44 protein-coding genes, 2 tRNA genes and 1 other annotated feature are annotated in these 43,313 nt (G+C 56.5%); of the genes, 10 read left to right on the forward strand and 36 right to left on the reverse strand.

Going from position 1 to position 43,313, the window contains the following annotated elements; translation table 11 throughout:
• The 27 genes from SMC1_RS05965 to SMC1_RS06095 form a co-directional block, all read right to left on the reverse strand.
• On the reverse strand, positions 1 to 424 hold a 424-nt coding region (locus SMC1_RS05965; RefSeq protein WP_413814607.1), incomplete at its 3' end, for an ABC transporter permease.
• A gap of 9 nt (positions 425 to 433) precedes the next feature.
• Positions 434 to 1,420 carry an ABC transporter permease gene (locus SMC1_RS05970; protein WP_119085869.1) on the reverse strand — a complete coding sequence of 329 codons (987 nt, stop codon included), beginning with the start codon at positions 1,418 to 1,420 and terminating at the stop codon, positions 434 to 436.
• Between the two features lie 79 nt (positions 1,421 to 1,499).
• Positions 1,500 to 1,910 carry a hypothetical protein gene (locus SMC1_RS05975; RefSeq protein ID WP_119085870.1) on the reverse strand — a complete coding sequence of 137 codons (411 nt, stop codon included), beginning with the start codon at positions 1,908 to 1,910 and terminating at the stop codon, positions 1,500 to 1,502.
• A 333-nt stretch (positions 1,911 to 2,243) separates the two neighbouring features.
• Positions 2,244 to 2,948 (reverse strand): YggS family pyridoxal phosphate-dependent enzyme, encoded by a 705-nt coding sequence (locus SMC1_RS05980; RefSeq protein ID WP_279386566.1) that lies wholly within the window; start codon positions 2,946 to 2,948, stop codon positions 2,244 to 2,246.
• Positions 2,949 to 2,956: 8 nt separating this feature from the next.
• A complete protein-coding gene (gene ftsZ, locus SMC1_RS05985) occupies positions 2,957 to 4,066 on the reverse strand; it encodes a cell division protein FtsZ (RefSeq protein WP_119085872.1) in 1,110 nt (369 codons plus the stop codon).
• A gap of 28 nt (positions 4,067 to 4,094) precedes the next feature.
• Complete coding sequence (gene ftsA / locus SMC1_RS05990; protein WP_165849266.1) at positions 4,095 to 5,327, reverse strand: cell division protein FtsA; 1,233 nt, start codon at positions 5,325 to 5,327, stop codon at positions 4,095 to 4,097.
• Positions 5,327 to 5,668, reverse strand: coding sequence for a small basic family protein (locus SMC1_RS05995; protein WP_119085874.1), 342 nt, complete (start codon positions 5,666 to 5,668; stop codon positions 5,327 to 5,329). Before SMC1_RS05995 ends, ftsA begins: the two co-directional genes overlap by 1 nt.
• A 19-nt stretch (positions 5,669 to 5,687) precedes the next feature.
• A complete protein-coding gene (locus tag SMC1_RS06000) occupies positions 5,688 to 6,359 on the reverse strand; it encodes a DUF881 domain-containing protein (protein ID WP_119085875.1) in 672 nt (223 codons plus the stop codon).
• Positions 6,356 to 7,090 carry a DUF881 domain-containing protein gene (locus SMC1_RS06005; RefSeq protein ID WP_119085876.1) on the reverse strand — a complete coding sequence of 245 codons (735 nt, stop codon included), beginning with the start codon at positions 7,088 to 7,090 and terminating at the stop codon, positions 6,356 to 6,358. Before SMC1_RS06005 ends, SMC1_RS06000 begins: the two co-directional genes overlap by 4 nt.
• The gene (locus SMC1_RS06010; RefSeq protein ID WP_119085877.1) at positions 7,087 to 7,761 is read right to left on the reverse strand and encodes a cell division protein FtsQ/DivIB; all 675 of its coding nucleotides are present in this window, start codon (positions 7,759 to 7,761) and stop codon (positions 7,087 to 7,089) included. Before SMC1_RS06010 ends, SMC1_RS06005 begins: the two co-directional genes overlap by 4 nt.
• Before the next feature lie 39 nt (positions 7,762 to 7,800).
• Positions 7,801 to 8,712 carry a UDP-N-acetylmuramate dehydrogenase gene (gene murB / locus SMC1_RS06015; RefSeq protein ID WP_119085878.1) on the reverse strand — a complete coding sequence of 304 codons (912 nt, stop codon included), beginning with the start codon at positions 8,710 to 8,712 and terminating at the stop codon, positions 7,801 to 7,803.
• Positions 8,712 to 10,181, reverse strand: coding sequence for a UDP-N-acetylmuramate--L-alanine ligase (locus SMC1_RS06020; RefSeq protein WP_119085879.1), 1,470 nt, complete (start codon positions 10,179 to 10,181; stop codon positions 8,712 to 8,714). The genes murB and SMC1_RS06020 overlap by 1 nt, the downstream gene beginning before the upstream one ends.
• Positions 10,174 to 11,241: a UDP-N-acetylglucosamine--N-acetylmuramyl-(pentapeptide) pyrophosphoryl-undecaprenol N-acetylglucosamine transferase gene (locus tag SMC1_RS06025; protein ID WP_119085880.1), complete on the reverse strand. Its 1,068-nt coding sequence runs from the start codon at positions 11,239 to 11,241 to the stop codon at positions 10,174 to 10,176. The genes SMC1_RS06020 and SMC1_RS06025 overlap by 8 nt, the downstream gene beginning before the upstream one ends.
• Entirely contained in the window at positions 11,241 to 12,329 is a 1,089-nt protein-coding gene (locus SMC1_RS06030) for an FtsW/RodA/SpoVE family cell cycle protein (RefSeq protein ID WP_119085881.1), read from the reverse strand. Before SMC1_RS06030 ends, SMC1_RS06025 begins: the two co-directional genes overlap by 1 nt.
• Entirely contained in the window at positions 12,326 to 13,705 is a 1,380-nt protein-coding gene (murD, locus tag SMC1_RS06035; RefSeq protein ID WP_119085882.1) for a UDP-N-acetylmuramoyl-L-alanine--D-glutamate ligase, read from the reverse strand. Before murD ends, SMC1_RS06030 begins: the two co-directional genes overlap by 4 nt.
• A gap of 3 nt (positions 13,706 to 13,708) precedes the next feature.
• Positions 13,709 to 14,689, reverse strand: a complete 981-nt coding sequence (gene mraY / locus SMC1_RS06040; RefSeq protein WP_119085883.1) for a phospho-N-acetylmuramoyl-pentapeptide-transferase — start codon at positions 14,687 to 14,689, stop codon at positions 13,709 to 13,711.
• Positions 14,686 to 16,242 carry a UDP-N-acetylmuramoyl-L-alanyl-D-glutamate--2,6-diaminopimelate ligase gene (locus SMC1_RS06045; RefSeq protein ID WP_119085884.1) on the reverse strand — a complete coding sequence of 519 codons (1,557 nt, stop codon included), beginning with the start codon at positions 16,240 to 16,242 and terminating at the stop codon, positions 14,686 to 14,688. The genes mraY and SMC1_RS06045 overlap by 4 nt, the downstream gene beginning before the upstream one ends.
• Positions 16,239 to 17,945 (reverse strand): peptidoglycan D,D-transpeptidase FtsI family protein, encoded by a 1,707-nt coding sequence (locus SMC1_RS06050; RefSeq protein ID WP_119085885.1) that lies wholly within the window; start codon positions 17,943 to 17,945, stop codon positions 16,239 to 16,241. Before SMC1_RS06050 ends, SMC1_RS06045 begins: the two co-directional genes overlap by 4 nt.
• Positions 17,946 to 17,978: 33 nt before the next feature.
• Positions 17,979 to 18,323, reverse strand: coding sequence for a hypothetical protein (locus SMC1_RS06055; RefSeq protein ID WP_119085886.1), 345 nt, complete (start codon positions 18,321 to 18,323; stop codon positions 17,979 to 17,981).
• A gap of 2 nt (positions 18,324 to 18,325) precedes the next feature.
• Positions 18,326 to 19,228 (reverse strand): 16S rRNA (cytosine(1402)-N(4))-methyltransferase RsmH, encoded by a 903-nt coding sequence (rsmH, locus tag SMC1_RS06060; protein ID WP_119085887.1) that lies wholly within the window; start codon positions 19,226 to 19,228, stop codon positions 18,326 to 18,328.
• Positions 19,225 to 19,668 (reverse strand): division/cell wall cluster transcriptional repressor MraZ, encoded by a 444-nt coding sequence (mraZ, locus tag SMC1_RS06065; protein ID WP_119085888.1) that lies wholly within the window; start codon positions 19,666 to 19,668, stop codon positions 19,225 to 19,227. Before mraZ ends, rsmH begins: the two co-directional genes overlap by 4 nt.
• A 65-nt stretch (positions 19,669 to 19,733) precedes the next feature.
• Positions 19,734 to 20,768 (reverse strand): tRNA 2-thiouridine(34) synthase MnmA, encoded by a 1,035-nt coding sequence (gene mnmA / locus SMC1_RS06070; protein WP_119085889.1) that lies wholly within the window; start codon positions 20,766 to 20,768, stop codon positions 19,734 to 19,736.
• A gap of 96 nt (positions 20,769 to 20,864) precedes the next feature.
• Positions 20,865 to 21,602, reverse strand: a complete 738-nt coding sequence (gene ricT, locus SMC1_RS06075; RefSeq protein ID WP_119085890.1) for a regulatory iron-sulfur-containing complex subunit RicT — start codon at positions 21,600 to 21,602, stop codon at positions 20,865 to 20,867.
• Positions 21,595 to 22,521, reverse strand: a complete 927-nt coding sequence (locus SMC1_RS06080; RefSeq protein ID WP_126855182.1) for a hypothetical protein — start codon at positions 22,519 to 22,521, stop codon at positions 21,595 to 21,597. The genes ricT and SMC1_RS06080 overlap by 8 nt, the downstream gene beginning before the upstream one ends.
• A gap of 190 nt (positions 22,522 to 22,711) precedes the next feature.
• Positions 22,712 to 23,803 (reverse strand): molecular chaperone DnaJ, encoded by a 1,092-nt coding sequence (dnaJ, locus tag SMC1_RS06085; protein WP_119085892.1) that lies wholly within the window; start codon positions 23,801 to 23,803, stop codon positions 22,712 to 22,714.
• Between the two features lie 45 nt (positions 23,804 to 23,848).
• The gene (gene dnaK / locus SMC1_RS06090; RefSeq protein WP_119085893.1) at positions 23,849 to 25,702 is read right to left on the reverse strand and encodes a molecular chaperone DnaK; all 1,854 of its coding nucleotides are present in this window, start codon (positions 25,700 to 25,702) and stop codon (positions 23,849 to 23,851) included.
• Positions 25,703 to 25,749: 47 nt separating this feature from the next.
• A complete protein-coding gene (locus SMC1_RS06095; protein WP_207799327.1) occupies positions 25,750 to 26,370 on the reverse strand; it encodes a nucleotide exchange factor GrpE in 621 nt (206 codons plus the stop codon).
• Positions 26,371 to 26,600: 230 nt separating this feature from the next.
• Here SMC1_RS06095 and deoC point away from each other — a divergent pair, with 230 nt between their 5' ends.
• The 9 genes from deoC (at position 26,601) to SMC1_RS06140 (ending at position 38,165) form a co-directional block, all read left to right on the forward strand.
• Positions 26,601 to 27,275 (forward strand): deoxyribose-phosphate aldolase, encoded by a 675-nt coding sequence (deoC, locus tag SMC1_RS06100; protein WP_119085895.1) that lies wholly within the window; start codon positions 26,601 to 26,603, stop codon positions 27,273 to 27,275.
• Positions 27,276 to 27,281: 6 nt separating this feature from the next.
• On the forward strand, positions 27,282 to 28,064 hold the full coding sequence (gene recO, locus SMC1_RS06105; protein WP_119085896.1) for a DNA repair protein RecO: 783 nt from the start codon (positions 27,282 to 27,284) through the stop codon (positions 28,062 to 28,064).
• Positions 28,054 to 28,902: a glycine--tRNA ligase subunit alpha gene (locus tag SMC1_RS06110; RefSeq protein ID WP_119085897.1), complete on the forward strand. Its 849-nt coding sequence runs from the start codon at positions 28,054 to 28,056 to the stop codon at positions 28,900 to 28,902. Before recO ends, SMC1_RS06110 begins: the two co-directional genes overlap by 11 nt.
• Positions 28,895 to 30,970, forward strand: coding sequence for a glycine--tRNA ligase subunit beta (gene glyS / locus SMC1_RS06115; RefSeq protein WP_119085898.1), 2,076 nt, complete (start codon positions 28,895 to 28,897; stop codon positions 30,968 to 30,970). The genes SMC1_RS06110 and glyS overlap by 8 nt, the downstream gene beginning before the upstream one ends.
• Before the next feature lie 17 nt (positions 30,971 to 30,987).
• Positions 30,988 to 33,639, forward strand: coding sequence for a pyruvate, phosphate dikinase (gene ppdK / locus SMC1_RS06120; protein WP_119085899.1), 2,652 nt, complete (start codon positions 30,988 to 30,990; stop codon positions 33,637 to 33,639).
• 16 nt (positions 33,640 to 33,655) lie between these two features.
• Entirely contained in the window at positions 33,656 to 34,762 is a 1,107-nt protein-coding gene (locus SMC1_RS06125; protein ID WP_119085900.1) for a deoxyguanosinetriphosphate triphosphohydrolase, read from the forward strand.
• A gap of 94 nt (positions 34,763 to 34,856) precedes the next feature.
• Positions 34,857 to 36,566, forward strand: coding sequence for a DNA primase (gene dnaG, locus SMC1_RS06130; RefSeq protein WP_165849267.1), 1,710 nt, complete (start codon positions 34,857 to 34,859; stop codon positions 36,564 to 36,566).
• Positions 36,566 to 38,035: a sigma-70 family RNA polymerase sigma factor gene (locus SMC1_RS06135; protein ID WP_207799328.1), complete on the forward strand. Its 1,470-nt coding sequence runs from the start codon at positions 36,566 to 36,568 to the stop codon at positions 38,033 to 38,035. Before dnaG ends, SMC1_RS06135 begins: the two co-directional genes overlap by 1 nt.
• A 54-nt stretch (positions 38,036 to 38,089) precedes the next feature.
• Positions 38,090 to 38,165, forward strand: a tRNA-Asn gene (locus tag SMC1_RS06140).
• 289 nt (positions 38,166 to 38,454) lie between these two features.
• Here SMC1_RS06140 and SMC1_RS06145 read toward each other — a convergent pair.
• Positions 38,455 to 38,706, reverse strand: a complete 252-nt coding sequence (locus SMC1_RS06145) for a GlsB/YeaQ/YmgE family stress response membrane protein (RefSeq protein ID WP_119085902.1) — start codon at positions 38,704 to 38,706, stop codon at positions 38,455 to 38,457.
• Between the two features lie 413 nt (positions 38,707 to 39,119).
• On the opposite strand from SMC1_RS06145, the gene SMC1_RS06150 reads away from it, so the two are divergent.
• Positions 39,120 to 39,971: a 4-(cytidine 5'-diphospho)-2-C-methyl-D-erythritol kinase gene (locus SMC1_RS06150; protein ID WP_207799329.1), complete on the forward strand. Its 852-nt coding sequence runs from the start codon at positions 39,120 to 39,122 to the stop codon at positions 39,969 to 39,971.
• Between the two features lie 3 nt (positions 39,972 to 39,974).
• On the opposite strand, the gene rplL is transcribed toward SMC1_RS06150, so the two are convergent.
• The 8 genes from rplL to rpmG all read right to left on the reverse strand — a co-directional run bounded on the left by rplL (position 39,975) and on the right by rpmG (position 43,278).
• Positions 39,975 to 40,337 carry a 50S ribosomal protein L7/L12 gene (gene rplL / locus SMC1_RS06155; protein ID WP_119085904.1) on the reverse strand — a complete coding sequence of 121 codons (363 nt, stop codon included), beginning with the start codon at positions 40,335 to 40,337 and terminating at the stop codon, positions 39,975 to 39,977.
• 23 nt (positions 40,338 to 40,360) lie between these two features.
• Positions 40,361 to 40,906, reverse strand: a complete 546-nt coding sequence (gene rplJ, locus SMC1_RS06160) for a 50S ribosomal protein L10 (RefSeq protein WP_119085905.1) — start codon at positions 40,904 to 40,906, stop codon at positions 40,361 to 40,363.
• 16 nt (positions 40,907 to 40,922) lie between these two features.
• Positions 40,923 to 41,055: a sequence feature (ribosomal protein L10 leader region), on the reverse strand.
• 7 nt (positions 41,056 to 41,062) lie between these two features.
• Complete coding sequence (rplA, locus tag SMC1_RS06165; protein WP_119085906.1) at positions 41,063 to 41,752, reverse strand: 50S ribosomal protein L1; 690 nt, start codon at positions 41,750 to 41,752, stop codon at positions 41,063 to 41,065.
• 54 nt (positions 41,753 to 41,806) lie between these two features.
• On the reverse strand, positions 41,807 to 42,232 hold the full coding sequence (gene rplK / locus SMC1_RS06170) for a 50S ribosomal protein L11 (RefSeq protein WP_119085907.1): 426 nt from the start codon (positions 42,230 to 42,232) through the stop codon (positions 41,807 to 41,809).
• A gap of 30 nt (positions 42,233 to 42,262) precedes the next feature.
• Positions 42,263 to 42,793: a transcription termination/antitermination protein NusG gene (gene nusG, locus SMC1_RS06175; RefSeq protein WP_119085908.1), complete on the reverse strand. Its 531-nt coding sequence runs from the start codon at positions 42,791 to 42,793 to the stop codon at positions 42,263 to 42,265.
• A 6-nt stretch (positions 42,794 to 42,799) separates the two neighbouring features.
• Entirely contained in the window at positions 42,800 to 43,069 is a 270-nt protein-coding gene (secE, locus tag SMC1_RS11265; RefSeq protein WP_119085909.1) for a preprotein translocase subunit SecE, read from the reverse strand.
• A tRNA-Trp gene (locus tag SMC1_RS06185) sits at positions 43,037 to 43,112 on the reverse strand. Before SMC1_RS06185 ends, secE begins: the two co-directional genes overlap by 33 nt.
• A gap of 16 nt (positions 43,113 to 43,128) precedes the next feature.
• The gene (rpmG, locus tag SMC1_RS06190; RefSeq protein ID WP_119085910.1) at positions 43,129 to 43,278 is read right to left on the reverse strand and encodes a 50S ribosomal protein L33; all 150 of its coding nucleotides are present in this window, start codon (positions 43,276 to 43,278) and stop codon (positions 43,129 to 43,131) included.
• Positions 43,279 to 43,313 lie beyond the last annotated feature (35 nt).

Genomic DNA, 43,313 nt, shown 5'->3' on the forward strand with positions numbered 1-43,313 from the left:
GCATGGCATCTGTGAACCGCATGAGGGTGTTGTCCGCCCAGCCGCCGTAGTAGCCTGCGACGAGGCCGACCACTGCGCCTAAAAGCGTGGACGTCATAGCCGAGAGGAATCCGATGAACAGAGAGATGCGCCCTCCGAAGAACATACGGGCAAGCACGTCACGACCATAGTCGTCTGTACCCATGGGGTGTGCATGAGAAGCAGGATTGAAGAGTCCATTTAGACCCTCGATCTGAGTATTTGGATCGATGCGCCAGATGAGGGGACCAACGAACACGAACAGCAGGATGAAAATTAGCATGAACGCACCGACCATGGCCAACTTGTGACGGGTCAGACGGTGAAACACCATGCCAACGTAGGTGTAGTCCTCAGAGGACTTCTTCTGGCCCTTCTTCTTAGCTTCGATAGCTTTTTCCGCCATGATGTCCTCCTAACTGTACTTGATACGCGGGTCAACCCACGCGTACACGATATCTGCCACCAGGTTGAACGCGATGACTAACACACTGGAGAGCATAAGGCCAATCATGGCCGTAGGATAGTCAGCCTTGGTTTCAGCCTGGATGATAAGGCTGCCCATTCCGGGAATGTTGAAGATCGTCTCCGTAATGGCTGCGCCTCCGACAATGCCAGGTACCGACAATGCTATCAACGTCACAATCGGGATCATTGCGTTGCGCAGAGCATGCTTGTAGATGACGGAACGCTCAGGTACACCCTTGGCACGGGCCGTACGGATATAGTCCTGGCGAATGACCTCGAGCATGGAGGACCGCATGTAACGCGCATAACCACCCAGCGAGAAGAAGGCCAGAACGATGACGGGCATCACAAGATACTGCGCCCGGTCCCCAAACTTCGCCCAGAACGGAGCTTCCTCCAGTCCCGGCGTGATGATCCCGCCCGCAGGCAGCAGCGGCATCCCGCTGGGTCGTTTCAGGACGACGCTGAAGAACATCATCATGAGCAGTCCAAACCAGAACGTCGGCATGGACATGCCCAGAAAGCTGATGACCGTGACGACGTAGTCCGTCACGGAGTACTGCTTCACAGCAGAAATGATACCAATTGGAAGAGCAATGGCAATAGACACCAGGAATTCGATCCCCATGAGCCGCACGGTCACAGGCAACGCTCTGGAGATGACGTCACGAGCCGTTGAGCCAGGGTACAGGAGAGAGGGCCCCCAGTCCCCACGAATGACGCCGCTGAACCACTTGAAGAACCTCAGGTACCAGGGAAGGTCGAACCCCCAGGCATGTTTCAGGCGCTGGATGTCGGCCTTCTTGATTCGCGGGTTCTCGATCAGAGCCGCGAATGGATTTGGCACGAGGGAGAAGATCCCAAACGACACGATCATGACGATCAGGATAAGCGGGATCATGCCCAGAACACGCCGGATTATGTAATCTCTCATGTTGGCGAAGACTCCTTTCGGCAGTCCCCCACGCCTCTCTGTAGAGGCATGGGAGCGGATGAATCGAAACTACAGGTCCTCAGACTCCATAGTCGAAGTATCGATAGATCTGGTCATCGTACCCATTCCCACCAATACCAGTACTGGATGTTTCAGTTGTTGTAGACAGTGGCGGAGAAGAAGTGGTCGTAGCTCTTGAGGCCCTTGCGAACTTCGTCGGGATAGACGAGCTGCTCAAGATACGTGCACGGAGGGTCCTCGCCCCAGATGTCTTGGAGGTGAACATGGACTGAATCAGGGTGACTCTACGTTCACGGAAGGTGGCGCCCTGCGAATACGGGATCTTCAGGACCGCTGGTGTACCATCGGGAAGGGTGCGCGGGGTCTTGTCGACCCTCCACTTCCAGCTGGCAGCGCATGCAGTAGCAACGGGGGCAAGCACCGCAGCCACGAGGACAACTGCCAAAACCAGACATAGAACTCTCTTCATCGCATGCTCCTTCCTAGAATGAGTGCAGAACATAAAGAACTCTTTTCGCATGCTCCGCGGTACGACACACATCCCTACGATATGACCGTTTATCTGCAGGCTGTAGCTCTATATCCAGACCCAGCGTCAGAGAAATCGAAGTAGGACAATCGCCCAACGTCACTGTCCGCCGAGCCGACTAGGTATTTACCCATCGTGATGTTATACCACGGTCGGCTGAGAGTGTCAATTGAACAACCTTCGAGACCTGTGGGCACGGGCTCCAGGAACAACGCAGTGCAGAATGCGGCCGCTGCCAGTCCAAATCCAAGAACTGCGCTCATGAACAATTGGTTACACCTGAGAAGGTGAACGGGGTCCAAAAATGCCCGTACCAACACGTATCATGTTAGAGCCGTGTTCGATCGCCAGTTCAAAGTCGTCGGACGTTCCCATGGACAACAATGTGACACGTGATGAACCCAGGTCGCTGGCGAGTTCGTGAAACAGCACGCTGACAGATTGATATATTGTCGCCCGTATTTGCATTGTTGCTTGTAGAGGAACTACTACCATTAGTCCGGAGATCTCATATAGCCAAGGAGCATCGGCGGCGGCAAGCTCACGAATCTGAGGCATAGTCAGCCCACCCTTCTGCGATTCTTCACCGGCATTCACCTCCAGCAAGAACGTACACGCCCTCTGTGCCCCGCGATCCTGCGTACCGTGCAGACGTTCGAGGAGTTCTGGGCCTGCCGAATCGACCGCGTCGAACACTCGAAGGATGGCGTTGTACTTGTTCGACTGGAGTCGACCGATGTACCGGACAGTCACCCCGCGACTCTCGCACAGAGCGAAGACGTCCTTGCGAATGGCTTCTTGCAGGTAGTTCTCACCGATTTCAGTCGCCCCTGCATCAATGGCTTCCAGAATCCGGGGAAGAGGCTGATTCTTCGTCACGCAGACAATATGCGGTTCGCCGGGCTGACCAGCCGCCCGGCGATACGACAAACAGGCTCGCTCGCGGATTTCCGCGAGCCGCTCAGCTATCGAGCCCACATTCGGCGCTAGAAGCCGCGAGGCGGCCCCTTGCGCAGTATGGCGGGGAGCTCGACTTCCTCGACCTTGAATTCCTTGAGAATCTTCTTCTCCTGCTCCGCTTCGGTCTTCTGAGGCTGCATCCCGGACGCCACCACCGTGATACGAATCTCATCGTTGGCCTCGCCAGACTCACCCAGTACTTCGTCGAAAGGATCGGCCAGACCGAAGATGATCTTGGCATCCTTTGATGCGCTCGACTGGATGGCCGTCGAGATGATATCCATCTCTTCCATGGAAATCTCGTGGCCAATGACGTTGTAGATAAGTCCGGTGGCGCCCTGCATCGAATACTCGAGAAGCTCGTAGTTGGTGGCGGCTCTGATGGCCTTTTCCGCACGTTCGTCACCCTTGCCGGTTCCCATGCCTATCCAGATACTGCCGTCCGCTCCACTGGGAAGCTCTCCAGAAGGAGTCGATGTCAGGACGTTTTTGAGATCGGCAAAATCGAGGTTGATGATGCCGGGTGTCCGGATGAGCTCGGTAATGCCCTGGACCGCCTTCTTCAGGACCTCATCCGCTTTGCGGAATGCATTGCTGATGGTAATCTTCCCTTCCTCCAGCTTGAACAATCGCTGGTTTGGAATGACGACCAATCCATCAACACTGTCACGAAGCTCCTTGATACCATCCGATGCGACCTTGGATCGCTGAGGGCCCTCAAAGTTGAACGGCTTGGTAACAATTGCAATGGTGAGGATGCCCAGTTCACGAGCCACTTTCGCCAGGACGGGAGAACCGCCCGTACCCGTGCCTCCGCCCATGCCGGCAGTTATGAACAGGAGAGAGGAGCCGGTAATTGCTTCTTTGAGCATCTCCCTGCTCTCTTCTGCTGCTTTTCTCCCGACCTCAGGGTCGGCGCCCGCGCCCATCCCTCGAGTAGTCTTTGCCCCAATCTGAATCTTGCTTTCTGCCCGACTGTATCGCAGAACCTGCGTGTCGGTGTTGACGCTCACGAAATCGACGCCGGAAGGAAAATCCCCCACCATCCGATTAACGGCATTGCCACCCCCACCGCCCACGCCGATCACCCTGATGCTTACATTCGAGCTTCCCCAGGGATCCAGTCGATCATCCATTGTGGATTTCCCTCCCCGTCAGTTTGTCTTAGTCGAACAGGTCAAGGCCCTTGAACAGGCCGCTCAGGCCTTTGAATGCGCGCTTCTTCTTCTGAACTCCGGCACCATCGCTGTGGATGCCGAGTTCGAGCAACCCGACTGAAGTCGAGAAGCTGGGATTCTTGAACGAGCTGAAAACAACGTCGTCGACTGTCGGCTGTCCCACTCGGGCTCGAAGTCCGCTGATCTCAGAGAACTTGTCCGTGATGTGAGACGCCATGGCCGTCCCTCCAGTCAAGACGAGGCCGGCCGGAAGCATGTTGTTGTAGCTGGAGTGCACCAGTTCCAGCTTCACGGCTTCAGCTATTTCTTCAATGCGAGACGTCACGACATCGCTGATATATGACTTCGTTGTCGCAAGAACACCATCACCCGATGCTGTCGAATAACTCACCTGGCTGTCCTGGAAGTCCTTTCCCCTGCTCGCATCCACCGAACCGTACGCCACCTTGAGCTCTTCAGCAACATTCAGGCTTGTCTTCAACATCATAGCAAGATCCATCGTCACATGGCGGCCACCTATGGGCAGAACGGCAACATAGCTGAGACTGCCTCCTGTGAAGACAGCTAGGTCTGTCGTGTCTCCTCCGATGTCGACACATGCGACACCAATTTCCTTCTCTTCTGATGAGAGGACGGCATTAGCTGAAGCCAGACCTTCGAGCACAAGCCTGTCCACCTTGAGACCGGACTCTGTCACACAGCGACGAAGATTGTCCAGAATCGTCGACTGTCCGGTGACGATGAACGCCTCGAACTCAAGACGGATACCCGACATTCTCAACGGGTCCTTGATGCCTTCCTGACCATCCACGAGGTACTGGCGCGGGATCACATGGATAATCTCCTGATTTGGTCCCAGCAGGACAGCCCTGGCAGACTCCCACACGCGATCCACATCGTCCTTCTGTATCTCGCGCCCCGGCCGGGATATTGCCACAAGGCCACGGTTCACCAATCCAGTGATATGAGTACCGCCGACGTTTACGATCACCGACGAGACGGAGTAGCTGCTCATCCGTTCTGCCTCGTCGCGTGCCGTCTGGATAGCCTGCGTCACACCTTCCATGTCGACGACCACTCCACGCTTCAAGCTGCTGCACGGAGCCGTACCGACCCCAAGAATAGAGTCGAGGCTGTCTCCTGTCGCCGAAGCTATCAACATCTTGACACGGGTACTTCCAATATCAAGTACGCTGACGATTCTTTCCTGGCCAGCCATCATGCCTCCTTCTTCAAGAGAACGCGCCGGATGATTGCGATATTCTGGTACATTCTGCTTCCAAACACAACAACTGCCGCAAGGTAAAGATCGATGCCCAGCTGATCACCGAGATACCCCAGCAGCGCTGCAACAAGACTGTTGATTAGGAAACCCGAAAAGAATACTGTCGCGTCGAAGGTGTCCTTCAGATAACCCTTGATGCCGCCGAGAATGGAATCCATACCAGCTAGAAGGGCCAACCCCACGTATTTGGAATAGACGGCGGGGATGTGCACGGGACGAAGAATCCCGATGACGATACCAAGTACGAGTCCGCACACCGTTACGAAGCCAACCATAGATATCCGTCTTCCTCCCCTAGTCACTGATTCTAAGCAGGTTGACTTTTTGAACTATAGCACCAATGCGCCTCAGGTTCAACAAGTCAAGCACGCCTCCAGGAATCTGCAGCCCCTTGGCCATATTCTCTGTATCGCCGATCGCGTCTATGACCAGAGGCATCTGCGTCACCTTTCCACCCACGCGAACGTTGAGACCCGCCCTGTATACGGAACTCGAGTCAGTCAGGTGTATGCCATTCAACGATATGACTTCGGCTCCCGATGCCCAGAGATCATTCAGAAGGAGGAGCAGATCCTCATCGGCCAGCATGGATGGCGAGACCCCTGATGATTGCTCTCGTATCGTAATCCGGATGCCAGGACCCGCGAGTGGGACGGTGCCGGTTCGCTGTCTCAACACGGTGGCTTCGTGCTGCAACTGACTCACTTGCGCGGCCGTGTCATCAGAAGAACGAAGGTACTGCGTGACTTTCTGCGACACGTCGGTCTCCTCGACGAGGAGGTCCTGTTTGCGCTGCTGGAGGTCTTTGATGACACGAATAAGATCCTTTGGGTCCTCATTCTGATAGGTCTGCTTCATCTCGCGGACGACGCGTGCCTGCCCGGGGAGCAAGAACCCAACGAAGAAACTGATGAGAGCAAAAATCAGCGCTGTCGACTGCCATGGCGACCGCCAAGTCCGCTTCATTTCGCACTCACTGCGTACTTGAACGCAGCATTGTCTAGCGACGCCGGGACAGTCACAGACGTTTTCTTCTCAAGTGAGCACGTAATCTCAAACTGATCGCGGTACATCTCCAGCACCCGGAAGAAAACGTCTTGAGAAATGCTGTCGGCGAGCATCTCGGGGTTCCCCAGAGCAGTGATAACGTACGGTGGCGACATCCTGCTCGAATTCACGAGGATGATGGGGCCAGCACAAACGATAGGGCTGTTTCCAAGAACGCGCTGGTCGTTGACGGCAATCGCCGTGGCGCCATATCTCCGCATGAGATTCACGATGCTACGGAGGTAACCGTCGTGGATGACGAAGTAGTTCGGATCATCGGAGAGTGTCGGCGTACGCGAACTATCGCTCAATGTTACGACGACACCAGGACCTGTCGCCTCTGCAAGCCCCGCTTTTCCTCTCAGCTCTCCCAGCTGCTGCGTCAGAACGCGCACCTCGTCGCTCGTGGCAGCACCCTTGCTCTCAAGCTCTGCCAGCTGTCCCCGAAGATCGACAATCTGCTGAGCGGCAGCATTATTCTCATTTTCGAGTCCCTTCATGATTTCGACCAACTCGACATTCTGGGCAGGAACGACGTAGGCCTTGTTCGCTGTAGGCTCGAACTGGACAGCCAGAAGGTATCCGAATCCGACAACCATGACAAACAGCGCGGCGAGGAAAACGCCCCCGTTTCTTCCACGTGTGATCATGGGGCCCCCGGAATGACGGCCTGGCCGTCGAACCGCAGGTCGATGGTTACTTTCTTCCCCTTGAATGCAGGCATCCCAAGAACCGCAATCCCCCGTTCGATCTTTGAAGCACCGTTCGCGCTGTCACCAAAGATAAGCGTCTTACCGTCTTTCAACCGTACGGAAAGTCCCATCGACGAGGACAGTGACATGCCCATGATTGCCAGCTGGTCCCGATGCTGCATCAACTGGCAGCACAGCGGCGCGTACTCGAGTGAGGCGGACAGAAAAGCCGGGGGTGCAGATGGGAATCCGCTTACGTCAACCACATTCCAGGACTTCGATGCCTTTGTTATGGTGTAGGCTGTCCCCGTCTGCAGGAACACGGCAGCCAGCTTCCTCCCCTGCCTGATCACCACGTCGGGGTCAGTAATGTCCACACCGACAGTCGCATTCCAAGGTCGCTCTCGCTTGATCGTCACGTCAGAAACGGGGAGTCCCTCCAGCCTGTCGATGACCGAAGCCCTGTTGAGGAGTATGAGAAGACCCTGAGACCGACTACGCCAGACCTGGTCCACGACTGGAGCTTCCCAGGAGTCTGCATGTACGAGTACGCGAGCGGCCGGTACCGTGAACCAGTAGACCACCAATACAGCCAAAGCGACCAGACCCATCCGCCACAGTAGCTTCATGAACGGAGGAACTCATCTTTGATGCCCACGCGCTGCCTCCTAGGAGAAGTCACCGAGCAGCCTGATCTCGGGCGAAAGGCGCACGTTGAAGCGTGCATAGACTCTCTGTACGACAATGTCCATAAGGCGCGTGACATCAAATGCGGTCGCCCCTCCCAGATTGACGATGAAGTTCGCATGCTTGCCCGACACCTGCGCCTGCCCCACCTGGAGACCCTTGCACCCGGCTTCCTCTATCAACTTGCCGGCATACGTCGTTGGGGGATTCGTGAAGATACTTCCCGCATTCGGATGTTCCCACGATTGTTTGGCATGCTTCTCGGATCGGATACGTGCAGCTGTCGAGCGGATTGTTGCTCCGTCACCAGCCTCAAGATCAAATGCAGCGCCCAGAATGATCGCCCCGCTCTCCTGAAACTCGCTATAGCGGTAGTCAAAATCAACATCTTCATGCTTCTTCATGACATACTCGAGGTTGGGATCCAGAACTTCCACATACGCCAGGTGAGTGCTTATGGCCTGAGAGAACGAACCCGCGTTCATGAAGATGGCCCCTCCAACAGTACCGGGTATGCTGACAAGATACTCCAATCCAGACAGGTCCTGACTCATAGCGAAGTCCAGGAGCGAGGACAGTGGCATCGGGGCACGAGCAAGCACCAGTCCTTTCTCCATCACTGGCTGAAGCGAGGTCTCCATGAGTCTCACGACTAGACCTTCGACACCACGATCGGAGACAAGGACATTCGTTCCGTTGCCGATAACCGTCGTTGGCATCTTGAAAGCTCTGGCAGCGCGCAGCGCGCAAACCAGGTCCTCCTCACCACATGGCGTGTAGAGGTACTCGGCCGGACCACCGATATGAAACGACGTATAAGACGAGAGCGGTTCCTTCGTCAGGACCCGTTGCTCGACGCGACGTCCGAACTTGTCTATGACCGAATCCACCATCAGTCGTTCTCCTGTTGTATGCGTCCCTCGAGGGACGCAGCAGTCTCACATTGTACCGTATTGTCGCTCGTCAGCAAGCCACAAAACCGCAGACCAAGCTTGTTCACGTCACCAGGGCCCATAAACAGCACGACGTCACCTGGGGTGACCGACACCCGTAAGACGTCAAGCATCTGGTCCACGGGCATCTGGGGTACCAATGAACCACCGACTGCCGTCTTCACGCTCTCTCGAAGCATCCCGTTTAGCTCTTCCGGACGCTCCGCTGTCTCTCCAGCCGGGAAGATGTCGAGCAGCACGATCCGCGAAACTCCAGCCAGTGCCGGTCCATACTCCTCGAGACACATGCTCACTCGGGAGAAACGGTGCGGCTGGAGCACGAGGGTAAGTGGTCTTCCGGGATACCGAACCGAGACAGCCTGCAGGGTCGCTCTGATCTCCGTGGGGTGGTCGGCATGGTCAGTGAGGACGACCGTTCCGTCATGGTCTGTCAGGACCTGCATCCGCCGCTCCATTCCCGGAAAACCTTCCAGAATAGGGAGTGTGTCTGCAAAGGGGAGCCCTACTGCCTCGCACGCCAGGCAAGCGGCAACAGCGTTGAGATAGCTCTTCTCGTCTCCTCGTTCCATGACAAATGACTGCTCCACACCTTCTCTTGCAACTATTGCGGTGTTGCTGCGGGCATGGTAGCGCATCTGCACCTGATTTGACGCCTCCTGACCGTACAGGACGTGCCGCGCCAGAGCCTGCACGATCCTGGCCACTTCCCCGTCGTCGCCACAGCCAACGATCAGGCCGCCTCGCTCAGCGCATTGCTGGGAAAACTGGGCGAATGCGCCGACAAGGTTGGAGAACTTGTCTCCATAAGCCCCCAAGTGGTCGCTATCGATGTTCGTTACTACAGCTACGTCTGGATGGAACTTCAGGAACGAGCCGTCCGATTCATCAGTCTCCAGGACCATGATCGGGCGTCCATGAATCTGCCTTCGCTGTGTCCCTTCAGGGGGGAAGGCTCCATCAAATCCGGCAATATGGCCTCCAACGCAGATGGTTGGAGCAAAGCCCTGTCTTGCCAGCACGTATCCAATCATTCCAGACGTCGTGGTCTTGCCGTGCGTGCCAGAAACGGCTATCAGGAAATACTCTGATGCGACGGCAGACAGGACGTCTGTTCGGTGGAGAACGCCCGCTCTGATCCCCCCTGCAGCCATGAGCACCACATTGTCCGGGCGAATTGCCGACGACCGTACCAGAACTTCGTCATGACGAAGTGCACCAGATGCTTCAGCTTCGGACATCACCCGGATACCCAGCGAGGTCAACCGTTCAGCCTCGGGACCGTCATTCGCGATGTCTGAACCCCGCACATCCATTCCGATGCTGTGCAGCAACATAGCCAGCGAACTCATCCCGGCGCCACAGATGCCAACAAGAAAAAAAGGCCTTCCAGGTTGCAGGAGTTCAGTCATGTGAGCACTCCTCTTCGATGGTGCGCATTATGGCGTCCCCAGCATCACTTCCAAAGATGCTGGAAGCAGGAAGGGCCGGGCCTGCTTCATCATCCAGCGCCTTCTCTACAATGGACAGGTACCTGTCGAACAGCAGTGACTGCTGCTCAATGCGTATACCGAGGCCAAGGCTCTCAAGATATGCCGCGTTCTTGGACTGATGCCAGCCAACGGCGAAGGGATAGGGGATGACGACGGCATAGATGCCTCCGACAGCAAGCTCCGTAAGTGCAAGTGCACCGCCTCTCGTCACCGCTACGCGAGCGTGCTCATACAGTCGCTCCATATGCTCCTCATAGGAGACGACGACAGGATTGACATGCCGCAGAGACAGCTCGTCCACTGCATCACGAATCCTCGCATAGTCATCAGTTCCAGTCACCACGGTGACTGGAACTTCGCGGCCTCTGCTGTCCAGCTCCCGGATTGTCCGCAGGAACAGGTTGTTGACGAAGCTAGCCCCGCCACTACCCCCGATAAACAGCAGCCCCGGGCGAAGAGGTCTGCTGAGCCGGCACTCCGTCAGTGCCGTGTAAACCTTGCGTCGCAAAGGGTTTCCAGTGACGGTGAACCGTGAACCGGAGACCCCTTCAACAGGAAAACCCAGGAACACGTGCCGCGCACGACGGGAGAACAGTCGATTTGCCCTCCCCATGACGGTATTCTGTTCCAGAAGGTATATGGGAACTCCGCTCATCTGCGCAGCCACGATTCCTGGTACCGATACGTATCCGCCGGTACCAACGAAAGCATCCACATGGGCGTCCGTCATAACATGGCGGGCCGCCCTCACTCCGCCTCGAGTTGCATGTGCAAGGCGCCACAATGATCTGGGTGTATACAGAAGTGGGGCAGAACAGACAGTTCTGACGTCAAGCCCCTGAGAGAGGAAAACGCGTTCCTCCATGCTGCCGGCTCGCGCCAGCATGGTGACGGTTCCCCTGTCCAACAGGCGTTCAGCAATTGCGACTGCGGGGTAGATATGTCCCCCTGTTCCTCCTCCAGCAACAACGTAATGCATCAGGCGGCCTCCGGACTCCGGAAAATAGCTCCCGCGATGCCAAGCGCGGCCATCTCGAAGACGATGTGATTGCCTCCCTGACTAAAGAAAGGCAGCGGAACTCCCGTCGTAGGAAGTAGTCCGACAACGACACCAATGTTGACAAACGCCTGCACGGCGAGGAATATGCCCAGCCCCATGACATACACTCGGGCAAACGGCTCAGAAGACCTCGAGGCAAGCCTGAACAGGTCGAAGACGATCCACAGATAAATGCCCAGCACGATGGTCACGCCGATAAGCCCGAACTCTTCCGAGAATATGGCGAAAACAAAGTCATTTTCCTGGGCCGGGAAGTGGACGAATTTCTGGACGCTCCGCATGAAACCCCGCCCCAGCACTCCGCCCCTCGCGACAGCGAACATGGAGTTCACCAGCTGGTAGGCGACGCCTTTCGCCTTGTCGGCTGCCAGCGGGTTGATGAACGAGGTCATCCTGACTTTCCAGGAAGCTTTCACGTTCACCGCAATCAGAGCCAGCGCGCCCAAGGCAGCCGTTCGGCTGATCCAGTAGCCTAGCGGAGCACCGACGGCCAGCAGGATAGCGATTGAGGACCCAGCAATGACGAAGGCCGTCCCGAAGTCGGGTTCCAGTGCGACCAGGCCCGTGAACCCCAGCACGAATAGCAGAAACGTGCGGTAGTATCGATGGTCATACTCGTTTAGGTACTTGCCGCTGAAGAGCTTGGCGGCGAGAAGAGGCACCACCAGGACAACTGCCTGAGATGGCTGCAAGCCAATAGAACTCGTTCCGATCCACCGGATGGAACCATTGACGCTCCTGCCGATGCCGGGAATGAGAACAGCAACCAGCAACGCTCCTAGACCATACGTCAGGAATTCCGAAATGTCTGCCCAGCGCATATACTTAAACCGCGAGCAGAACCAGTAGGCGAAGACTCCGACACCGACGATAATCGCCTGCTTGACAACACTCGCAGTAACAGCCACCAATTGACCTTGCGCAGCGCTGAGACTGACGGCGATGCTATAGTTCTGCAGTACCCCCAGGCAGAGCAGTATGGCGACCAGAACCAGTATACGCCTCACCGCGTGACAACGCCCCGACGACCCTGCACGATCTCCCTGAACCGGTTGCCGCGCTGCTCAAAATCCCTGAACATGTCGAAACTGGCACAAGCAGGAGACAGAAGTAGCGTACCACCTGCAGAAAGAATGTGTACTCCATTGCTGACAGCGTCCTCAAGCGATTTGACGCGGGCAATCGCCTTCATGCCGGCCTTCCGCAGCGAATCCTCAATAGCCGGGGCGGTCGCGCCCATCACGATTGCTGACACCAGATTTCTGTCTTCGGTCAGATGTCGCGCCATCTTGTCGAATGAGACGCTCTTTGAACTGCCGCCCAGAATGACTACATATGGTCCAGTCATGGCATCAGCGGCCGTCATGACCGATTCTGGGGTCGTTGCCTTGGAGTCGTTGACAAACGTCACGCCACCCGCTGTTCCGACGTACTCCAGTCGGTGCGGCAGCCCGTTGAAGCCCCCCACAGCCCTGCGAATGGCATCTGGGGAGATGCCGTACAGAAAGGCCGCCAGAGCTGCGCTCATGGCATTCGCTACATTGTGTCGCCCCCGGATGCGCAGGTCTGTCTCTCTGAACAGCTCCACCATGCGTGTCATGTCTTTGAAAACGATAGCACCATTGACAACATGCGCGCCGGAGAACACGCCGTCACCCAGTCCGAAATAGAAAGTGGAAGGACTCAGCATTGGGCCAAGTGCTCTCAGCGCGGGGTCATCCCAGTTGAGCACAACGGCGTCATCCGCCATCATGTTCTCGAACAAGCGCTTCTTCGTGGCGAAGTACCGTTCCATGGTACCGTAGCGGTCAAGATGATTCGGAACCAGGTTCGAGAAAATGGCCACTCTGGGATGGAACGTATGAACTGTCTCGAGCTGGAAACAACTGACCTCAAGAACCGCCGGTCCTGCCATCGGGTGTTCCACCAGGAGCTGCGACACTGGAATGCCCAGGTTGCCCCCTGTCACTGCATCGGGATACTCCTCAGCAACAATTTCTCCGAGAAGAGCCGTGGTCGTACTCTTGCCATTGCTGCCAGTCACCGCAAGCACTGAGAGACCGGCATACGCGGCAATCTCTGTCTCACCGACGATGAGTTTGCCCATTCGCGCAGCAGCCAGGACAATCGGAGCCTCGGGTAGGACACCGGGCGAGACGATGACAACGTCGTAGGCGGCCATGATGCTCGCAGTGTTCTGTCCAAATTCAAAGGGAATTCCCACCAGCTGCAGCAGTCGGACGGCATGCTCGAACTCCTCGTCAGCGCTTCGCTGCTTGAATTCCGATACGAAAACGTCCACTCCATGGTCATGCAGGTACAGGGCCGCGTACAATCCACTTGGCAATGCTCCGACGACGAATGCAGAATTGAAAGGGATCACTGGTTATCTCCACGTCATCGTCAATGCCCCGGCAATGACAAACAGGATACTCACGACAAAGAACCGGTCGACGATCTTTGGCTCGGCCCATCCGAGCTTCTCGAAATGATGGTGTATCGGAGCCATAAGGAATACCCTCGTTCTGCGACCAGAGGCTTTGAAGACAAGCACCTGGATCATCACGCTTATCGCCTCTCCCAGAAACAGTCCTCCCAGCAGGATCGACGACAACTGGTTCCCGGAGGCAAACGCCCACGCGACGAAGATGGAGCCAAGCGCAAGCGATCCCGTATCTCCCATGAACACCGATGCTTTTGTGCCGTTGAACCATAGAAATGAGATGGCAAATGCAGCAGCTGCCAAAGGAAGTATGCCGGCCAGTCCTGATGGATGCAGAAGCGAGGCTATTCCGGCCACAGCAAATGTGGGAAGACTCGTCTTGGCGAGCAGGCCATCAAGGCCGTCCGTCAGGTTGAATGCATTCACCATGCCGACCGCGTACAACGTGGCAACAACGTAGAAGGCCCAGCCGCCAAGAAGAACTGCACCACTCGCCAGATGAAGGGTCGAAATGATCGATGGGTACGCCAGATAGAAAAAGAGCCCAGCCGCCCCTGTCTGGATCAGGAGTTTCTGGTAGCCAAGCAGTCCGTCATTTCTGTGTTTGAACTCTTTGGTCCAGTCGTCCAAAAAACCGGAAAGGAGACTGACGGCTACGAAGACCAGTGTGGCGACGTCAAGCCCTGTCAAGTCTCTTCGCCCCATCACGAAGAGATAGACTGCCACGGCTCCGGCAATGTTGAGAACCAGCATCAGACCGCCCCCCGTCGGCGTACCCGCTTTGGACTTGTGAGAAGCAGGCCCTTCGTCCCGTATCAACTGCGTAAACCGTATCCTGCGCAGCCACGCAATAAGGAGAGGGAAAAGAGCCAGGTCCACAAGGACAAGAACGAGAACCAGCAACATGGCAGACCTCGCGGTCATCGCTGTCCCTCCTGCGACTGCGGACCATCGGCGCCACAAACATAGCCGTGATCGCGCAACGCGAGGCGCGCTTCTTCCCGGTCATCGAAGACGACATCCTCGTGTTCATAGTACATTACCGTCTCATGCCCACGACCGAGAACCAGGACCATGTCGCCGGGCCTGGCCACAGCAATGGCACTTCGAATTGCCTGCCTTCTGTCTTCGATGACTGTAAAATGGTCGGTGGTGAACCCGTCTTCGATGTCGTGAACGGCAACCGACGCGTCTTCATGACGAGGGTCCTCCACGGTCACGAAAGACCAGCGGCAGGCCTCCTCTGCGAGGCGGGCCATAATCGGCCGCTTCTCGCGGTCATCAGCACCGACAGAGCCAAACACGGCCAGCAGGTCCCCCCGCACAGTAGGCCGCACGGCGCTGAACAGTGCCGAGAATTCCTCTGGCGTATGGGCATAGTCCACGACGACCTCGAACGGCTGTCCACAGTCAATCCGCTCATAGCGCCCGGGGACGTACAATGGGGCAGTGAGAGACTGCACGGCCACGCCCAGGTCGCAGGTCGGTTCAATGGCGTTGACCGAACTGATCGCCGCCAGACAGTTGGATGCCTGGAACGCCGGCCCGATCGAAAGCTCCACGTCAAACGTGGCTCCGTCGCGGGCAAGGACCTGAAACGTGGTTCTTCCCATTGTGGACACGACGTGGTCACCACGCAGGTCAGCTGCTCGCTCCAGGGAGAACGTCCTGACCTGAGAGCGCCCGGCCGCGTCCCTGAAGGAAGCGAACGAAGGATCGTCAGTATTGAGAACGGCTACAGAGTTCTCATCAAGTGACGTGAACAGGCGCAGCTTGGCCGCCAGATATGCATCCATCGTGCCATGATATCCCATGTGATCCTGCGAGAAATTCGTGAAAACCCCGCAATCAAAGCGCATACCATGAACTCTGTCGAAAGCGAGCGCAAACGAGGAAACCTCGAGCACGGCAACCTGTGCCCCCTGGTGAACGGCATGGTCCAGGTACCAGTTGAGCGCAAAGGCCTCCGGCGTTGTGGCGGGCAGAGCGTCAGGAGGAAAGAACTCGCCATCAGGCATGACATAGCCTGTGGTCCCAATCATGACGCACGCAATGTCAAGTCCCTGCAGGAGACGACGAATCATGTATGCTGTGCTCGTCTTGCCGCTCGTTCCAGTAATGCCGATCATCTTCATGCGACGAGCAGGAAAGTTGAAAAAGGCCTGCGAGACCAGACTCAGGAACTCACGGCAGCTCGAGACGACGACAACCGGCACATCCTGAACCTCAGGATGCTCAGTCTCAGCGACGACGCAGGCCGCCCCAGCACAAAGAGCGCTGGCGATGTAGGACGCTCCGTCCAGCCTGGTTCCAGAGATGGCGACGAACATGGCTCCCGGCCCGCATTCACGCGAATCAGGCGTGACCAGGCTGATCATTGTCCTCTGGCCAAGCGAGGAACGCTTGGGATCCCAGGACCCAGGAGGCAGCTTATGGAGGAGCTCAGCAAGCTCCCGTTCTTCAACGGCGAATTTCATGGTTTTAACCTCAGATACTGTATCAGTTGCAGTGCAATCTTCTTGAAGGTCGGCCCTGCCACAAGAAATGATGTGCGCGCTCCTTTTCGAGTCTCATGGATGCTGAGGAACACGACGACCCTGGGATCGTTCGCAGTCAGGATTCCAGCGAAGCTGAATACGTACGATCCATCATTCAGATAGCCTCCTCCGGGAGCGGCGATCTGAGCAGTGCCAGTCTTTCCGGCAACTTCGTAGCCGGGGATATACGCACTAAAAACGCCGACATCTTTCTGCACGACTCCATGGAGGCCCTCGAGAACGGCCTTAGCCGTCTCAGGCTTGAACAGCTGACCGACGACCCCAGGCGTATCTGTGCGCTGACTCGCCCCTGAAGCGTCGACGATGTGATCGACCACGTAGGGTCGCTGCATGAGGCCTCCGTTGGCTATCGTGGCATAGAAGTTCGCCATCTGGATCGCCGTCACCGCCACACCCTGGCCAAATCCCATGGTAGGAAGTGTTGTCTTTGACCAGAGAGACGTCGGAAGGAGGATGCCAGCCTCCTCTCCAGGCAGATCGATGCCCGTCGGTTTGCCAAAACCGTACCGGCTCAGGCAGTCGTAGAAGCGCGTAGCTCCTATCTTCATGCTCAACTGGCAAAACGCCACGTTGGAGGAGTGCTGCAGCATTGCGTAAAGGTTCATGGTCCCGTATGGATAGAGATCGTGAATGACCGTGTCGAAAACTTTGAGACTACCTCCGCTGTAGAACGTGCTCTGCAGCGTAATCGTACCCGTCTCAAGACCAGCAACCGATGTCGCTGCCTTGAACACAGAACCAGGCTCGTAGTTGGCACTGATTGCCTTCTCCGAGAGAGAGTTCATCGAAGCATCCTGCCAGTGTTCGGGATCAACGCTTGGCACATCGACCATCGCAAGGACTGCATCGGTCTTTGGATCCAGGATCGTGCATGTAGCCCGCTTGCCATCGTATGTCTTGAGGGTGTCCATGAGAGCCTGCTGCGCGAAATACTGGATGTTCGAGTCGATCGTCAGCACGATGTTCTTGCCCGGTATAGGTTCGAGAACGTCCTCTGTGACGGCGGGCTCACCGGGGTTCGACCCGGAGACCCTGTAGGTATGCCGCCCATCCCTACCTCCAAGTTCCTTGTCGTATTGGAATTCAATTCCCGACAGACCCTGGTTGTCCGAGCCCGTGATGCCGACCACCGAAGACACGAGAGCTCCCAGCGGATAGACCCGGCGATAGCCTTTGTCCAGCACGATTCCTGGTACATCGAGTCGGCTCAGTGCGTCGTATTCCACAACGCCTACCTGCTTCTTCAGGTAAATGAAGCTTGCTGAAGCGCTGCGTATCTGCTTCTCCAGCTGTGTCACGGATGCCTTGAGAACGGGAGCAATGCTGGCTGCAGTCAAGTGAGGGTCTTTGACTTCCTTCATGTACAGGCCCAGGGACCACGTCGCCACATCCTGCGCCAGTACGCGCCCTGTCGAATCCTGGATCATTCCCCGCTTTGCTTTGATAGGAATGGAGTCGGTCTCAAGCTGCTGGTTGGCCATGTTCACGAGCGTAGTGCGGGCCAGTACTTGCAGATAGACGAACCGTGCCTCAATTCCTAGCACTGCAACCAGGAACACTATGAAAACGACGACGAGACGTCGTCTGAACAGGTCATTAAAAGACGCAACGCCTCTCTTCATCAATTCCGTATGGTCTTGACGCAGGTATTCCCGCTAATGAAGACTGTCTAGTGTGCCAATCACCGCCGTGTTGTTGGCTGCCATACCCATAGCGCCCGCGGCAGCTCGCACCCGATCGGGTGACATGAGCTTTGTGTCGCGCTCGAGCAGCGATTCCTGCTGCTGAAGCTGTGCCTGAATAGCCGTTCTGTTCAACTCGACCTGACGCTCCAAGAAAAGAGTTGTGCTGTACACATAGCCATAGGCGCACAGCAGACCCACGATCGTCACACCCAGAACAATGTACCGACGTGCAGCGATTCTTGCTGCGGCCGAGACGCGAACTGTCGCCGCAGGGCGGCGGACTGTTGTGTAGTTACCTCTGACTGCAATACTCATAACTATACCCTTTCCAGCACGCGCAATTTGGCACTGCGAGAGCGTCTGTTCGTCGCAACTTCTGAGTCCATAGGCCGAATGACCTTCTTGTTGACTAGACGAAATCCTGGCTCCCCCGAGACCGGATTCTCGCAGAGAGCCAGGTAGCTTCTCTTCACAATTCTATCTTCGAGCGAATGGTAACTGATGACCAGGAGTCTTCCATTCAGATTCAAGAGCGATGCTGCGGACTTGAGACCATTGTCGAGAGCATTGAGCTCATCGTTGACATATATGCGCAGAGCTTGAAAAGACTTGGTAGCAGGATGTATGCGGGCGTGCCTGGTAGGGAAGACAGCGGCTACTGTCTCCGCCAATTCACTCGTCGTCTCGATCGGCGCTCGTTGCCGACGGCGCACGATCGCGCGAGCGACCTGACGCGACCTCCCCTCCTCGCCGTACTTCCACAAGATGTCGGCGATGTCTTCCTCTGGAAACGAGTTCACGATATTCCTTGCAGTGACCTTGAGATCATCGTCCAGTCGCATGTCCAGTGGTTGGTCGTGGCTGAACGAAAACCCCCTGCCTGTGCCCGTGAGTTGCTCTGAAGAAAAACCCAGATCCATCAGGATTCCGTCGAATCGTGTGTCCGGATAATCCTTCAACAACCGCGTCATGTCCCGAAAGTTCCCGCGGATGATAACCTTGCGGGCGGCAGTATCTTTCAGCCGCTCGCGGGCAATGGCAAGAACCGCTGCATCGACGTCCATCATGAAAAGCGTCCCTTCGCTAGAAAGTTGGCGCCCAACCTCATATGCGTGTCCGCCTTCCCCTGTCGTGCAATCAAGATAGGTTCCGTGTGGTCGAATCTGCAAGTATGTCGTGACCTCGTCCAAGAGGACCGGGGTATGTGCAAACTCACTCATCTGGCCTGCAAAGCTCCAATATTTTGTTCGAAAACCTTCTCCGCTTTAGACCGGTAGGTATCCCAGATATGAACGTCCCAGATCTCCAGGTGCGTCAAGGCACCGGCAAATACGACCTCTTTGTCAAGTGAAGCATACTCACGCAGGTGCTGAGGTATCGAAATACGACCAATTTTGTCGAGTTCAACCGTTGCAGCTCCGCTGAAAAGAATGCGGACGAAGGCCCGATTGTCGGATGAGACAGGGATGAGGTCACCATAGAACCGCTCAATGATAGAGGTCCACACTCTGTCATCAAACAGGTAAAGGCATCGATCCATGCCCTTGGTGAGAACGTAGGGAGAGCCGGTGTCGCACCGGTAGTGGGCAGGGAACATTGTTCGCCCCTTGTCGTCCACGGAGTAGCGGTATTCGCCGATGAAACACTTCTCCTTGTTCATGGCGTAAGTATACCACAATTTCCCACTTTTTACCACAATTCGTGCAGGAACGCCAAGAACAAGTTCTAGACTATCGTTCCGCCTCCAACTATACACCGACTGTCGTAGAAGACAACCGCTTGTCCCGGAGTGACTGCAAACAACGAATCGGCCAGATGAATGGAGACCTTATCCTCAGAAACCCTATCGATATAGCCTTTGACTGGCTTTGACCTGTATCGTGCCACGACGTCTGCGCTGAAGTGCAGTGACTTGCCGGTGGGAAGGTGCTGCCATTTCAGATCGATGGCTTCAAACGCATCTCTCATGCACGCACTCCGCTGCCCGACGACCAGCTGGTTCGTGGCGTTCCGCTTCTCTACAACGTAGAGCCGTGATGCGGAACTGATGCCGAGGCCCGACCGCTGGCCGACCGTATATGACGCCAGCCCCTGGTGCTTCCCGATGACGGTTCCATCCGTCAGGACAATATCTCCGGGCACACATGGCAAGCGACGACGGACCTCTTCGCCGATCAGACCTTCTACAAAACACAAATCCTGACTCTCGCGACTTGCCAAGAGATCAGGACTGAACCATCGCGAGGCCAGTGCCACTACGTCGCTCTTGACGCGCCCTGCGAGAGGGAAGAGGGCCCTCCGACGCTGCTCTGCCGAAAGTCGGTACAGGAAATACGATTGGTCCTTTGCCTCGTCCATGCCGCGGCAGATCTGGTCCCCATCCTCGCTGTGGACAATTCCCGCGTAGTGACCACTCGCGACAAAGTCGCCATGCAGCTCATCGGCTACATCAAGCAGCCCCTGCCACTTCACGTGTTCGTTGCAGAACACACAAGGATTTGGGGTGGCCCCTCCGGCTACCGCCTGCCAGAACGGCTGGACGACCTGGCAGTCGAAGGTGTCTTTCACATCGACATTGTGCCAGGCAATTCCAAGGTACTCGCACTGGGCCTTCGCCCGTCGCGTGGAGCCGATGTCACAGCAGGCACTGTGCTGAGAGAAGTGCAGGGTGACCCCGATGACATGTTCACCAAGCTCTTTCAGGAGCAATGCAGAGACAGCAGAGTCTACCCCTCCGCTCATTCCGACCACGACGCTCATGAACAGAATCCAACCACTAGATAGGCTCCTGGAATCGCAACAGCAACGGGCATCCTGGTTGCATTGCGGAATCCTCTGACATTCGAGCCATGTCCACTATTGGGTGGCTCCTTCCTTGGGTTTCTTCTTGACGTCAAGTCCTGACGCATCGGTGTACTCATAGGTCTCGTATCTGAGGCAGCACATCAGCTTGCCACAGACGCCCGTTATCTTGTTGGGGTTCAAGCTCAGGTTCTGCACCCGGGCGCACTTGAGACTGACCGGCTTGATCTCCTTGAGGAAACAGTTGCAGCATAGCTCTCGCCCACACATGCCGACCGTGGCAAAGAAACGGGTTTCATCGCGGGAGCCGATTTGCCACATCTGCACCTTGGCCTTCAGCGACCGGGATAGAGTGGACACAAGGGCCCGGAAGTCGACACGGGTCTCGGCGGTAAAATAGAACACATACTGTTTGCCCGAAAACGAAAGCTCACAGTTCACGAGGTGGATTGGAAGTCTGGTCGCCCGCACCTGCTCCTTGCACAGAATCACCGCTGCGTCTTGTTTTCGCTGATTCTCCTCAAGGCGCTCGACGTCAGTCGGAGCAAGTTTGCGGACGTACTTGAGGCTGCCCACAGCCCGCTTCTTGCCTGATGTATCGTGCCTTGGATAGCCGATGATGACGTACATCAACTCCTTGTCACTGCCAATTGCAAGAACCTCGTCACCAGGGAGCAAGGCGGCACTATCGCTGACTTCGACCATGTACGTCTGGTACGACTTGGCTGAGCGAGCGCTCAGATAACGTGGCGAGGAGCAACTCGCCGACAACATATACGTGGGATCATTCATGAGTGGTCATTCTCCTCAGTTCCAGCAGGACGTTTGTCAGGACAAGTTCAGGGTTCACGTTCTGTTCTATGTGCTTCAGGCGCTCCCCCAGATGGTCCAGAAAGAGCCCAACCCTGGATTCGTCCAGCACGAAGTTCACACGTGCCAGTTCAGGTTCGGTAGAGAGTGATATTCCTGCGAGAGGGGAAACCTTTCCCCTCGCCCGCAGAACACTGTTCATGAAAAGCGCGATCGTCTGCAAACCCGCCGTCGCGTTGTCTCGGAGGCTATTCTGACTGCTCATCCTGAGGAGGCGGCCGACGGTCTCGGAGAGGCTCACGTTCGCCTTCGCAAATTCCAGCAAGACTTCGAGACAGGCGTCCTCGCCAGTTGCAGAGGTCGCGTCCTGAAGATCCGCGGCCTCCTGAGTACTCCGCTCAACCTTCATGATCTGGACCCGCGATCGAATCGTGGGCAAAACGCGCCTGCTGTTCTGAGAGAGCAGAAGAAAAACATTGCCCGAAACCGGTTCTTCGATGGTCTTGAGAACCCGGTCAGCCGCAACATCTGTGAAAAAGTCCACTCCGCGGAAAACGCTCAGCTTGAGGCAGCCCGACGCGGTCTTGACCGACGCATACGAGATGAACTGGTCGACGGTATCTATCCTGAGGATGGCTGAGTCTCCAAAAATCCTGATGTTCGCCGAACCCCCTGCGTCCACCTGTCGGCACGACGGGCACGTGTCACAGAATTCTCCCGGGCCATGGTCGCCCCGGCAGTTGCCCGCCTTGGCAAGAGCTGCCGCCAACGCAAGCTTGGCGCCCTCGTCTCTTCCCACGAGAAGATATGCATGTGCTAGCCTGTTGGAAACAAGAGCGGCCTCGAGACATCGAGTAGCCGGACAGTCGCCGACTGCGTCACTCATCCGTTTCGCTGACACCGACTATGTCTCCCACATCGTTAATTCCGGCTCTGTCACGCTCGTCTCCGCCAGCCTGTCCACGTCTGCTCAGGACTGTCGACGTCAAGTATACACGCCACTCCCCGCCTGTGCAATGAGCGAATTCCGTGTCGACAACGAAGAAACGGCCGGGACTCTGTCGGCCCGTTTTGCATACGATTCAACGTGACTACTTCTCGATATCGGCAAGCTGCTTATACAGCTTCCGTTGCTCAGCCGTGAGAGTCTTGGGGACACCTATCTCGATACGAACGATGTAGTCCCCCCGACGTCGTTCTCCGACCGCCTGAGCTCCTTTGCCACGAATTCGTACCTCGGCACCATACTGGCTTCCGGCCGGTATTGTCACGGTCTCCGTTCCGCCTTCCACGAGAGGCACCGCGATGGTCGTCCCGAGCACTGCCTTAGCAGGCGACACCCGGACCGTGTGATACAGGGAACTTCCTTGTCGTTCAAACCGGGAATCATGCTGGACGGTTATGAAGAGGTACAGGTCGCCGGACTGACCGCCATGCTTGCCGGCATCTCCTTGTCCTGCGATACGTACTTTCATGCCACTGTCGACACCTGCAGGAATCGTCACCTCTATGGTCTTGTCGGCTTTCGTAACACCAGAACCCTTGCAGGCTGGGCATGGTGACTCTATGACCCTGCCTTCGCCGCGGCACGTGGGGCAGACCCCCGCAGTGACGACGCGCCCGAAAATGGTGTCTTGAACCTGACGGACCTCGCCCGCGCCGTTGCAGGTGGGGCACACCTTAGGAGACGTGCCTGAGGCTGCTCCAGTGCCGTGGCAGGTCGCACACGTATCGTACCGTCTGACTTGGATTTCTTTCTTGACACCGAAGACAGCCTGTTCCAGCGTAAGAGTCATGCTGACGCTGAGGTCCCGTCCGTGTGGGCTCTCCTCGGTCTGCTGACGACCAAACCCCCCCATGAAACTGCCAAAGAGGTCTCCGATGTCAAAACCCCCGAATGTCTCGCCGGAACCGCCGCCCTGAGGAGCCCAAGCCTGACCCGCACCAGGGAAACCAGTGGGGCCAGCCTTGCCATAGGCATCATACTGCTGTCGCTTCGCAGGATCGCTCAGCGTATCATACGCCTCATTGACGTCTGACATCTGCCTGGGTGCTTGGGAATCATCCTTGTGGAGATCGGGATGGTATTTTTTAACCAGTTCACGATAGGCCTTCTTGATGTCATCCTGGGAGGCCCCCCTGGGCACTCCCATGACATCATAGTAGTCTCGATCAGTTGCCACATCGACCTCCACTCAGGAATTGGCGCTTGACTTGAATTGCCGTTCTTATTGCTTCGGAGTCCCTTGACCCTCGACGGTTTGTCCGTCCTGCGGGGGCTGCTGAGCCTCAGATTGATTCTCCTGAGCAGCTGCCGGCCCCTGCTGGCCAGCCTGATGCTGCAAGTCCTCGGTAACCTTGGAGAACGCAGTGTTCACTTCGTCGATCTTCGCTTCGATGTCCGAGGTCTTGTTGTCACGTACCAAGTCCTCAAGTTCAGTGAGTTTCTTCTCTGCCTCTGCCTTGACGTCGGGAGAGATCCTGGCCGCGTTCTCTGTCAGCGTCTTGCGTCCGCTGAACACAACCTGATCCGCGCGGTTCTTGAGCTCGACTTCTTCCTTGACTCGCTTGTCCTGGTCGGCGAACTGCTCCGCCTCGCGCTTCATCCGCTCAATCTCGTCATCCTTCAGTTTTGTCGCATTCTCAATGGTAATGTGCTGTTCCTTGCCAGTCGCCTTGTCCTTGGCAGTGACGTGCACGATACCATTTGCATCGATGTCATAGCTGACCTCAATCTGTGGTTCGCCACGGCGCGCGGGAGCAATTCCGTCGAGGATGAAGCGTCCCAGCGACATGTTGTCTTTTGCCATCGGCCGCTCGCCCTGCAAGACGTGGATCTCCACCTGTGTCTGACTGTCACTCGCCGTGGTAAAGATCTGGGTCTTGGAGATAGGCACGGCGGTATTGCGCTTGATCATCTCCGTAACGACGCCGCCGAGCGTTTCGATGCCGAGCGTGAGGGGGGTCACATCGACCAGGACCATGCCACTTTTGACTTCGCCGCCCATGATGCCACCCTGGATCGCAGCACCCATGGCAACGCACTCCATGGGATCGACGCCGCGCTCGGGGGTCTTGCCAAAGTAACTCTCCACAAACTTCTGAACAATCGGCATCCTGGTCGGGCCACCGACAAGGATGATGTTGTCGATCTGCTGCGGGGTGAGACCGGCATCGGCAACAGCACGGTTGACCGGCTCGCGGCACCTGTCGATAATGGGCTGGACCAGAGACTCGAGCTTGGCACGGGTAATCGGCATGACCAGGTGCTTTGGGCCACTCGCGTCTGCAGTGATAAAGGGCAGGTTGATGGTCGTCTCGAAGGTCGTCGAGAGTTCGACCTTGGCCTTTTCCACTCCTTCACGAAGCCGCTGCATGGCCATTTTGTCGACACGGAGATCGATACCGTTCTGACTGTGGAAGTCATCGGCGACGTAGTTGAGAAGCGCATTGTCCATGTCGGTTCCGCCCAGCTGCGTGTCACCCGACGTCGACTTCACAGTGAAAACGTTTCCTCCGAACTCCATGATAGTCACGTCCAGCGTTCCGCCGCCGAAATCGAACACAAGGATCTTGTGCTCTCCTTCCGTCTTGTCCAGTCCGAATGCGAACGCCGCCGCCGTGGGCTCGTTGATCAGGCGGACAACCTCGAGCCCGGCGATTTCGCCTGCATCCTTAGTCGCCTGCCGCTGAGCGTCGTTGAAGTATGCGGGTACGGTAATGACCGCCTTGGATACCTTCTGCCCAAGGAAAGCTTCGGCGTCATTCTTGATCTTGCGAAGGATGAACCCGCTGATCTGCTGCGGCGTATAGGTCTTGCCGAAGATGCTGACCGTGTAGTCGGTCCCCATCTTTCGCTTGATGGCCTGAATCGTCGTCTCGGGGTTCAGAGCTGCCTGGCGGCGCGCCGGCTCTCCAACGAGCACCTGTCCATCTTTGGTAAACGCGACGTAGGACGGGACAGCCTTTCCTCCAATGCTGACGCCTTCCGCCGCCGGCACGATTGTTGGCTTGCCGCCGACCATGACAGCTGCTGCAGAATTCGAAGTTCCAAGATCTATACCAATAATCTTCTCTTCCATATTCGACAAACCTCCTTACTTAGTTAGAATACTTCCCAACAACCTGATCAGTCTTCACCAGCGTCACTGCTCTCAACGGTTGCCTGTGGTCCTGAGGCGACATCCACCATCGCCGGCCGCAGCAACATCTCCCCTAGCTTGTAGCCGTCACGCAGGACTCTTACGACGGTATTGGCGGGCGCACCAGAATCGGTGACGACACGGGCGATTTCGCATGTTGCGGAATCATAGGGATTGCCCTCCAACCCCTCCAGCCTGTGGACTCCGTTCCTCGCGAGGAACTGGTTCAGCTGCCCGAGAACGGCCTGAGAACCTACGAGAAGGCTCGAATCGTCCTGAGTCCCTTCACCATGCTTCACGAGCTGGTCGAAACTATCGACGATTGCAAGTAGATCAAGAAACAGCGCCAACTTGGTTCTGGCTTCGAAGGAACTCTTGTCACGCTGAAGCGTCGCCTGTTCGCGAATGCGCAGCATCTGCTCCTCATGAACGGCGCTGTTGAGACGCTCTATTTCGTGCTGCAACTCCCGTATTCTAGACCCAAGCGTTCTCAATGCCTCCCCTCCAACACCATCCTCATGGTCGGGAGCTGAATCCAAGAGCACCTGGGGGACCGACTGAACACGTTCGGACTCATCCTTCTCTGTGCCTCGCTCCTCACCAGCCATATACCACCTGCTTCCGTTCATCATGTGTAGGCTCTCCGGTTAATTGTCGCCCTATTGGCTGCATGCAGCCTTGAACTCTCTGGATGTTAGCACTCTCAGTACAAGACTGCTAATCGTGCAATAATTGTAGTGCAAAGTATACTGGTGTCAAGCTTTTAGTCACCGCAAACCGTTGATTTCTGGCGCAGTAACGCGATAATATGGAAGATTCAAATACTCGGAGGCAATCAATGTATACCGATCAGATTACGAGGAAGGAGCTCGCCAGCTTCATGGATCACACTCTCCTCAAGCCCGAGGCAACTTGCGCCGACATTGAGCGACTGTGTGCCGAAGCCATACAGCTCGGAACGGTGGCGGTATGTATCAATTCGTCCATGGTTGAGACCGCCTCTGCCGCCCTGCATGGGTCTAACGTACGCGTGGCATCTGTCGTGGGCTTTCCGCTTGGCGCGCCTCTGTCGGCTGCCAAGGCGCGGGAGACTGAGTTAGCCATCCACCAGGGAGCGTCGGAGATCGACACAGTCATCCAGATCGGATGGCTCAAGGAGAAAAACTACCGCGGAGTTGCACAAGACATCGGAGCGGTTGTCGCATCGGCTGGAGATGCTCTCGTAAAGGTCATTATCGAGACATGCCTGCTTACCGATGAGGAGAAACGAGTGGCATGTGCCATCGCCGTCTCGGCCGGAGCAGGGTTTGTCAAGACGAGCACCGGCTTCAGCAAGGCAGGCACTACAGAAGACGATGTCAGGCTGATGCGTGAGGTCGTGGGACCTCTCATCGGCGTGAAGGCCGCAGGAGGTATCCGCGATCTTCACACTGCCATCGCTATGCTCAATGCGGGGGCGACCCGCCTCGGGGTTTCTGCGTCTGCCGCCATTCTTGCGGAGGCACAGCAGTAACACTCAATGGTCTATCTCTGGACACTCGCCTCCATTCTCAATGCTTCGAGGGTAGGAGAGAAGGACAAGCGCTTGGTGCTCTTCTCCAGAGAACTGGGCAAAGTCACGGCTGTTGCTCGAGGGGCAGCAGCCCCAGACGCGAAGTGGTCAACCTCGTTCGAACCTTTCTCGCTCCTTTACCTCCGTCTGTACGACCGCTCCCGCTTTCTGACTGTGGTCAGTTCGGAGGAACGGGTGGTCTACACCAGTGTTCTATCGTCTCTGTCGAGATCGCTGAAAGGCATGGCAATGAACCAACTGGCAGAATGCGTTCTTGAGCCATCCTCGGTGGAACCAGGCTTGTTTGCAGCGTACGTCACGGCTCTGTCGAGGCTCAACACCGCGGCGAATGCCGCCGAGGAGGACAGAGCCTTCCTGCAGTTCACCCTTGATGTCCTCACTGAACTCGGTTTCGGTATCAGTTCTCTGCATTGTGAACGGTGTGGAGCCGCACTGGACGAGAATGTACACTTCTCCATGAGAGACAATGCCTTCCATTGTTCCCCCTGCGCGACAACTGAAACAGATGTTGTCCTCTCTCCGGATCTTGTCAGCTTTCTTCGGACTGGAGAAGGCAGCATCGATGCGCGCCGTACGCTCATGGGTATTGCACTGACGCTGCGACTGCTGAGGTCTGCTGCCAGCAAACTGGCCGTCACACAAGCCTTCGAGCGGTTCGCGCAGAACGCTGCTACACTGTTTCACATTGACATAAGAGAAGAACCCAAGGAGTCATACCATGAACTTTGAAGAAATGGTTTCCAAGCTGGAGCGCTTTTGGGAAGACGAAGGCTGCACGCGTCTGTTCCCGTATGATCAGGAGGTAGGAGCGGGCACGCTGAGCCCATATACATTCCTGCGAGTCCTGGGGCGCAAACCCTGGAAAGCCGTCTACGTACAACCATCACGACGTCCAGCAGACGGTCGGTACGGCGAGAACCCAAACCGTCTTTACATGCATCACCAGTTGCAGGTCATCGTCAAGCCTCCCACCACCGACATCCAGGACACGTACCTGCGAAGCCTCTACCTGCTCGGTCTCAAGCCGGCCGAACACGACATCCGGTTCGTCGAGGACAACTGGGAGACGCCAGTACTCGGGGCTGCGGGCGTCGGCTGGGAAGTTTGGCTCGACGGCATGGAAGTAACGCAGTTCACATACTTTCAGCAGGCAGGCGGCCAGGAAGTCCCCGTTGTGGCAGTCGAGATAACGTATGGTCTCGAACGGCTCGCTATGTTCGTTCAGGAGAAGAAGAACGTCTACGAACTGGAATGGCACGATGGCGTCACCTATGGAGACTTGCGACAGCAGGTCGAGCGGGAAAACAGTATCTACTCGTTTGAGCAAGCCGACATCGAGGCACTTGTCACGATGTTCGACCTCTGCGAAAAGGAGTCTCAGCGCATGATCGACAAGAAACTCATCACTCCTGCCTACGAGTACCTCCTGAAATGCTCACATACGTTCAACGTCCTTGACGCCCGTGGCACCGTCGGCATTTCTCAGCGTATGGCCTATCTTGCCCGCGTGCGCCGTCTCGCGTACGGTTGCGCGAACCTCTACCTGGAGAACGAAAACCATGAGTGACCTGCTGATCGAGATCTTGACTGAGGAACTTCCGGCACGTTTCGTGGACAACGCTCGGGCACAACTGGTCGAACATGTCACAACACATCTCGACGAGTCCTTCGTGGGGCATGGAGACGTTCGTGGCTTCTCCACGCCACGGCGGCTTGTTGTCCTAGCTCAGAACGTCAAGGAGCAGACGGACGCCCGAACCACGGAAGTAAAAGGACCGGCCAAGGCGTCGAGCTATGATGCTGAAGGAAATCCCACGCCGGCTCTGCTGGGCTTCTGCAGGGGGCAGGGCGTGGATCCTGCCGACACCTACGCCGTGGACGTCGCCGGCAAGTCATACGTCTACGTCCGGAAAACGGTTGCGGGGCAGAAGTCCTCTGAGCTCGTCGAGGCCTTTCTCCCTCGCCTGCCCCACGAAATCACGTTTCCTAAGATGATGCATTGGGAGGAGTCCGGGTTCCAGTTTGCGCGCCCCATTCGCGGATTGCTCGCGCTGCTCGGCGTCGAAGTCCTTCACTGGGAAATAGCCGGAGTGCAGAGCTCAAACACGACCTTTGGCCTGCGCGTCGGCAAGCCGAAACCAATAACGGTGACATCACCAGAAGATTATATGCGACGGCTGCGCGAAGCATTCGTCATCGTCGATCCCGCCGAACGCCGCCACCTGATCGAAAAACAGGCAGACAAGCTGTTGAAGCCTCTTGGCTTCAAGCTCGGAGACAATATGGGCGATCTTCTGAACGAGGTCGTGAACCTCGTTGAATACCCGTCCGTCTTCCTGGGAGACCTCCCGAAAACAGCTACCGAGCTCCCTGAAAGCGTCGTCCGTTCTGTGCTCCAGCAACAGATGCATTCCTTCCTGGTGTACGACCAGAACGAGAACGTCGTTCCACACTTCCTGAGCGTGCGCAACGGCCTTACCGACTTCATCGACACCGTGCGACGAGGCAATGAGAGCGTCGCCAATGCCCGTCTTCTGGATGCAGCCTTCTTCATCCAGGAAGACATGCGTGTGCCTCTGGAGGCATATGTGGGCCGGCTGGATACCTTGATTTTCATGGATAAGCTCGGCACCATGGCCACCAAAACTCTGCGGCTCGAGCGACTGGCAGCCTGCGCGACCGTGTACGCTTCGGTGAGGCCGGAAGAGGAAACAACGCTCGCCGCTGCAGTCCACCTCTCCAAAGCAGATCTTGCTACCAGCATGGTGAAGGAGTATACATCGCTCCAAGGGGAAATCGGCGGCGTCTATCTCTCGCGTGCCGGCGGTTCACCAGACATTGTATCCGCCATTCGTGAGCAGTACATGCCTCGCTCTCCTTCTGAAGACATTCCAGCGACGAAGGTCGGGCGACTGCTCGGAGTCATCGACAAGGTTGACACTCTCACAGGCATCCTTGGTACCGGTTTCAACCCTTCCGGGTCAGAAGACCCCTACGGCCTCCGGCGTGCAGGCAACGGCATCGTTCGCACAATCGTCGAGTCACGTGAGTCTATGGACTTGGAGACTCTTGTGAAGAAAGCGGTCGAGGGGTATCAGGCTACTGGGTCCCTGCCACATCCTGAAGACCTGCAGCAGAGAGTCTTGGACTACCTGAAAGGACGCATTACTCAGTATTTCAAGGAGAAACAGCTGACCAAGGAATACGCGCCGCTTGAAAATCTCCCAGTCGTCGAACTGGGTTCCATTCCCGAACGCATGCAGGCGCTGCATGAAGCGGCCGACGACGCCGTACTCGTGACCCTTGCGGACAGCCATCGCAGGATACAGAACATCACCAAGGGGCTTCCTGCTGCGACGAGCCTGCCTGCAGACTTGCTGCTGACGGATCCCGAGGAACTTGTGCTTAGACGGGCGGCCGAGGCTGCTGCACCGCGAATTCTTCTGTTCCTGGCAGCGCGGAAGTATCCGGAGGCCATCCGGACATGCGAGGAACTCGCCGTTCCCGTCACGGCTTTCTTTGACCGCATCCTCGTTATGGCCACCGACGAACGAGTGCGAAGCGCACGCTTATTGCTTTTGTGCTACCTGAAGTATATACTTGGGCTTGTTTGCGACTATTCCAAGCTAACCTAGGCCTGACAGGAGGAACCATGGACCAGCGGAAATTTGTCTACGATTTCGAAGAAGGCAGCAAGGAGATGAAGACCATCCTCGGAGGAAAGGGAGCAGGCCTCGCAGAGATGACAAAAATCGGGCTTCCCGTACCTCCCGGTTTCACGATTTCGACTGAGATGTGCCCCGAGTACCTCAAGGTCGGCGACATCCCTGAGACTCTGAGGAATGAGATCAGAGAACATCTTGCCAGACTAGAAGGCAAGCTTGGCAAGAAGTTTGGCTCAGCGCAGAACCCGCTGCTCGTGTCCGTCCGCTCAGGTGCGGCAGTCTCAATGCCAGGCATGATGGACACGATCCTCAACCTCGGACTCAACATCGAGACCGTTGAAGGCCTTGCGACTCTGACTGGGAACCCGCGCTTCGCCTGGGACTCCTACCGCAGATTCACGCAGATGTATGGCAATGTCGTGCTGGGTATCGAGCACAACGACTTCGAGACCATACTTGCAGAGCAGAAGCAGCTTCAGGGAGTCACGCTGGATACAGACCTGTCCATCGACAGCCTGAAGGCCTTGGTTCAGAAATACTTCGCGCTTGTCCAGGAGAAGACCGGCAAGCCCTTCCCGCAGGACCCGATGGAGCAGTTGCTCGGGGCAGTAGGTGCCGTATTCCGCTCATGGAATACCGAGCGAGCCATCACCTACCGCAAGATCGAGAAAATCGACGGTCTCATCGGCACAGCCGTCACGGTTCAGTCCATGGTCTTCGGCAACATGGGCAGCGACTCGTCAACGGGCGTCTGTTTCACCCGTGACAATTCCACCGGAGCCAAGCACTTCTCGGGCGAGTATCTTGTCAACGCTCAGGGTGAGGATGTGGTCGCCGGCATTCGCACGCCAAAGAACATCGACGAGATGGAAACAGAGATGCCCGAAACGTACAGGCGTCTCGTCGAAGTATCGCTTCTTCTCGAGAAGCACTATCGTGACATGCAGGACATGGAGTTCACGGTCGAACGTGGCAAGCTCTTCATGCTGCAGACCCGCAATGCCAAACGGAGCCCGGTCGCAGCCGTCAAGGTCGCAGTCGACATGGTCGTCGAGGGTCTCCTCACGAAGGAAGAAGCGGTCATGCGGGTGACTCCCACCCAGCTCGACACCCTGCTGCATCCACAGGTAGACCCGCAGGCCAAGGTTCAGGTCATTGCCACGGCAATCCCTGCTTCCCCAGGTGCCGGGTATGGAAAAGTCATCTTTGAGTCAAAGAAGGCCGCCGAGCTTGGAGAAGCTGGAGAGAAGGTTATTCTTGTTCGTCAGGACACGTCTCCCGAGGACATCGATGGTATCTCCAAGGCACAGGCGACACTGACGACGCGTGGTGGCGCCTCGGCGCATGCAGCGCTTGTGGCGCGTGGTCTCGGCAAGCCGTGCGTGGTTGGCGCCGATCAGATAAAGCTCAACAGCGCCGAAAAAAACTTCGTCGCAAATGGTGTGTGCGTCCACGAAGGCGACGTCATCACGGTGAACGGCACCACTGGCGAAGTCATCCTAGGTCAGGCCCCAATGGTGGATGTCGAGCAGACGGCCGAACTTGCGACCTTGCTTGGTTATGCAGACGGCATTCGCCGTCTCGGCGTGCGTGCCAATGCAGACACGCCCGCGAATGCCCACAAGGCACGCGCTTTTGGTGCAGAGGGCATTGGCTTGTGTCGCACGGAGCGTATGTTCAACGACCCCGAGCGTCTGCCCCTCATGCAAGAGCTGGTCATCGCGGGTTCGCTCGAAGAGCGCACTCCCGCCCTCGAGAAACTGCTTCCCATGCAGCGCGAGGACTTCGAGAAGATCCTTGAGGCCATGGATGGTTTCCCGGTCATCATCCGCCTGCTGGACCCGCCTCTCCACGAGTTCCTTCCCCAGATGGACCGACTCACCGGGGAAATGGCCGAGGCAGAAACAGCTCACGACGAAGCACGCATCGCCTATCTGCAGAAGGTCATGAAGCGGTACAACGAGCTGAAGGAGTTCAACCCGATGATTGGGTTCCGCGGCTGCCGCGTTGGAATCGTGTATCCCGACATTTACCAGCTGCAGGTCCGTGCAATCGCCGAGGCAACTGCCGCACTGGTCAAGCGAGGATTGCACCCGATGCCCGAGATCATGCTCCCCCTTGTCGGGCACGTCAATGAGATCAAGGTACTCAAGCCGCTGGTTCAGGAAGAGCTCGACAAGGTGTTCAAGCGCGAGGGCATCAAGGTAGCTGTGAAGATTGGCACCATGGTCGAAGTACCGCGCGCATGCCTGACCGCAGACGAGATCGCCGAGTACGCCGACTTCTTCAGCTTTGGCACCAACGACCTCACTCAGACGACGTATGCCTATAGCCGTGATGACGCCGCAGGCACATTCCTGCCGGCCTACCTCGAGTCGAAGATCCTGGACGTCGACCCATTCCAGACCATCGACCGGAAAGGCGTGGGCAAGCTCATCCGCATCGCGGTGGTCCTTGGCCGCCAGACGAACCCCGGCATTGAAATCGGTATCTGCGGAGAACAGGGGGGTGAGGCTGATTCGATCGACTTCTGCCACACCTCCGGGCTCGACTACGTCTCGTGCTCGGCACCACGAGTCCCCATCGCGCGCCTTGCAGCCGCGCAGGCCGTCATCAAGAACAGGCCGGCCGCCAGCTAGCACAGAATTCTCATACATGCTACCTATCACGAACTACAGGGATAGGGAAGAAAGGCTGCTCTCTCAGGGAGCAGCCTTTGGCATTGCCAGCAAGGGGCGAGTCTTGCCCGAAGGCGATGACAACATCCGATCCCCATTCCAGAAAGACCGCGACCGCATCATTCACTCGAGGGCATTCCGCAGGCTCCAGTACAAGACACAGGTGTTCATGGCTCCCAAGGGCGATGAGATACGTACGAGGCTCACACATACCCTCGAGGTCGCGCAGCTGTCGCGCTCAGTGTGTGACGCTCTCGGTCTCAACGAGGATCTCGTCGAAGCGATTGCACTGGGACACGACCTTGGTCATGCGCCATTCGGACACACTGGAGAAGCTGTCCTAGACGTAAAGTTGAAGAGTATTGACCCCGGTTTGGGATTCGAGCACGCACTACAGAGCCTCCGCGTGGTCGACACACTAGAGCGTCGTGAGCGTGAACACGGTGACGTACTCTTTGGACTCAATCTCACCTATGAGACCCGCAACGGCATCGCCTCTCACAGCAAGGGGCTTGAAGAAATGAGCAAGCTCGAGGACATGCGGAGCCCACAGACTCTGGAGGGACAGATCGTGAGACTCTGCGACAGAGTCGCCTATGTCAACCACGACCTCGATGACGCCATACACGCCGGGATCATCGATGCGACCGACGTCCCGACGATGACCATGGAGGCACTGGGCAGCTTCTATTCGCAACGCCTTGATACGATGGTGCTGGACATCATCAGGTCCAGCTCCATCGCAGGCGAAATCGTCATGAGTCGACCCATACAGGAGGCCATGGACGGCCTGATGCTGTTCCTGAAAGACACGGTATACATGCATTCGGAACCAAAACGCGAGGAAGGGAAAGCACGTGACCTGCTGTCCCGCATTTTCGACTTCTGCATGGAGGACATGAGGCGTATGGAGCCCTATCTGCGAGAGCACCCCATGACCTGCGAGTCAAATGATCCGGTTTCCATGTTCCGTGGAGACCTCCAGGGCACGGCACGGATCGTGACGGACTATATTGCCTCGATGACGGACCGTATGGCGCTCAAGGTAGGAACAGACCTGGTGATGCCGCACATCTACGTCTAGCCAGGCTTAGAGAACCGATTGTGGTATGTATGTGAGGAGGCCGGGAACGATTCCGGCCTCCTCTCTCGTATACCTAGATGGTAGTCACCCACACATGGAATACAAAGAATACATCGCCGACATAGACACCAAGATTGGCATCCTTGACGTCATTGGCCACTATGTCAAACTGCGCAAACAGGGTCGCAACTATGTGGGCCTCTGCCCTTTTCATCATGAGAAAACGCCGTCATTCACGGTCAGTCCCGACAAGAACATGTTCTACTGCTTTGGCTGCAAGGCATCCGGAGACATGCTGACGTTTGTGCGCAAGGTGCACAACGTGTCACTTCCAGAGGCAATCGAGGTCGTGTCCAAGGAGTTCCATGTCGAGCTGCCGCCATGGCATATGTCCACGGCGGCGTCACGGGAGCGTCAGGAGCTCCTGCAAACGCTCAAGCTCGTCGCGACCGCGTTTGCTGCTGCGTTGCAGAGCTCTCAAGCAGCTGAGTGCCAGGAATATGTCAGAAGTCGCGGACTCAGTTCTGAGACAGTGAAGCACTTCTGTCTGGGCTACTGCCCCCGCAACACGGACAGCCTCGTCAAGTGGTGTGCGGACCACGGGATTGATGAGGATAGCCTCGCACGCACCGGTATCGTACAACGGCATGAAGGGCACTCGTTCTCACCTTTTGCCCACCGACTGATGTTCCCAATCTGGGACAGCATCGGCAATATCATCGCATTTGGTGGACGAGCCATCGACGGGTCGATGCCCAAGTACACGAACAGCCCCGAGACTCCGCTGTTCGCCAAGAGAAGGACGCTTTACGCGCTCCCTCTGGCTGAGCCGTCCATACGTGAAACCGGGACGGCTGTCGTCGTCGAGGGATACATGGACGCTATCGCTCTGCACGCCGCAGGTTTCACCAATACTGTTGCCTCGCTGGGTACGGCATTCACAGAGGAACAGGGTACCCTTCTGAAACGGAGCGCCTCTCGCGTTCTGCTCAATTTCGACAGCGACGAAGCCGGCCAGCGCGCCGCTCGACTTGCACTCTCCATAGCCGACCGAACCGGGCTGGACGTAGCCGTGGTCAGGGTGGAGGGGGCAAAGGACCCAGATGAACTGCTGCGCGAACCTGGGGGAAAGGGTCAGTACCAGGTCGCCCTGGACCAGGCAATATCCGTGGGCGATTTTCTGCTCGATGCTGCCGTCGTGGGCAGGGACATGAACTCAGTAAGCGGTCGAAGGGCATTTGTGCAGGAAATGATGGAGTCCGTGGACGGCATGCAGGACTCACTGCTCAGAACTCAGCTTCTTACCCAGATTGCGCGCCGGGTCGATGTTCGTGAGGAAGAGGTTCTCGCAATCTACCACAAGGGCCGCACGCGCGTCGAACAGCCTGCGGTCGCCGATCCGTGGAGACTCCCGCGCAAGAGCCTAGGACACTCGAGAATTCCCACAGGGGGGTCTCTCCAGAGCACGCGCTCCGTGCTTGAGCAGGAAGTCGTCCATGGCCTGATACACAATCTCGACCGGCTTTCGGAGCTCTCGCCACTCCTCGATGGACTGTCGTTGCAGGACGAAGCCTGTCAGGAGATTCTCAGCGTACTGCGCCGCGAAACCTCTGGGAAAGCGGCTCTGGTGCCCTCGCTGGTTGCACAACTCGGACCGGAAGCTGCGGCTCTGGTTGGTCGATGGAGTCTTGAAGAACACAAGCTAAGCTATCAGGGAGTAAGAGATGCAGCCAGCAGGCTGCGATCGGGGTCGTCTGCCGTGACACCGGGAGATGGCTCCGTAGCTCATGAAAGGGGTGGATGATGGCAGAGAAGAAGCATGCGGCACGCAAGACCGAGGTTCAGGAAGAGGCTCATCCGGCCAAGGCGTTACGAATCCCGCACAAGAAACTGACAGAGGCAGCAGCCCTGTCCAAGACCGCCCCCAAGGCAAAACGCGTCAAGCCGTCTGAGAAGAGCCCCGCGACCGTTGCCGTGGCCGAACCGTCGGAGGCGGCTCCTCACGTGAGGCGCCTTCCCAAAGCCAAGGCCCCGAAGAAGGGGAAAAAATCGGTCGATAAGGAAGGGCACGAAGCCGACCTAGATCTGGAAGAGGAAAACTCGCACGAAGAAGGCCCTGCCACAGAACCGCCGCTCCCCAAGAAACGTGAGCTGGTCAAGCTGCTGGGCAGCGCCCGCCAAGCGGGCGTCCTGGACTACGAGACCGTCATGAACGCACTGGAAAAACACGACCTCTCCGTCGAAGAACTCGACGTCTTCTATGAGCGGATGGACTTCGAGGGAATCGTCTTCGGTACTCCCCGCTTCGTCAAATCCACAGCCAAGAAAGCGATAGCAGCGCCTTCCATCCCCTCGATCATCCGCGTTACGACTCAGGAGGAGCAGAACCCGATCCAATCCTATCTGAGCGATATCGGCCGCGTTCCGCTGTTGACACCGGATCAGGAGAAGTCACTGGGCAAAAGCGTTATGCAGGGCGACATGGAGGCGCGGCGCCAGCTTATCGAAGCCAACCTTCGTCTGGTCGTCAGTATCGCAAAGAAGTACACGGGTCGCGGCCTGTCCTTCCTTGACCTGGTCGAAGAGGGCAATCTTGGGCTTATCAGGGCTGTCGAGAAGTTCGACTACAAGCGTGGATTCCGATTCTCCACGTATGCCACGTGGTGGATTCGGCAGTCGATGACGCGTGCGCTGGCTGACCAGTCACGCCTGATCCGGGTTCCGGTACACATGGTCGAGAACCTCAACAAGATCGACAAGATCAAGAAGGGTTTCCTGCAGGAACACGGGCGAGAGCCAACCAAAGAAGAGCTCGCCACCGCCATGGGCATTCCCGTCAAGAAGATCATACGGTATCTGCGCCTCGGGCAACAGCCACTGTCTCTCGAGAACACCGTCGGGGATGAGGAAGAGAGTCGTCTGGAGAACTTCATTGAGGACGAGAAGAGCCCTTCTCCTGAGAAGGAAACCTTCAACAAGTATTACAAAGAACAGCTGGAACGTATCCTCGAGACGCTCCCGGAACGCGAGAAGAAGATCCTCATCTACAGAGAGGGCCTTCAGGGTGAATACGAGCACACTCTGGAAGAAGTCGGCACAATGTTCCAGGTCACGCGTGAACGCATCCGCCAGATTGAGGCCAAAGCCAAGCGCAAGCTGAAGGACATGATTGCCAAGGAGAATGGGATGAGCGAAGAGGACATGCACAACGATGGCAATGTCATCCGGCATCGCACGTCGTCGAATCGAAGACGGTCGCCCTCTCAGTCCTGATTGACAGTCGACATCTTGACATACGAGCTGCCAACACTACAATTACTATTGTGTTCCCCGATAGCTCAACGGTGGTAGCACTGGACTGTTAATCCGGGGGTTGTAGGTTCGAGTCCTACTCGGGGAGCCAGAATTGAACCTTTCGGCGTTGACGTTGCCTGCTTAACGCAAGACCCTGAGGGGGATATCCCCCTCAGGGTCTTGTTTCTTTTCTATCACAAGGCCCTTCAGGAAAAATCCCTGATTGAAGCCAATAAGAAAAGCGACATCGGTCCACTCAGAACAAGCGACAGATCGTCAATGCGCTGGAGAAAACAGCCGATGAGGAGCTAGCAGCCGAGTCGGCGGTGATGGTTCTCCGTTGAAATTCGGCCCACCCGCCAGCTCCGGTGCAGGTGATTGTTCGGCTTTTCAGCAGACTATCTGCTTGCGCCCCTTATGGCCCGCACCACGACGATCAGCAGTATCGCGCCCACCGTTGCCGTAATCAGGGCTCCAAGCGGTCCGCTACTCTTGATTTTCAGCAACCCGAACACGTATCCACCGATCAAGCCGCCGATCGCACCGATGATCAAATCGCCGAGCAAGCCATAACCGCTGCCTTTCATGACTAGCCCCGCAAGCCAACCTGCGACGATACCGATGACGATCCACCAGAACCAATAAGGCATTGTCTAACCTCCCTGTTTCGAAACTCCAGTGATAGATTCACTGCCGAACTTCAGGTAGACCGCACCCTCGACGCCTGCCAGCCACTTTGCATCCATCAACTCTGCTGCAAGGCAAACTCGTCCGGACGTCGAGTAATGTTGAACAACATACTAAAAAGATAGTAGCGGAGCGGAATGTTCCTGTCAAGCCCACGGTTCCCCCTCCGACACTCTCCGACGGTATCCGGTAGGCATCTCAGTGACAGGACCAACTCCGTGACCCACATGGGGCCCAGTCTCACGTCCGGGTGATACACGTCGATGGGTTCACCGCTATACTTCAATGTATGAGCGATTGGAATAAACAATGTGCTAGTGATAACGCACAGCACGTTCGTGTCGACACAAGGATCAAGGTCAATGCCTGGCTGCGCGTGCTACCCAGACGAGACGGTCAAGCGCTTCATGAACTGGAGTCGCTCTTCCTGAGCGTCGCAACAGGCGATCGACTCCACTTCGACGCGTTTCCCTCATCGTCCGCGGAGTTCCATCTCACCTCTAATCGTCCTGACCTGGTTCCACACAACTCTGTGCAGCAAGCCTGGGCTGCCTTCAACAGCGCCATCCAGCTACTCCACGGGCGTCGCACACTTCAGATTTCCGCCTACCTGGAGAAACGAATCCCCGAAAAGACCGGCCTCGGTGCGGGCAGCGGTGATGCAGGAGCAGCACTGCTCGCGCTGAACCAGCTCTATGGGTTTCCCCTCGGCCACGATCAGCTCGTTGCCCTGGCGAGCTCGCTCGGTTCTGATGTCCCGTTCTTCGTCCAGTCAGGTGCGTGCATCGTGCACGGCACGGGAGAGATCGTGGACCCGATCTCCCCGCTTCCTCCCCTGTGGTGCTGCATCGCTCTTCCAACCTTCCGCATCGATACCAGGCGCGCCTATGCGGCTCTCGACGATGCCATCACCAGAGAAGGGGCATCAGAAGTCGAACCCACGGTCGACCTGAACTCCGTCATCAAAATCCTTCGCACACGTATATCACTCGGAGGCTCTGATGGGATGCGCCTGAACTCCTTTGAGACAACTCTCGGCGAAAACACAGCCAGTTTCCTGAGCATCCGCAGCATGCTCCTCGCAAGTGGCGCCATTCTCGCCGGTCTCAGCGGTTCAGGGAGTGCTGTCTTCGGTATATATGCAGAAAGGGCAGCTGCCGAGGCAGCTGCCCTTGATGTCCAGCAACGCGTCAGCGCCGCGCGGACATTTGTTGCAGAGATTCTATAGAGACTACTTGACCTCGGCGGTAGCGCCTGCAGCCTCGAGCTTGGCCTTGATCTCGTTGGCTTCCTTCTCGGGGATGTGCTCCTTGACGGGCTTCGGAGCGCCATCGACGACGTCCTTGGACTCCTTGAGGCCGAGGCCCGTGATCTCGCGGACAACCTTGATGACCTCGATCTTTTTCTCGCCAACGGTCTTGAGGATAACGTCAAACTCGGTCTTGACTTCGACAACGGCGGCTGGGGCAGCAACAGCAACAGCAACTGGGGCTGCAGCCGAAACGCCGAACTTCTCTTCGATCATCTTGACGAGATCAGCAAGGTCAAGAACGGTCATGCTCTCGATAACTGAAAGGATTTCTTCTTTGGTCATGTCATTCCTCCTATTGAATGATATTATGCTTGCGGTGTGACCTGAGCCTTCTGCTCACGGACTTTGTCAAGTGCATAGGCAATACTGCTTACAATTTGCTTCAGTGCCATGGCTAGCCCTGTAACTGGCCCGTTCATGCCGCGGCACACCTGAGCAATAAGTTCGTCCCTGGTCGGCAACAGCGCGAGACGCTCGACCATCGGCTCGTCGAAAAAGCTCCCGTCAACGATTGCGCCCTTGACTACGAAGCGTTGTTCACCAGGCTTGCCAGTCGGCTTCTTGAACAGAGCCTTTGCCAGAATGGATGGATCGGTCTTGCCGAGTCCGATAGCCGTCATCTGTGTGAACAGAGACTCGGGCAACGTCAGGCCGACTTCCTTCATGGCCCGCTCGAGGAGAGTATTCTTGACAACAACATACTCAATACCTTGCTTCGTCAGCCTCTTGCGTTCGTTCGCAACGAATGACGCCTTCAGCCCCTCGTAGCCCACGAAAACGATGGACTCCGACTCTTTCAGTTGCTTGACAAGGTCATCCACAAGTTGTTTCTTCTGATCCTTAGTTAGCATGTTTCACCTCCTCTTTGCATAGAAAAGAAAAGCTCTCTGCCAAAGACAGAGAGCCGTATTGCACATGATCAACAAGCGCAAACGCCTCGGCGGGCAAGATTGAGGGGATGAACCCCGCTCGCTGTCTTGGGCTACTAGTTGTAGTAGAAGTGTACTCTAAAGTTTGCTCGTGTCCAGTCGGATTGCCGGGCTCATGGTGAGCGACATATAGGTCTTGCCAAGGTAAGTTCCCTTGACCGAGGAAGGACGAGCTTTCTGGATCGCTTCAAAAAGAGACATGAAGTTCTCCTTGATGGCAGCAGGAGCGAAGCTCGACTTGCCAAGAGGGCAGTGTACCGTACCGATCTTGTCAACACGGAACTCGATCTTGCCGGCCTTGAACTCGCGAACAGCCTTCCCTACTTCCAGTGTCACTGTGCCCGCCTTCGGGTTGGGCATCAATCCGCGTGGTCCCAACACACGGGCTACCTTTCCAAGCGTCGCCATCATGTCCGGGGTTGCGATTGCGACGTCGAAGTCCAGCCAGCCGCCCTTGATCTTCTCGACGAGTTCCTCGCCACCCACGAAGTCGGCGCCTGCCTCCTGAGCATCAGCAGTCTTGTCACCCTTGGTAAACACGGCAACCCTGACAGTCTTGCCCGTGCCGGCCGGAAGTGTCACGACGCCACGAACGTTTTGGTCAGCCTGTTTCGGATCGACGTTGAGCTTCATGCAGACCTCGATCGTCTCATCGAATTTGGCAGTCCTCAATTTGGGGAGCAACTCGACAGCCTCATCCAATGTGTAGATCTTGGCATGGTCGACCAGCTTTGCTACTTCCTGATACTTCTTTCCCTTCTTGCTCATGAATTACCTCCGTGGTTACGTGGAGAAACTCCTCCCACGTGCGCTATGAATCCGTTACTCGACGACCGTGACTCCCATGCTCCTGGCGGAGCCTCCAATGATCTTGATGGCTTCCTCGATGTCGGCAGTATTGAGGTCCTCCATCTTGATCTTGGCGATCTCGGCCAACTGAGCCTTTGTGATACGACCAACCTTCTTCTTGTTCGGTTCACCCGATCCAGACTCAATCTTGATCGCCCTCTTGATAAGAGACGATGCCGGCGGAGTCTTAGTGATGAAGGTGAACGACTTGTCTTCGAACACAGTTATGACTGCAGGGATGACCAAACCAGCCTTGTCCTTGGTCCTCTCGTTGAACTGCTTGCAGAACTCCATGATATTAACGCCCTTCTGACCAAGAGCCGGACCAACAGGCGGTGCTGGTGTTGCCTTCCCTCCCTCAATCTGTACGCGCGCGTACCCTACGATCTTCTTCGCCATAGCGGATACTACCCCCTAAACTCAGATCTATTAGATCTTCTTGATAAAGCCAAAATCGATCTCGACTGGCATTTCGCGCCCGAACATCATGAGCTTGATGCGAGCCTTTTCCTTCTCAGGCGAGATACTCTCGACCTTACCCTGCATCCCATCAAACGGGCCACCGATGATCTGTACCGTGTCGCCAACTTCGAAGTGAAGCTTCGCCACGGCCTCTTCCTCAGAGACCCTGTTCTTGATAATCCGCTCAACCTCTTCGTCCGAAAGAGGAATGGGCTTTCCATAGTTGCCAACAAATCCCAGAATGCCGGGAGTGTGCGTAACCACATTCCAGGTCTCGTCATCCATGATCATCTCGACAACGAGATACCCCGGGTAGACTTTCTCCTGTTTGACCTTCCGCTCCCCGTTCTTGATGATCACCTTGTTGTCCACGGGGAGAACCACAGAAAAGACGCGGTCCGTGAGAGCCAGCGTCTTGACCTTCTGTTCTAGATTGTTCCTAGCCTTTTCCTCCGCACCAGAGTACGTGTGCAGGAGGTACCAGTTACGTTCACCCATCCAGACCTATGAGATGAGCCACTTCAGGGCGGCTGCAAATAAGTAGTCCCAAGCGCCGATATATATGGCCCAGAATGCAACGAAGGCGATGATGGTCACTCCGGACTTCGTAAGTTCACGAGGCCGGGGCCACGTGACCCTATGCCGAATTTCTGTCCAAATAGACCGAATCCAGTTTTTGAAGCGTATACCTACCGGCTTGACTGTCTTTGTATTGCTCACACGTTCCTCCTCAAAGGAAGGTGGCAGGCCCGGAGGGGCTCGAACCCCCAACACTCGGTTTTGGAGACCGATGCTCTACCAGTTGAACTACGGGCCTACCTGGGGACTTGCAGTTACTTTGTCTCCTTGTGTTCCGTATGCTTTCTGCAATGCGAACAGTACTTGTTCACATGCACCTTGTCTGGGTCATTCTTTTTGTTCTTGACACTGGTGTAGTTGTGGTTCTTGCACACTGTGCACTCGAGCGTAATGATGTCTCGCATGGCAGCTACCTACTCCAGAATCTTGGTGACGACGC

The organism is Candidatus Cryosericum septentrionale (assembly GCF_003570995.1).
Lineage (GTDB): Bacteria > Caldisericota > Caldisericia > Cryosericales > Cryosericaceae > Cryosericum > Cryosericum septentrionale.

Coding starts and splice junctions, on each gene's coding strand:
- SMC1_RS05970 (WP_119085869.1), bottom strand. CDS start 1,420: ATGAGAGATTACATAATCCGGCGTGTTCTGGGCATGATCCCGCTTATC.
- SMC1_RS05975 (WP_119085870.1), bottom strand. CDS start 1,910: ATGAAGAGAGTTCTATGTCTGGTTTTGGCAGTTGTCCTCGTGGCTGCG.
- ftsZ (WP_119085872.1), bottom strand. CDS start 4,066: ATGGATGATCGACTGGATCCCTGGGGAAGCTCGAATGTAAGCATCAGG.
- ftsA (WP_165849266.1), bottom strand. CDS start 5,327: ATGGCTGGCCAGGAAAGAATCGTCAGCGTACTTGATATTGGAAGTACC.
- SMC1_RS05995 (WP_119085874.1), bottom strand. CDS start 5,668: ATGGTTGGCTTCGTAACGGTGTGCGGACTCGTACTTGGTATCGTCATC.
- SMC1_RS06000 (WP_119085875.1), bottom strand. CDS start 6,359: ATGAAGCGGACTTGGCGGTCGCCATGGCAGTCGACAGCGCTGATTTTT.
- SMC1_RS06005 (WP_119085876.1), bottom strand. CDS start 7,090: ATGATCACACGTGGAAGAAACGGGGGCGTTTTCCTCGCCGCGCTGTTT.
- SMC1_RS06010 (WP_119085877.1), bottom strand. CDS start 7,761: ATGAAGCTACTGTGGCGGATGGGTCTGGTCGCTTTGGCTGTATTGGTG.
- murB (WP_119085878.1), bottom strand. CDS start 8,712: ATGGTGGATTCGGTCATAGACAAGTTCGGACGTCGCGTCGAGCAACGG.
- SMC1_RS06020 (WP_119085879.1), bottom strand. CDS start 10,181: ATGACTGAACTCCTGCAACCTGGAAGGCCTTTTTTTCTTGTTGGCATC.
- SMC1_RS06025 (WP_119085880.1), bottom strand. CDS start 11,241: ATGCATTACGTTGTTGCTGGAGGAGGAACAGGGGGACATATCTACCCC.
- mraY (WP_119085883.1), bottom strand. CDS start 14,689: ATGACCGCGAGGTCTGCCATGTTGCTGGTTCTCGTTCTTGTCCTTGTG.
- SMC1_RS06045 (WP_119085884.1), bottom strand. CDS start 16,242: ATGAAATTCGCCGTTGAAGAACGGGAGCTTGCTGAGCTCCTCCATAAG.
- SMC1_RS06050 (WP_119085885.1), bottom strand. CDS start 17,945: ATGAAGAGAGGCGTTGCGTCTTTTAATGACCTGTTCAGACGACGTCTC.
- SMC1_RS06055 (WP_119085886.1), bottom strand. CDS start 18,323: ATGAGTATTGCAGTCAGAGGTAACTACACAACAGTCCGCCGCCCTGCG.
- rsmH (WP_119085887.1), bottom strand. CDS start 19,228: ATGAGTGAGTTTGCACATACCCCGGTCCTCTTGGACGAGGTCACGACA.
- mraZ (WP_119085888.1), bottom strand. CDS start 19,668: ATGAACAAGGAGAAGTGTTTCATCGGCGAATACCGCTACTCCGTGGAC.
- mnmA (WP_119085889.1), bottom strand. CDS start 20,768: ATGAGCGTCGTGGTCGGAATGAGCGGAGGGGTAGACTCTGCTGTCTCT.
- ricT (WP_119085890.1), bottom strand. CDS start 21,602: ATGAATGATCCCACGTATATGTTGTCGGCGAGTTGCTCCTCGCCACGT.
- dnaK (WP_119085893.1), bottom strand. CDS start 25,702: ATGGAAGAGAAGATTATTGGTATAGATCTTGGAACTTCGAATTCTGCA.
- SMC1_RS06095 (WP_207799327.1), bottom strand. CDS start 26,370: ATGGCTGGTGAGGAGCGAGGCACAGAGAAGGATGAGTCCGAACGTGTT.
- deoC (WP_119085895.1), top strand. CDS start 26,601: ATGTATACCGATCAGATTACGAGGAAGGAGCTCGCCAGCTTCATGGAT.
- recO (WP_119085896.1), top strand. CDS start 27,282: ATGGTCTATCTCTGGACACTCGCCTCCATTCTCAATGCTTCGAGGGTA.
- SMC1_RS06110 (WP_119085897.1), top strand. CDS start 28,054: ATGAACTTTGAAGAAATGGTTTCCAAGCTGGAGCGCTTTTGGGAAGAC.
- glyS (WP_119085898.1), top strand. CDS start 28,895: ATGAGTGACCTGCTGATCGAGATCTTGACTGAGGAACTTCCGGCACGT.
- ppdK (WP_119085899.1), top strand. CDS start 30,988: ATGGACCAGCGGAAATTTGTCTACGATTTCGAAGAAGGCAGCAAGGAG.
- SMC1_RS06125 (WP_119085900.1), top strand. CDS start 33,656: ATGCTACCTATCACGAACTACAGGGATAGGGAAGAAAGGCTGCTCTCT.
- dnaG (WP_165849267.1), top strand. CDS start 34,857: ATGGAATACAAAGAATACATCGCCGACATAGACACCAAGATTGGCATC.
- SMC1_RS06135 (WP_207799328.1), top strand. CDS start 36,566: ATGGCAGAGAAGAAGCATGCGGCACGCAAGACCGAGGTTCAGGAAGAG.
- SMC1_RS06145 (WP_119085902.1), bottom strand. CDS start 38,706: ATGCCTTATTGGTTCTGGTGGATCGTCATCGGTATCGTCGCAGGTTGG.
- rplL (WP_119085904.1), bottom strand. CDS start 40,337: ATGACCAAAGAAGAAATCCTTTCAGTTATCGAGAGCATGACCGTTCTT.
- rplJ (WP_119085905.1), bottom strand. CDS start 40,906: ATGCTAACTAAGGATCAGAAGAAACAACTTGTGGATGACCTTGTCAAG.
- rplA (WP_119085906.1), bottom strand. CDS start 41,752: ATGAGCAAGAAGGGAAAGAAGTATCAGGAAGTAGCAAAGCTGGTCGAC.
- rplK (WP_119085907.1), bottom strand. CDS start 42,232: ATGGCGAAGAAGATCGTAGGGTACGCGCGCGTACAGATTGAGGGAGGG.
- nusG (WP_119085908.1), bottom strand. CDS start 42,793: ATGGGTGAACGTAACTGGTACCTCCTGCACACGTACTCTGGTGCGGAG.
- rpmG (WP_119085910.1), bottom strand. CDS start 43,278: ATGCGAGACATCATTACGCTCGAGTGCACAGTGTGCAAGAACCACAAC.